This is a genomic window from Cellulomonas fimi, from assembly GCF_028583725.1.
Lineage (GTDB): Bacteria > Actinomycetota > Actinomycetes > Actinomycetales > Cellulomonadaceae > Cellulomonas > Cellulomonas fimi_B.
Genome location: NZ_CP110680.1, coordinates 2643452 through 2700014 on the forward strand (window position 1 = coordinate 2643452; position 56563 = coordinate 2700014).

Here is a 56563-nt window from a genome sequence, read left to right on the forward strand (position 1 = left end):
CCCGGCGGCCCGGGCCGCGGCGAGCTCGGGGTTCGACTCCCGCACCGCGGAGGAGACGACGACCGTGTCGACGTCCGTCACGAGCGACGCGTCGTGCCCGACGTGCACCGTCACGCCCGCCGCGCGCAGCCCGGGCAGCGCCGGACCGTCGGCCGCGTCCGAGCCGCTCACCGCCAGGCCGCGCGCGGCGAGCAGCGCAGCGATCGCGGACATGCCGGCACCGCCCACGCCGACCAGGTGCACGCGTCCCAGCTCGGCCACGGTCGTCGTCACGCGGCCCCTCCCGGCAGGTGGCGCTCGACGAGCGCGGCGACCCGGTCCGCGGCGTCGCGCACGCCGACGGACGCCGCGGCGGCGGCCATGCGCTCGCGCGTCGCGGCGGCGTCGCCGCCGACGAGCAGCCGTGGGACGTGCGTGCTGACCCACGCGGACGTGAGCGCGGCGTCGTCGACCAGGAGCCCGCCCCCTGCCGCGACGACGGGGGCCGCGTTGAGCCGCTGCTCGCCGTTGCCGACAGGCAGCGGGACGTACACGGCGGGGATGCCCAGCGCGGCCAGCTCGCACACGGTGCCCGCGCCCGAGCGACCGACGGCCAGGTCCGCCACCGCCAGGGCGAGGTGCATGTCGGCCAGGTACTCGCGCACCTGGTACCGCTCGGCGCCGGGCACGTCCTCGATCGCGGTCCGCACGGCCTCGGCCTTGCCGCGGCCGGTGAGGTGCAGCACCTGCGCCCCGTCGGCCAGCAGGTCGGCCGCCGCGCCCGCGACGGCGGTGTTGACCGACACCGCGCCCAGCGAGCCGCCGGACACGAGCAGCGTCGGCAGGTCCGGGTCGAGCCCGAGCACGTCGGCCGCCGCGCGCCGCGTGCCGACCGGGTCGGCGGTGCGGTCGGCGAGGAGCCGCGCCACGGCGGCGCGCAGCGGCAGCCCCGTGACCTGCGCGTGCGGGAGCGCGGTGCCCGGGAACGTGACGGCGACGTCCGCCGCCCAGCGCGCGCCCAGCCGGTTCGCGAGGCCGGGCCGCGCGTTCTGCTCGTGCACGACGACGGGGACACCGCGGCGGCGTGCCGCGAGGTAGGCGGGCGTCGCGACGTAGCCGCCGAAGCCGACGACCACGTCGGCGCCCACGGCGTCGATCGCCGCGCCCGCCGCGTCGACGGCGGCGCGCAGCCGCGTGGGCAGGCGCAGGTAGTCCGGCGTGGGCCGGCGCGGCAGCGGGACGCGCGGGACCACGTCGAGCGTCAGCCCGTGCTGCGGGACGAGCGTCGACTCGAGGCCCTCTGCCGTGCCGAGCACGCGCAGCACGACGCCGGGCCGTCGGGCGGCGAGCGCGTCCGCGACCGCGAGCAGCGGGTTGACGTGCCCGGCGGTGCCCCCGCCCGCCAGCAGCACGGCACCGGGGTTCACGTCAGGCACGTGACCTCCCGATGACCGCGAGCGAGCGCCGCACGACGGAGGGCCGCGCGGCCAGTGCCTCGGCCGCGCCGGGCTCGGACCGCGCGAACGAGATGACGACGCCGAGCGCGGCCATCGTCATGATGAGCGCGGAGCCGCCCGCCGACACGAGCGGCAGCGGCAGGCCGATGACGGGCGCGAGGCCGATGACGACCGCGACGTTGACGAACGCCTGACCGATGATCCAGCAGAGCACCGCGCCCGTCGTGATCTGGACGAACGGGTCGGGGTGGCGGCGGATGATGCGCACCATCGCCAGCGCCATGAGGCCGAACAGGCCGAGGACGAGCAGCGTGCCGATCAGTCCCAGCTCCTCACCGATGATCGCGAAGATGAAGTCGTTGTGCGCCGCGGGCAGGTAGGACCACTTCTCGCGGCTCTCCCCCAGCCCGAGACCTCCCCAGCCGCCGCTCGCGAGGCCCCAGCCGCCGTGCAGCGTCTGGTAGCACGCGCTCGACGCGTCGCACCCCTCGGTGGACAGCCACGAGGTGATGCGGTCGGTCCGGTTCTGGCTCGTGACGGTCAGCAGGAAGGCGACGCCGGCGCCCGCGACGGCGGCCAGCCCGAACATGCGCAGCGGCACCCCGGCGACGAAGAGCGCGCCGGCGACGAGCATGAGCAGGACGAGCGCCGTCCCGAGGTCGTGGCCCGCGAGGACCACGAGGACCGCCAGGCCGGCGATCGGCACCACGGGGATGAGCGCGTGCTTCCACTCGTGCAGGAGCGGCAGCTTGCGGGCGAGCACCGCGCCGAGCCACACCGCGAGGGCCAGCTTGATCGCCTCGGACGGCTGCGCGGACATCCCGCCGACGCACACCCAGTTGCGGTTGCCGCCCTCGCCGCAGCCCAGCCCGGGGACGAACACGAGCAGCTGGAACACGATCGCGCCGCCCAGCACGGGCCACGCGAAGGCCTTCATGACGCGCGCGGGCACGCGCGACAGCACGACGAGCGCGGGCAGGCCGATCAGCGCGTACTTGGCCTGGTCGAGGAACACCGCGTACGGCGAGTTGCCCTCGTCGAGCGACTCGACGCTCGAGCTCGACAGGACCATGACGAGGCCGACGACGAGCAGGAGGGTCGTCGTGCCGAGCAGCACGTAGTAGCTCGTGACGGCGGAGTTCCACTGCCCGAGCGCCGAGCCGCGCGGCTCGGCCGTCGCGGTGGCGGTGTCGGCCATCGGGTCACCCCTCCTCGCGCAGCGCGCGCACGGCGTCGGCGAACCGGTCGCCGCGCTCGGCGTACGACGCGAACTGGTCCATCGACGCGCACGCGGGCGCGAGCAGCACCGTGACCGCGTCGGCGGGGGCGCCCGACGCGAGCCGTCGGGCCTCGTGCACGGCGAGGGTCATCACCGCCCCAGTGTCACCGGGGTCGACCTCGACGACCGGGACGTCCGGTGCGTGTCGGGCGAGCGCGTCGCGCAGCGGGGCCCGGTCGGCACCGACGAGCACGACGCCGCGCAGGCGGTCGCGGCGGCTCGCGACGAGCTCGTCGAACGTCGCACCCTTCGCGAGCCCGCCCGCGACCCACACGACGCTGCCGGGGGCGAACGACGCGAGCGAGGCGGCCGCCGCGTGCGCGTTCGTCGCCTTGGAGTCGTCGACGTAGGCCACGCCGTCCACGACGCCGACGGGCGCGATCCGGTGCGCGCCGGGCGCGTAGGCGCGCAGCCCGTCGCGCACCGCCTGGGGGTCGACGCCGTGCGCGAGCGCGAGGGCGCCCGCCGCGAGGGCGTCCGCGACGACGTGCGGCGGGACGGCGCCGTCCGGGCCCGCGAGCCGGTGCAGGTCGGCGAGCGTGCCGAGCTCGGCGGCGTGCGTGTGGCGCAGCCGGGCGAACCCGCGGTCGACGAGGACGTCCTCGACGAGTCCGACCTGTCCGACGCTCGGCGTCCCGGTCGTGAAGCCGACGGCGACGCAGCCGTCGACGACGTCGGCCTCGCGCACCAGGTGCTCCGTCACGGGGTCGGCCGCGTTGTAGACGCACGCGACCTGCGCGCGCTCGTAGATCCGCCCCTTCGCGGCGGCGTACGCGTCGAGCGACCCGTGCCAGTCGAGGTGGTCGGGCGCGACGTTGAGCACCGCGGCGGCCTGCGCGGACATCGCGTACGTGTGGTGGAGCTGGAAGCTCGAGAGCTCGACCGCGAGCACGTCGAGCGACGGGTCGGTCGCGGCGAGCACGACCGGTGTGCCGACGTTCCCGACCGCGGCCGTCGCACGGCCCGCCGCCAGCAGGACCGACTCGAGCATCCCGACGGTCGTCGTCTTGCCGTTGGTCCCGGTGACCGCGAGCCACGGCGCCGGTGCGCCGGAGGCCGTCGCGACCCGCACCTGCCACGCGAGCTCGACCTCGCTCCACACGGGCACCGACCGCTCGGTCGCCGCGCGCAGCAGCGGGTGGTGCGGGGCGAGCCCGGGAGACGCGACGACGAGATCGGTCCGGTCGAGCACGTCGCCCGCGAGCAGCTCGTCGGTCGACAGGACGTCGCCGGCCGCGTCGTCCACCGGGACGACACGCGCACCGCACGACGCGAGCACCTCGGCCGCGGCGCGGCCCGACACCCCCATGCCGGCGACGACGACGCGGGCGCCCTCCAGGTCCGGGCCCGCCACCTAGCCGGCCACCCACTCGGCATAGAAGATGCCGACGCCGAGTGCGACGAACAGCCCCGCGATGAGCCAGAACCGGATGACGATGGTGACCTCGCCCCACCCGGACAGCTCGAAGTGGTGGTGCAGCGGCGCCATCTTGAAGACGCGTTTCCCGGTGAGCCGGAAGAAGCCGATCTGGATGACGTCGGAGAGCACGATCAGCACGAACAGGCCGCCGATGATCGCGGCGAGGATCTCGGTGCGGGACAGGATCGAGAGCCCGGCGAGCGCCCCGCCGAGGGCCAGCGACCCGGTGTCGCCCATGAAGATCCTCGCGGGGCTGGCGTTCCACCAGAGGAACCCGAAGCACGCGCCCGTGATCGCGGCGGCGACGACCGCGAGCGACATCGGGTCGCGTGTCTCGTAGCAGCTCGGCCCGGCGGTCAGGAGGTTCTGGCAGCTCTGGTTGTTCTGCCACACCCCCACGACCACGTACGCACCGAAGACGATGAGCGAGACGCCGGTCGCGAGCCCGTCGAGGCCGTCGGTGAGGTTGACCGCGTTCGACCAGGCGGTGATGAGGAAGTTCGCCCAGACGACGAAGAGGATGAGCCCGACGGTCGCGCCCGCGAACGCCAGGTCGATGTTCGTGTCCCGGATGAACGAGATGTGCGTCGACGCGGGCGTGCGGAACTTCTCGTTCGGGAACTGCAGCGCGGCGACCGAGAAGGTGATCCCGACGAGGCCCTGCCCCACGATCTTCCAGCGCGCCTTGAGCCCGAGGCTGCGCTGCCGGGAGATCTTGATGTAGTCGTCGAGGAACCCGACGACGCCGAGGCCCGTCATGAGGAAGAGCACGAGCACGGCGGACGCCGACGGCAGCGTGCCGGTCACCGTCTGCGCGCCGGCGAACCCCAGCAGCGTCGCGCCGATGATGACGACGCCACCCATGGTGGGCGTCCCGCGCTTCGTGAAGTGCGCGGTCGGACCGTCCTGCCGGATGAACTGGCCGTACTGGCGCGCGACGAGGAACCGGATGAACAGCGGCGTGCCGAGCAGCGCGATGAGCATGGACAGCCCACCGGCGATGAGGACCGCGATCACCGGGCGACCTCGCCCACGAGCTGGTCGCCGAGCTGCCACAGCCCGGCGCCGTACGACGACTTGACCAGCACGACGTCACCGGGGCGCAGCTCGCCCTCGAGGAAGCGCGCGGCGGCCTCGACGTCGTCGGCGAGCAGCACCTCGTCGCCCCACGACCCCTCGTGGTTCGCGCCGTCGCGGATCGCCCGCGCACCCTCGCCGACGACGACCGTCAGGCCGACGTTGAGCCGGACGACGAGCCGCCCGATCGCGTCGTGCGCCTCCCGGTGCTCGTCCCCGAGCTCGAGCATCTCGCCGAGCACCGCGACCGAGCGGCGGTCCCGGCCCGCGAGCACGGCGAGCGCCTTGAGCGCCGCACGCATCGAGTCGGGGTTCGCGTTGTACGAGTCGTCGACGACCGTCACGCCGTCGGGACGCTCCACGACGTGCATCCGGTGCGGGCTGAGGGCGTCCGCGGCGCTGAGGCCGGCCGCGACCTCGTCGAGGGTCAGGCCGACCGCGAGGGCCGCCGTGGCCGCGGCGAGCGCGTTGTGCACGTGGTGCTCGCCGACGAGCCGCAGCTCGACCGGGACCGACCGGGTGCCGCCGTCGCCGTCGGGCGCCTCGAGCGTGAACCGGGCGCGCCCGGTGCGGTCGACGACCACGTCGCGGGCCCGCACGTCCGCCCCGGTCGACGCGCCGAACGTCACGACGTCGCCGGGGGCGAGGTCGGCCATCGCCGCGACGCGCAGGTCGTCGGCGTTGAGCACCGCGACGCCGTCGGGCACCAGGCCCTGGACGATCTCGCTCTTGGCGCGGGCGACCGCCTCGATGCCGCCGAACCCGCCGAGGTGCGCCTGCCCGACGACCAGCACGACCGCGACGTCCGGCGGTGCGATGTCGGTGAGGTAGGTGAGGTGGCCGATGCCGCTGGCACCCATCTCGAGGACCAGGAACCGCGTGTGCTCGTCGGCCTTGAGGACCGTGAGGGGCAGCCCGATCTCGTTGTTGAAGGAGCGCACGGGCGCGACCGTCGGGCCGGCGCTCCCGCACAGCTGCGCGAGCAGGTCCTTCGTCGTCGTCTTGCCGACCGACCCGGTGACGCCGACGACGCGCAGCCCGGGCGACCCGGGCTCGAGCGACGCCGCGCGCAGCCGCACGAGCACCTCGCGCGCGAGGTCGCCGAGCGCGCGCTCGACGTCGGGCACGACGACCGTCGGGAGCGGCTGCCCGTCGGGGCCCGCGACCTCGCGCGCGGCCAGCACGAGCGCCGCACCCGCGGCCACCGCCGTGGCCGCGTAGTCGTGCCCGTCGGCGTGCTCGCCAGGGAGGGCGACGAACAGCCCGCCCGGCTCGACCTCGCGCGAGTCGACGACGACGGGACCCGCGACGACGAGCGCCGGGTCGACGCCGGGGCGCAGCACGCCACCCGTCGCGGCCGCGATCTCGGCCGCCGTGAGGGCGATCACGCGTGCTGCTCCGCCCGTGCGGACGAGTGCTCGGCCTTGGCCGCGAGGTAGACGTCACGGTCGTTGTACCGGTGGAACACGCCGGCGATCTCCTGTGTGGGTTCGTGGCCCTTGCCCGTGACGATCACGGTGTCCTGGTCGGTCGCCAGGGCGAGGGCGTCGCGGATGGCCTGGGCGCGGCTCGTCGCCTCGTGCACGTCGGCACCGGACGGACGCTCGGCGCGCACGCCGTCGAGGATCGCGGCCCGGATCGTCGCCGGGTCCTCCGAGCGGGGGTTCTCGTCGGTCACGACGAGCACGTCGGCGAGCCGGGCGGCGATCTGGCCCATGATCGGGCGCTTGCCCTGGTCACGGTCGCCGTCCGAGCCGAAGACCAGGATCAGCCGGCCGGGGGTGATGGGACGCACCGCCTCGAGCGCGAGCACGAGCGCGTCGGGCGTGTGCGCGTAGTCGACGAGGCACAGCGGCCAGCCGTCGCCGCGCTCGACCACGCGCTCCATGCGCCCGGGGATCTCGTGCGCGTGCGCGACGGCCTCGATCGCGACGTCCAGGTCGACGCCCGCCGCCCTCGCCAGCACGATCGCGAGCGCCGCGTTCGAGACGTTCACGAGACCCGGCAGCGGGCTCGCCGCCGCGTGGTGCGTGCCGTCCGGGCCACGCAGGACGAAGGACGACCCGACCCCGTCGAGACCGATGTCGGCGGAGACGACCGCCCAGTCGGCGTCCGCGCCCTGCGGGTCGTCGACGTGCGTGGCGACCGTCTCGACGGGGATCGGCGACGTCTGCGCGAGGCGACGCCCCCACTCGTCGTCGACCACCACGACGCCCCGACGCGCCTGCTCCGGGTCGAACAGCCGCGCCTTGTCGCGGAAGTACCCGTCCATGTCGCCGTGGAAGTCGAGGTGGTCGCGCTGCAGGTTGGTGAAGCCGACCACGTCGAACGTCAGGCCGCGCACGCGCCCCAGCGCGAGGGCGTGCGACGACACCTCCATCGCGACGGCACCCGCACCGCGCTCACGCGCGAGGGCCAGGATCGCCTGCAGCGCCGGCGCCTCGACCGTCGTGCGCGGGCTCTCGACCGCCTCGTCGCCGACCCGCAGCTCGACGGTGCCGAGCACCGCCGTGACGGCGTGCGCGGCGCGCAGCGCGGCGTCGACGAAGTACGTCGTGGTGGTCTTGCCGTTGGTGCCGGTGACGCCGACCGTCACGAGGTCCTCCCCCGGCCGCCCGTGCACGTGCGCGGCCAGCGGGCCGGACAGCGACCGCGGGTCGGCGGTGCGCAGCACGGGGACGGCGAGACCGGCGTCGGCGACGAGCGCGGCGCCGGCGTCGTCGGTGACGACCGCGACCGCGCCCGCGGCGACCGCCTGCGGGGCGAACGTCGCGCCGTGCACCTTGAGGCCGGGGACGGCCACGAACAGGTCGCCGGGGGCGACGTCGGCGCTGGAGACCGTCACACCGGTGGTGACGAGCGAGGGGTCCAGCGCGTCCGCGACCAGCGCGAACGTGTCGACGAGGTCGGTCACCCGGTGAGTCGCGGGATGCTGGGGGCGCATCCGGGCCGGGGACGTCATGGGGAGAATCTACCCCGGCCGGACCCCCACCACGCCGCGTCAGGGGCCGCCGTGAGAACGCTCACCACGTCGTCGGGAAGAGCTGCGCCTGGCTGCCCGACGGCGCCACGCCGAGCTCGCCGAGGGCGAAGCCCGCGACGTCACGGAAGACGGGGGCCGCGACCGTGCCGCCGTAGATGGACGTGCGCGGGTTGTGCAGGATCACGCTCACCGCGATGCGGGGCGAGTCCACCGGTGCGACGCCGATGAACGACGCCGTGATCCCCTGGTGGCCGCTCACCCAGTTCTGCGCCGTGCCCGTCTTGCCGGCCACGCGGTAACCGGGGATCGCGGCGCTGCCACCCGTGCCGTCGTCGACGACGCTCTCCATCATCGTGAGCACCGTCGCGGCGGTCTGCGGCGAGACGACCTGCGTGGTCGGCGCCGCGGGCTCGGGCGTGTAGGTGCCGTCGGCCGCCGTCCAGCCCTTGATGATGTGCGGCTGCACGCGGACACCGCCGTTGGCGATCGTCGCGAACACCTGCGTCGCCTGCAGCGCGGTCACCGACACCGCCTGCCCGAACAGGACGGCGAGCTTGGACCGGCGGTCCCAGCTGTCCCACGTCTCCCACGAGCGCAGGATGCCGGGCGACTCCCCGGGCAGTTCGATGCCCGTGCGCGACCCGAACCCGAACTTGGCGAGGTAGTCGTGCCGCGTCTGCTGCGGGAGGTTCTGCCCGATCATCACGGTGCCGGTGTTGGACGACTCGGCGAGCACGCCGGTCGTGGTCAGGCGCAGCAGGCCGTGCTCGTGCGAGTCCTTGAACGTCTCGCCGTTCTCCGTGGTGTACGTGTACGGCACCTCGAACTGCGTGAGCGGCGTGACGAGGCCCGCGTCGAGCGCGGCGGCCATGGTGATGACCTTGCCCGTCGACCCCGGCTCGAAGACGTCCGACACCGAGCTCGCGAGCGACCCACCCGTGCTGTCGCCCGGGTTGTTCGGGTCCACCGACCCCGAGTCGGCCAGCGCGAGCACCTCGCCGGTGCGCGTGTCGAGCACGACGACCGTCCCGCCGTCGGCCCCCGTCGAGGCGACCGCGGCCGACAGCGCCTCCTGCGCCTTGAACTGCAGGTCCGACAGGATCGTCAGCTGCACGGAGTCGCCCTGCTGCGCCGGGGAGCCCGCCGAGTACCCGCCCGGGATCGGCTGGCCCTTGCGCCCGCGCTCGTACGTCTCCTCGCCCGGGGATCCCGCGAGCCGCTCGTCGAGCGACCGCTCGAGCCCTTCGAGTCCGACCCCGCTGGAGTTGACGAAGCCGATGACGTTCCCCGCGAGGTCGCCGTTCGGGTACACGCGCTCCGCGACCTTGTCGATCTGGATGCCCGGGAGCTTGAGCGCGCGGATCTCCCGCGCGACCGACGGCTCCACGTTCTTCGCGATGTAGCGGAACTGGCGGTCGCCGACGAGCATGCCGCCGACCTCCGCGGGGCTCTTGCCGAGCAGCGGGGCGAGCCGCTCGGCGACGCCCGCGGCACCGTCCGGGACCTCGGGCGTGCCGGTGCTGGTGAACTCGCCGACCTGACGCTGGTTGACGGAGATGTCGTAGCGCTCCACGGACATCGCGAGCGGTCGGCCCTCGGCGTCGGTGATCTCACCGCGGGCGCCGAGCACCTCGAACGAGGTCATGCGCTTCTCGCGCGCCTCCGCCGCGATCGCGTCGCCCCGGATGCCCTGCACCCACACGAGCCGGCCGGTGAAGACCGCGAGCACGAGCAGCACGACGACCGTGAGGAAGGCCATCCTGGCCCGCGCGCCCGTCCGGACGCCGCGCGGGGGCCGTCCGCCGCCGCCACCGCGCACCGGGCTCCCGCCGCCCCGCCGGGGCGCCGCCGTCCCGGGGCGCGGCCGCGGGACGACGTCGATCGTGCGGGGCCGGGCCGTCGGCTGCGCGGTGGCCTGCCGCGCCGAGCCGGCCCGCGCGGACGCGGTCGAGCTGCGGTGCGGTGGCATGCCCCCAGTCTGCGGGTGGCGCGGCCGGACCCGCGGCGACCCGCCGACGCGGGTCGTCATCCGCCCGCGGCTGCCGGGACCGGCGACCCCTGCACGGTGCCGTCGGCCACGCGGACCCAGCCGGTGCCGTCCGCCGGGACCATGCCGAGCGCGCGCGCCGCCGCGGCGAGCTGCGCCGGCGACGCCTTCTGGTCGAGCTGCGCCTGCAGGTCCTTCGCGTCCTGGTTCAGCCGGCCGAGCTCGTTCGTCAGGCCGTACTTCTCGTAGGCGCCCTGCGCCATCTGCGTGTTGAGCAGCAGCGCCGACACCAGCGCGAGCGTCAGGACCGCCATGCACGCGAGCACGAACGGCACGCGGGTGCGGGCGGTCTGCGGCGCGCGGACCAGCCGCAGCCGCGGTGCCGGTGCCGGCTGCGGCCGCGCCGCGGGGTGTGCCCGGGCGGCGCTGACCCGCGCCGTCGCCTCTGCGCTCATGCTGCCCTCCTGCCAGGGGTGCCACCACGGAGGTGGTCGGGGGTCGGTCGGGTCCGCTCGGCGGCGCGCAGGCGCACGGACTGCGAGCGGGGGTTCGCGGCGAGCTCGGCCTCGTCGGCCTCCTCCGCGCCGCGCGTGACGAGCCGCAGGTACGGCGCGTGGGTCTCGGGCTCGACGGGCAGGTCCGGCGGCGCGCTCGACGTCGCGCCCGCAGCGAACGTGCGCTTCACCAGCCGGTCCTCGAGCGAGTGGTACGCCTCGACGACGATGCGCCCGCCGACGGCGAGCGCCTCGACCGACGCCGGCAGCGCGCGCTCGAGCACCTCCAGCTCGCCGTTGACCTCGATCCGCAGCGCCTGGAACGTGCGCTTGGCCGGGTGGCCGCCCGTCTTGCGCGTCGCGGCCGGGATGCTCGCGCGGACGATGTCCACGAGCTCGCCGGTGCGCGCCAGCGGCGCCTTCTCCCGCGCACGCACGACGTTGCGGGCGATCCGGGCCGCGAAGCGCTCCTCGCCGTACACGCGCAGCACGCGGGCCAGGTCGCGCTCCTCGTACGTGTTGACGACGTCCGCCGCGGTCAGGCCGCGCGTCGCGTCCATCCGCATGTCGAGCGGCGCGTCGTGCGCGTAGGAGAAGCCGCGCTCGCGCTCGTCGAGCTGCAGCGAGGAGACACCGAGGTCCATGAGCACGCCCTGGACGTGCGCGAGGCCGAGGCCGTCGAGCACGTCCCCGATCTCGTCGTAGACCGCGTGCACGGCCGTGAACCGCTCGCCGAACGGGGCGAGCCGGCGACCGGCGAGGTCGAGCGCCTGCGGGTCACGGTCGATGCCCACGACCCGCACGTGCGGGAACGCGCGCAGCACGCCCTCGGTGTGCCCGCCCATGCCGAGCGTCGAGTCGACCATCACCGCGCCGTCCGCCGCGAGGGCGGGCGCGAGCAGGTCGAGGCAGCGCTGGAGCATGACCGGCGTGTGCCGGGAGGCGGCGTCGTCGCGTCGCTCCTCCATCGCTGCCTCCTTCCGGTGCGCCGGCTGCGGGTACGGGTGTCCCCGTGGACGGGGTGTTGGGGGTGTGTGGTCGGACGGTCCCTCCGCCGTCCGGCCAGATCCCCCACCGACCCTCTGGCACCGGGGAAGTGCGCCAGAGCGGACGGGGGGAGGTCTCGACGGGCGGAGCGAGGTTCGTGCGACGGGGACGGGCGGGACGAGGGCCGTGGTGCTCAGAACGGCCCGTTGGGGAAGACCTCCTCCGCCGTGTCGGCGTAGCCGGCCTCCTGCTCGGCGAGGTACGTCTCCCACGCCTGCAGGTCCCAGATCTCGACGCGGGTGCCCGCGCCGATGACGGCGACGTCACGGTCCAGACCGGCGTACTTGCGCAGCACCGGCGGGATCGAGATGCGGCCCTGCTTGTCGGGCAGCTCGTCGCTCGCGCCCGACAGGAACACGCGCAGGTAGTCCCGCGCCTGCTTGCTCGTGACCGGCGCCTGCCGGAGCTGGTCGTGCATGCGGCGGAACTCGTCCATCGGCAGCAGGAAGAGGCAACGCTCCTGCCCGCGCGTCATGACGAGCCCCGGTGCGAGCTGGCCGCGGAACTTGGCCGGGAGGATGAGCCGGCCCTTGTCGTCCAGGCGCGGCGTGTACGTCCCGAGGAAGGGCGCGAAGGACCCGAAGAAGCCGGTCGACGAGTCATGCGTCACCACGCCTCCCTCCCGGTCCTCGTCGCGGGTTCTCCCCGCCTCACCACGTGCCTCCACGGTACTCCACTTCCCTCCACCCGCCACTGGAAAGGTGCGTGAATTCACCCGTCGGGAAGCGTGAAGGTGCAGGTCAGAGGCGGTGGAGGGAAGTGGAGCGGAAATGGGGGTTCACCCGTCCGGGGCGTGTCGCGACCGCGGCGAGAACAGGGCTCACCGGGCGGAAGTTCGCGATTCGCCGCAGGGGCCCGTCGCCCCGCGCCGCGGTTTCGCCCGCAGGTGGAGGGAAGTGGGGGGACGAGTCCAGGTCAGCGCGGGCCCGATTCCTTTAGGCTCGTCACAGTTCCGCCAAGGGAGGCGTCATGCTGCAGGCCGTGCCGTCGTCGAGCGAGCTCGACGACGTCGTCGACACCACCGGCCGGATGCGCGCCGGCATCGAGTCCGTCGTCACCGGACGTCCAGAGCTCGTCCGCACCACGCTCGCCGTGCTGCTGGCCGAGGGGCACCTCCTGCTGGAGGACGTCCCGGGCGTCGGCAAGACCACGCTCGCCAAGGCCGTGGCACGCACCATCGACTGCCCCGTCGGTCGCATCCAGTTCACGCCCGACCTGCTCCCCAGCGACCTCACCGGCGTCAACATCTTCCGGACGCAGACGCACGAGTTCGAGTTCCGGCCCGGTCCGGTGTTCGCGCACGTCGTCATCGGCGACGAGATCAACCGCGCCTCGCCCAAGACGCAGTCGGCCCTGCTCGAGTGCATGCAGGAGGCGCAGGCCACCGTCGACGGCCGCACCTACCCGCTCCCCCGGCCGTTCCTCGTCGTCGCGACGCAGAACCCCGTCGAGATGGAGGGGACGTACCCGCTCCCCGAGGCGCAGCGTGACCGCTTCATGGCGCGCCTCACCGTCGGCTACCCCAGCGTCGAGTCCGAGCTCGACATGCTCGACCTGCAGGAGACGTCCGACCCGCTCGACCAGCTGCGGCCCGTCACCGACGCCGCGACCGTGGCCCGGCTGATCGGGACCACGCGCCGCCTGTTCGCGGCCCCGGCCGTCAAGCGGTACGTCGTCGACCTCGTCACCGCGACCCGCCAGGACCACGGGCTGCGCCTCGGCGCGTCCCCGCGCGCCGCGATCCAGCTCCTGCGCGCCGCGAAGTCCGTCGCCGCCATGGACGGGCGCGACCACGTGCTGCCCGACGACGTCCAGCAGCTCGCCGAGCCCGTCCTCGCGCACCGCCTCCTGCCCAGCACCGAGTCCCGGCTCTCCGGGCGCAGCACGAGCGACATCGTCGCGGACATCATCGAGCGGACCCCGCTCCCCGTGTCCGCGGCGCTGACCGCGACCGCCTCGCGCGCCCGACGCGCCATCGGCTGATGGGCCTGCGGCCCACCCGTCGAGGCTGGGCGCTCGGGCTCGGCGGGGTCGCCCTCGGGCTCCTCGGCGTCGGGCTCGGGGCCGTCGACCTCGTGCGCATCGGCACGCTCGTCGTGCTGCTGGTCGTCGGCGCGTGCGTCGTCGTCGGCACGCTCGACCCCGGGCGCGGTCGGCACCGGCTCGCCGTCGCCCGGGACGTGCAGCCCAACCCCGTCCACACGGGCGAGCGCGCGCGGGTCGACGTGCGCATCAAGGCGTCCGACCCCGCCGCGCGCGTCCGGCTCGCCGGCCTGCGGTTCTCCGAGCAGGCGGCGACCGAGCTCTCGGGCGGCCGGCCGCTGCGCGCCCGCGTGCAGCGCACACCGCAGCAGGTCACCGTGTCCTACCAGGTGGACGCCGGCCGGCGCGGGCGCTGGCAGCTCGGCCCGCTCGTCGTCACGCGGGGCGACCCGTTCGGCGTCGCCCGGTCCAGCGCGACGCTCGGCGACCACGCCGAGGTCGTCGTGTGGCCGGCCGTCGTGCCGCTGCCCACCGCGTCGGACGTGCTCGTCGGCGAGCCCGACCGGGTCGCCCTCGGGGCGCGCACGCCCTCGACCGACGACGCGTCGCTGCGCGACTACCGCGAGGGCGACGACCTGCGCCGGGTGCACTGGCGCAGCAGCGCGCGCCGCGGCGCCCTCATGGTGCGCTCCGACGAGCGCGCGGGCATGCGCCCCGTGTCGGTCCTGCTGGACCTGCCCGCCAAGCTCACCGCGCTCGAGTGGACCATCTCGCTCGCCGCGTCGATGGCCCTCGCGATGCTCGAGGGCGGGCACCCCGTGCGGCTCGTCGGCGGGCGCGCAGGCGCCGCGACGGCCTTCCACCAGGCCCGCACCGGCCCGACCGCGCGCGCCGCGCTGCTCGACTCGACCGTCGACCTGGAGGCCCCGCGTTCCGCCGACGAGGCCGAGACCTACCTGCTCGGCGCCGCGCACCTGCTCGAGACCACCGACGCCGGCGGCGAGATCGTGCTCGCCGTCCTCGGGCCGCTCGGTGCGGGCGCCCGCGCCGCCCTCGCGCACGTCGCCGACAACGCGCAGGGCTGGGCCGTGGTCCGCGCCGACGGCGCCTCTCCCGCGCACGAGCGCGAGGCGCAGCACACCGTGCACGCGCTGCGACGGGCCGGCTGGCGTGCGTGCGCCGTCACCCCCGGTGAGGACATCGTCGCCTGCTGGCTCCGGCTGCTCGGGAGCGCACGGTGAACGCCGCCCCCGCCCGCATCCCCCGCGGCCCGCGCAGCCTCGTCGCCACCGCGCTGTGCGCCGTCGCGACCTGCGCCGCGGTGACCGCGCTGTCGAACCTCATCGAGCCCGGCCGCTGGCTCACGGTCACGTGGGTCGCCGTCCTCCTCGTCGCCGCCGTCGTCGCCGGGACGCGCGCCGTCACGCGGTCCTGGTGGGCGCCGACCCTCGCCGGCCTCGTGGTCCTCGCCGCCGGCACGCTCGTCCGGTACGGCGCTCCCCCGGGCCGCATCCAGGTCCTGCCCGACCTCGGCTCGCTCGACCGCACCCTCGCGACCGCGCGCGAGGGCATCGCCGTCGTCAACGCCTCCCTCGTCCCCATGACGGGCGTCCGGCCCGCCGAGCTGCTCGTCGTCGTGGGCGCCGTCGCCGTTCTGCTCGTCACCGACCTCGTCGCCGTCGGCCTCGGCGTCCCCGCCCTCGCCGGGATCCCGCTCGTCGCGCTCTGGACGCCGACCGTCGTGCTCGGCTTCCCCGCGAGCAGCTGGGCCGTCGCGTGGACCGGGCTCGCCTACCTGCTCCTGCTCGCCCTCAGCGCCGCGCCCCCGTCCGCGCGCAGCGACCGCGCCCGCCGCACCGGTGGAGCCCTCGCGGGCGCCGTCGCGGTCGTCGTGCTCGCGCTGGTCGCCGGGCCCGTCGTCGCCGCCCTGCCCGGGTGGGCGTCGCTCGCGCTGCCCACCTTCGGCAACGGACCCGTCGGGCCCCTGCAGCTCTCCGACAACCTCGACCTGCGCGAGAGCCTCGGCACGCGGTCCGGGCAGGTCGTGCTGCGCTACAGCATCGTCGAGCCCGAGGCGGCCGCCGAGGGTGGGGACGACGCTGACGACGAGGCCGACGGCGGGACCACCGACGGCCTCGGCCTGCCGGTCCCCACCCCGACCGACGACGGCGTCAACGTCACCGCACGCGTCGTCGGCCCCCTGCGCGCCTTCACGCTCACCACGTTCGACGGCCGCGAGTGGCAGCGCGACGACACGCTCGACCTCGCGACCTGGGAGCCCGGCCGGCTCCTCACGTCCGACCCCACCCTGCGCGGCGACACCCCCGACCCCGGGCGCGGCACCCTCGCGGCCGTCGACGTCGAGGTCGGTGCGCTGCGCGAGCGTCGGCTGCCCGTCAGCACGTTCCCCCGCACCGTCGCCGTCGAGGGCGCCTGGACCTACGACGAGCTGCGCGACGAGGTCGTCGGACGCCGCAGCACCTTCGACGGCATGCGCTACTCGATGCTCGTCGAGATCCCCGAGCTCACGCCGGACGACCTCGCCGACGCACCCGTCGGCACGCCCGACGACGGCGGTGCGTCTCTCGAGGTCCCGAGCACCGAGCACCGCGAGCAGATCGCCGACCTCGCACGCGAGATCACCGCCGACGCCGCGACCCCGTACGAGCAGGCGATGGCGCTGCAGTCCTACTTCCGCGCCGGCACCAACTTCACCTACGACACCCGCATCGCGCCCGCGCGGAGCGAGGACGCCGTGTGGGACTTCCTGCAGTCCCAGCGCGGGTACTGCGTGCAGTTCGCGACGTCGATGACCGTCATGTCGCGCATGCTCGGGATCCCGGCGCGCGTGGGCGTGGGCTTCCTGCCCGGCGACGCGAACGGGGACGGCCAGTACGTCGTCACCGGTCGCAAGTCGCACGCGTGGCCCGAGCTGTACTTCGCCGACCTCGGGTGGGTCCGGTTCGAGCCGACGCCCGCCGTCCAGTCCGGCCTCCCGCCCGTCTGGAGCGACCCGTTCAGCGGCGTGAACGCGCCCGCGAGCCAGCCCGACGAGGCGATCCCGACCGCGGCGGCGCCGACCGGTGCTGCGACGAGCGCACCCGCGCCGTCCGCCCCGACGGAGACCGAGGAGGCCGGCGAGGGCTGGACCCGGATCGGCGTCGTGGTGGGCGTCGTGCTGCTGCTCGTCGTCCTCGGGCTGTCACTCGTCCGCCGGCGGACCCGCACACGCGCCGACGAGACGCCCGAGCGCGCCTGGCTGCGGACACGGCGACGCCTGGCCGCGAAGGGCGTGTCCTGGTCGGACGCGACGACGCCGCGCGAGGCGGTCGCTGCGGTCCACGAGCAGGTGCGTGCGAGCGCCGGCGTCGAGCTCGACGACGCCACAGCCGGGGCCCTACGGGCGCTCGCGCGGACGGTGGAGCGCGAGCGCTACGCGCCGGTCCCGGACGAGGTCCACCCCGACCAGCTCGTGCGGTGGACCGACGAGATCGTCGACGGCGTGGGGTCCGTGCTCGCAGGCGCCTCCCGCTCGACCGACTGACCTCGGAATCGGCGCCGACCACTCGGCGTGGCACGTCCGCCCGCGATGCTCGCGGGTTCGCCTGTGCACGCGGGGAATCGCCTGCACGCGCGGGTTCGTCTGTGCACGGGCCGGTCCGCCTGTGCACGCGCGGGCTCGTCAGTGCACGCGCGGAATCATCTGTGCACCGGCGCGCCCGTCAGTGCACGCGCGGGTCGTTCGGTGCACGGGAGACGGCGCTGCTGCGCGACGCGTCCCAACCCGAGGCGAAGGCGTCGACGGTGGACGCGTGCGGTGGTCCGGCGGTGACCGCGTCGTCGCGGCCGGTCCGCCCGAGCCGGTCGGTCAGCGCCCCTGCTCGCCCCGGCGGCGGTCCCAGCGCTCCTCGAGCCGCGACATGAACCCGCTCTTGCGCGCCTGCGGAGCACGGCGGACGGCCCCGTCCGCCTGGACGACACCCTGCGGGCCGTGCCGCCGGGAGCCGCGGTGCGGGTCGGCGAACGCGAACGCCACGCCCGCGAACATCACGACGAAACCGACGACGCCGAGCAGCGGCACGCTGCCCGCGGCGCCGAGGACGAGCAGGAGCAGACCGACGGCTGCGCCGGCGCCGGCGATGAGATACCGACTGACGGGCCGGCGGCCACGCTGCGTGAGCGTGTTGGCCAAGCGCGGGTCGTCAGAGGTGAGCTGGCGCTCCATCTGCTCAAGTACGCGCTGCTCGTACTCGGAGAGAGGCATTCCGACCCCCGTTGGGCTGTGGATCCGTGACGGGTTCAGGATAGATCCGCGGGAACGAAGGTGGTAGTCGAGCGCGCCCCTGGCTCGGATGAATGGACGCCCGTCCTGATCGCGGCGGCCCCGAACCGTGCGCGGACCTCGTCCATCACCCGTTCGGCCTCCCGTCGGTCGGGCGCCGGCTCGGCGACGGCCTCCTCGAGCGTGGGCTGCCGGACGGTCGCCGCCGCGGGTTCGAGCCCTTCCGCACGGACGCCGACGAGCCGGACGGGCAGCCCGCCGAGGTCGGCTCCGGCGACGAGCTCGCGGGCGACGAGGTAGAGCTCACGGCCGACGTCGCTCGGTGTCGTGAGCGTCCGGGAGCGCGTGAGCGTGCGGAAGTCCGATGTTCGCAGCTTCACCGTGACCGTGCGCGCGACGAGCTCCTTGTGCCGCAGCCGTGCGGCACACCGGTCGGCGAGCTCCAGCACCTTGGCCTGCACGACGGCGAGGTCGGCGACGTCCGCGACGAACGTCTCCTCCGCGCCGACCGACTTCTCCTCCCGGTGGGGCTCCACCGGGCGCGGGTCCCGACCCCACGAGAGGTCGAAGAGGTGCGCGCCCGCGACCTTGCCCACGGCGCGCTGCACCGTGGCGACGTCGCTGTCGGCAAGCTCCGCCACCGTGCGGATCCCCCATCGCGCGAGGGCGGCCTCGGTCCGCTCACCGACGCCCCAGAGCGCCCCGACGGGCAGCACGCGCAGGAAGTCGAGCGTCGCCGCGCGCGGCACGAGCAGCACACCGTCGGGCTTGGCGTGCCCGGACGCGAGCTTCGCGACGAACTTGGTCGCGCCGATCCCGACGGAGCACGTGATGCCGAACTCCGCACGGACCCGGCGGCGGATGTCGGCGGCGATCGCCGTCGGCGGGCCGAGCCGGCGTCGTGCACCGGCGACGTCGAGGAACGCCTCGTCGACGCTCACCTGCTCGACCAGCGCCGTCACGTCGTGCAGCACGCGCATGACGCCCTGCGACACCTCGCGGTACGCGGTGTGGTCCGGCGGCACGACGACGGCCTGCGGGCACATGCGCAGGGCGGAGGCCATCGGCATCGCGGAGTGCACGCCGAACGCCCGCGCCTCGTAGGTCGCGGCGAGCACGACCCCGCGCTGCGCACCGCCCACGATCACGGGCAGACCGCGCAGCTGCGGCCGCCGGGCGAGCTCGACCGAGGCGAAGAACGCGTCCATGTCGACGTGGAGGATCGAGCAGCCGTCCTCCTCGCTGCCCCAGTCGCGCCGGGCCGCCGCCGCCCGTGGTCCCCGGCTCACGACGCCGTCACCGCGAGCATGCGTGGCGTGACCGGCGCGGCCGACTCCGCCTCGACGAGTGCGCGCACCGCGTCCACGAAGTCCTCGGCCGCGCACACGGCCTGCTCGGCGCGCGCGGGGGTCACCGCGTCGAAGCGACCCGCGTCGACGGCGGAGCGCAGCGGCGCGGCACCGGCGAAGTACCCGCTCCACGACGTCAGCTCCGGGGCCACGACGTCGAGGATCTCCCAGACCGTGCGCAGCGCGCGGCGACCCGCCGGACGACCGCGCGACGCGATGACGGCCGCCCCGGCACGCAGCGCGGCGAGGTGCGCGTGCGAGAACTGCTCCCACGCCTCGGGCGAGAACTGGGCGGCGAGCAGCTCCGCGTCGGCACGCGCGAGCAGCTCGGCGGCGCGCGGCGACGTGCGTGCGGAGTCCAGGCGCCGCACGACAGCGCCCTGCTCGTCCGTGCCGACCGTCCTGGCGTCCATCGCGCCTCCTTCCGCCTCCTCCAGTATCGAACACCTGTTCGATCGCGTCAACGCCGTAGCGTGGGGACCATGCCCGACCGCACCACCCGCCGACCCTCAGGGTCGCACCGAGGACCCACACGGCCGGGTCGGTCCCCGGCGCGTGCCCCGTGGCCCTCCGGGCCCGTCACGATCCCGACGGGGACGGTCGAGCTGGTGCGCGACCCGGACGACCCCGACGGCGTGACGGTGCTCGTCAACGACGTGCCGAGCTCCTACCTCGACACCGTCGACCCGACGCGGCTCGTGTTCGAGTACATGCAGCAGATGGCGGCCGTCATCGATCGCGTCGGGGTGCCGGGCGCCCCCCTGTCGGTCGTGCACCTGGGCGCTGCCGGGTGTGCGCTCGCGCGGGCCGTCGACGCCGAGCGTCCCGGGTCGCAGCAGGTAGCCGTCGAGCTCGACGCCGCACTGCCGGAGCTCGTGCGCGGCTGGTTCGACCTGCCGCGCGCACCGGCCCTGCGGATCCGCGCGGGCGACGCGCGCGAGCAGCTGGCCCGCCTGCCCGACCGGTCCGCGGACGTCGTCGTGCGGGACGTCTTCGCGGGCGACACCACGCCGCCCCACGTGCGCACGCGCGAGGTCGTCGCGGACGTCGCGCGCGTGCTGCGGCCCGGCGGCGTCTACCTGGTGAACTGCGCCGACCGTCCGCCGCTCGCGGACGCGCGGTCCGAGGCAGCGACCCTCGCGGACGTGTTCGACGACGTCGCGGTCGTCGCGGAGCCGGGCCTCCTGCGCGGTCGCGGGTACGGCAACGTCGTGCTCGCGGCGACGGACGACCCTGAGCTCCTCGGCTCTCCCGCCCTCGCGCGTGCGGTGCGGAGCCTGCCCGCGCCGGCCCGGCTCCTGCACGGCGACGAGGTGATCGCGTTCACGGGCGGCGCCGGCGTCCTGCGGGACCCGGACGACGCACAGGGCCGCACCCCGTGAGGTGCGGCCCTGTGGGAACCGTGCTGCGCGCCGCTGCGGCGCGCGGGCGGGATCAGAGCGGGCGGACGTGCTCCGCCTGCGGACCCTTGTCACCCTGCGTGATCTCGAACTCGACGCGCTGACCCTCGTCGAGCGAGCGGTAGCCCTGCGTGTCGATCGCCGAGTAGTGGACGAAGACGTCAGCGCCGCCGCCGTCCTGCGCGATGAAGCCGTAGCCCTTCTCGGCGTTGAACCACTTGACAGCACCCTGTGCCATGACCGTTTCCCTCTGTCCAACCGGTGACGGCCCAGACCCTCTGCCCGCGCCGTGCCGCAATGCCTCACGTCGTGCACCGGGTGGACCAGCCCTGCGGCTGGAAGGTGCCGAAGCCCAGGTGAGCGGGCCGGCGCCGGTCATACGAGTACGTCACTGCAACGTGTGCATCCTCGCACGGTGACCTACGCCACGCCACGCTTTCGGGCACGTGCACGACGCGACTCGACAACGATCCGGTAAACGTTCGGTCGCGGAACGGTCGCGGTCGCGGTCAGCGCGGGTCGTCGCCGCCCTGCTCCGCGAGGAACCGCTCGAACTCCGCCCCGAGCTCCTCGGCCGTCGGCAGGTCCGTCGTCCCCGCGAGCAGGCTCGTGCGGCCGATGCTCCGGGCGAACGCGTCGTACTGCTCCTCGAGCGCGCGCACGACCGTCGCGACCTCCTCCGAGCCCGCCACCTGACGCTCGATCTCGCGCTCGGCGTCCCGGGCGGCGTCCGCGAGGGCCGCGACCCGCAGGTCCAGCCCGGTCGCGCGCTCGATGCCCTGCAGCGCGGCGACGCTCGCCTGCGGGTACGACGACTGCGCCAGGTAGTGCGGCACGTGCACCGCGAAACCCATGGCGTCGTGACCCGACTGACCGAGCCGCAGCTCGAGCAGCGCGCTCGCGCTCGCCGGGACCTGGACGCGGCCGAACCACGACGCGTGGTCCGCGACCAGGTCGGGGCGCGTCGCGTGCGCGGTCACCGAGATCGGGCGCGTGTGCGGGATGCCCATCGGCACGCCGTGCACGCCGATCGTCAGCGGCACGTCGAAGTGCTCGACGATCTGCCGGACCGCCGCCACGTACCGCTCCCACTGGACGTCGGGCTCCGCGCCGTGCAGCAGGAGGAACGGCACACCGGCCGCGTCCTCGAGCACGTCGACGACGAGCTCGGGCTCGGCGTAGTCGCTCCACGTCGTGGAGTCGAACGTCATCACCGGCCGACGCGAGCGGTAGTCGAGGAGCTGGTCGACGTCGAAGGTCACGAGGCGGGTCGAGCCGAGCTCCTCGGTGAGGTGCTCCGCGACGAGCTGCCCCGCGCTGCCCGCGTCGACGAACCCGCGCACCGCGTGCACCAGGACCGGGCCGGAGCCCTCCCGTGCGCGCTCGGCGAGCGCCGCAGCCGCCTGCGGGTCGACGTCGTAGATCTCGCTGGGGTCCAACATGCTGGGCGTTCGCCTTCCTCCGGCCGCCCACCCGCTCCGGATGGGCCTGCCCGCCACAACGTCGCGGCGGCCCGAAGTCTTCCCGGCGCTCAGCGACCGGGCAGGCGCACCACCTCGACGAAGAACTCGTCGATCTGCCGCACGACGTCGATGAACCGGTCGAAGTCGACCGGCTTCGTGACGTAGGCGTTCGCGTGCAGCGAGTAGCTGCGCACGACGTCCTCCTCGGCCTCCGACGTCGTGAGCACCACGACGGGGATCGAGCGCAGCGACTCGTCGGCCTTGAGCGCCTGCAGGACCTCGCGGCCGTCCATCCGCGGCAGGTTGAGGTCGAGCAGGATCAGGTCGGGCGTGGGCGCCTCGGCGTGCTCGCCCTCCTTGCGGAGGAACTCCATCGCGCTCACGCCGTCGGCCACGACCCACAGGCGGTTGCGCACCTTGTTGTGCTCGAACGCCTCCCGCGTCATGAGGACGTCGCCCGGGTCGTCCTCGACGAGCAGGACGTCGATGACCTTGGAGCTGGTGGGCACGGGATCTCCGATCAGGCGGTGGGTGCGTCCGTCGCCGGTGCGGGCAACGTCCAGAGGATACGGGTGCCGACGTCGTCCGACGGCTCGATCCAGATCCGGCCACCGTGGAACTCGACGATCTTCTTGCACAGCGCGAGCCCGATGCCGGTGCCCTCGTAGACGTCCTTGGCGTGCAGCCGCTGGAAGATGACGAACACGCGCTCGGCGTACTGCGGGTCGATCCCGATGCCGTTGTCGCGGCACTCGATCTCCCACTCGTCGCCGACCTGGCGGGCCGCGACGTGCACGTGGGGCGGCCGGTCGGGCGCGCGGAACTTCACCGCGTTGCCGACGACGTTCTGGAAGAGCTGCACGAGCAGCGCCTCCTCGCCGCGCACGGTCGGCAGCGGGTCGTGCGTCACGACCGCGCCCGTCTCGTCGATGCGTTCCGCGAGGTTGTCGACGGCCTCCGCGAGCGCGGCCTCGAGGTCGACGTCGCTCACCTCGCCGCCGTGCCGGCCGACGCGCGAGAAGCCCAGCAGGTCGTTGATCAGCCGCTGCATGCGCTTGGCGCCGTCGACCGCGAAGTCGATGTACTGGTCGGCGCGCTCGTCGAGCTGACCGCCGTAGCGCTTCTGCAGCAGCTGCGTGAAGCTCGCGACCTTGCGCAGCGGCTCCTGCAGGTCGTGCGACGCGACGTACGCGAACTGCTCCAGGTCACGGTTCGACCGGCGCAGCTCCTCGGCCTGGGCGGTGAGCTGGTCGTGCGCCTCGGCGATCTCCGCCCGCGACTGCTCGACCGCCCGGACCTCCGTGACGAGCGCGACGCGCATGCGCTCGACGTCGTCCGCGAGGTCCGCGATCTCGCCCGGCCCCGTGGTGTCGACGGGGTGCGCGAGTTCGCCGGTCGCGACCGCACGCGCGTCGGCGGCGAGATCGCCGAGCGGTTCCAGGACCCACCGCCGCAGCGCCACCCACAGCGCGACCCCGACACCGATCGCCGCGACCACGAGCAGGACGACGGACAGCGCGCCGACGAGCATCCACCGGGAGAGCTCGTCGACGGCCTCGGCGCGTCGGTCGCGCAGCAGGGAGATGTACGCCTCGGCCTCGACGCGGGCCTCGTCGAACAGCTGCCGGCCGGCCTCGATCTCCTCGGTGGTCACCGCCCCGGTGCCCTCCGCGGCGACGCGAGCCATCGTCGGCTGCGCGAACTCCTCGTTCCACCGAGCACCGGCGTCGGCCGCCGCCTGCGCGGCGGCGGCGAGGTCGGGCTCGGCGCCCCGCTCGCGCTCGCGCTCGGCGAGGACGCGGAACGAGAGGTCGTCGGCCTGCGCGCGCTCGTAGGGCTCGAGCGTGACCTCGTCGCCGGTGAGCGCGTACCCGCGGACCGACGTCTCGGCGTCGATGAGCTGGATGTACGCGCCGTCGGCCTGGGTGATGGCCTCGAAGTACGTCTGGGTCACCGCCTCCTGCCGCTCGACGACGCGTGCGAGGACGACGACGGCACCCACGACGACGACGCCGAGGACGGTCGCAGCGGTGACGAGCAGCGTGAGCAGGCGGCGCCGGAGCGTCACCCGCCCCCGCACGGGGGTGGGGGCCGGTGCGTTCATGCACCCCACCCGAGCAGGACGACCGCGGCGTCGTCGACGAGGTCGCCGCCGTGCAGCGCGCGCACCTCGTGCAGCACGCGCTCGACGAGGTCCACGTCGTCGCCGTCACCGTCGCCGTCCCGGGGGGCGGAGGACGGCCGGCGCTCGGCCGCGAGCACCCGGTCCACGGCCGCGAGCAGCCCCGCCTTGCCCACGCGCTCGGGGCCGCCGTGCACGGTCGCCTCGAGCAGCCCGTCGGTGTACATGAGGATGCGCCACGTGCCGTCGAGCTCGAGACGTTCGGGCTCCCAGCCGCCGGCGACCGGGATGCCGAGCGCGCGGCCCCGGCGCTGCGTCGGCAGGAGGGCCGACGGCGGACCGAGCAGGAACGGCACGGGGTGGCCCGCCTGGTAGAGGTCGGCGCTGGTCCGGTCCGCGGCCACGACCAGCATGGTCGCGGTCGTGAACACCTCCGGACGGGCCCGCTCGAACGCGAGCACGCGCTCCAGCAGCCCGAGGATCTCCCCCGCCGGCGTCCCCGCGAGCACGAGGGTGCGCCACGCGGTGCGCAGCGTCGCCCCGAGCGCGGCCTCGTCGGGGCCGTGACCGCACACGTCCCCGACCAGCGCGAGCACGCGACCGTCGGGCAGCTCCACCACGTCGTAGAAGTCGCCCCCGAGGAGACCGTCGCGTCCCGCGCGGTAACCCACGCGGACCTCGAGACCGCCGTCCCGCACGGCCGGCGTCGGCAGCAGCGCGCGCTCGAGCCGGGTCGTCTCCTCCGCGCGGACCAGGCTGCGGTACAGCGCGCGGTCGGTCTCCTCCAGGCGGCGACGCTGGACGGCGTACCGCACGGAGCGGGACAGCAGCTCGCCGTCGACCTCGCCCTTGACGAGGTAGTCCTGCGCCCCGGCGGCGACCGCCTGGACGCCGGCGTCGGCGCCCGCGAGTCCTGTCAGGACCACGACCGCGGGCGCACCCGCGCGCAGCAGCCGTTCGAGCGCGCCGATCCCCATCGCGTCGGGCAGGCCGAGGTCGAGGAGCACGCAGTCGACGTCGAGGCGTTCGAGCGCCTCGTCGAGGGAGCGCACCCAGACGAGGTCGACCGGCAGGCCGGCGTCGCTCAGGTGCTCCCGGACGAGGAGCGCGTCGCCGTCGTCGTCCTCGACGAGGAGGATCCGGACGAGGCCGTCCCGGGAGCCCCCGGGACCGGGCGTGGCGGTGCCGCGGGCGTCGTCGCCCGCGGTCGTCGCGTAGGTCACGGGTCTCCTCTCGTCCGGCTGGGGGAAGCGTAGGCCCCGCGCGCCGTTCGCGCGTCCCGGTCACCGTGCAGGTCGCGGGCCTGCGTGCGCCGGTCGGTGCGAGAGGCCGTCGTCGTGGTGGACAATGGACGGCCGCTTTCGGCGCCCGTCGACCCGACCGGGCGCACGGGCGGCAGGTTCGAGCGGAGCACCGGCCCGCGGACGGAGGATCGCGCACGTGGCAGGAATCGAGGCAGAGCTCGCCGCCGAGCAGCAGACGGTCGACGGGCTCTACGCGCGGCTCGACGACCTGCGCGCGCAGACGCGCGACCGCCTCGCCCGGGTCCGCCGGTCGGGCCCGTCGGGCTCGCCGCAGAACCGCAGCGAGCGCGACGCGTTCGCGACGCTGTACGAGGACCGCGTCGCGCAGCTCGAGGCCGTCGAGGAGCGGCTCGTGTTCGGCCGGCTCGACCTCGAGGACGGCGTCCGCCGGTACGTGGGCCGCATCGGGCTGACCGACGAGGAGCAGTCGCCGCTGCTCACCGACTGGCGCGCGCCCGCCGCGCAGCCGTTCTACCGGGCCACCGCCGCGCACCCCGACGGCGTCGTCCGTCGTCGCCATGTCGTCACGCGCGGCCGGACGGTCACCGGCGTCGAGGACGAGGTGCTCGACCTCGACCTGCTCGCAGAGGGTGACGACGCCCGCCTGACGGGCCTGTCCGGCGAGGGCGCGCTGCTCGCGGGGCTCGCCGCCGGGCGCACCGGCCGCATGGGTGACATCGTCGCGACCATCCAGGCCGAGCAGGACCGCATCATCCGTGACGAGCTGCAGGGGGCCCTCGTCGTGCAGGGCGGGCCCGGCACGGGCAAGACCGCGGTCGCGCTGCACCGCGCGGCGTACCTGCTGTACGCGCACCGGCGCGTCCTCGAGCGCTCGGGCGTGCTCCTCGTCGGTCCCAGCCGCACGTTCCTGCGCTACATCGACCAGGTGCTGCCGTCGCTCGGCGAGACCGGCGTGGTGACGACGACCGTCGCCGAGCTCGTGCCCGGGCTCGTCGCCACCGGCGCGGAGCCCGAGGAGGTCGCGGAGCTCAAGGGGCGGGCCGTCATGGCGTCGGTCGTCGCGCGCGCGGTGCGGGACCGGCAGCGCGTGCCCGCCGAGGCGACGACCGTGCGCGTCGACGGACGGACGGTCGTCGTGCGCCCGCAGGACGTCGCGTCCGCGATCGCCCGCGCCCGCCGCAACCACCGCCCGCACAACCTGGCGCGCGTCGGCTTCGTCCGGGACATGCTCGCGCGGCTCGCCGAGCAGTACGTGCAGCAGCTCGGTGGCGAGATCCCGCCCGACGAGCGCGGCGAGATCGTCGAGGAGCTGCGCACGACGCGGGAGATCCGCATCGCGCTCAACCTCGCGTGGATGCCGCTCACGCCCGAGAAGCTCGTCGCCGACCTGTGGGCCAAGCCGTGGCGGCTGGAGTCCGCCGCGCCGCAGCTCTCCCCCGCGCAGCGCCGGCTGCTCGCGCGCGACGCCGACGCCCCGTGGACGCCGGCCGACGTACCGCTGCTCGACGAGGCCGCCGAGCTGCTCGGCGAGGACGACCAGGCCGCCCGCGCGCAGGCCCGCGCCGCCGCGGAGCGCCGGCAGTCCGAGCTCGCGTACGCCCGGCAGGTGCTCGAGTCGACCGGCAGCGGCGCGCTCGTCTCGGCGGAGATGCTCGCCGACCGGTTCGCGTCGTCGGGCCCCGCGCTCACGACCGCCGAGCGCGCCGCGGCCGACCGCAGCTGGACCTACGGGCACGTCGTCGTCGACGAGGCGCAGGAGCTGTCGGCGATGGCCTGGCGTGCGCTGCTGCGCCGGGTGCCGACGCGGTCGCTCACCATCGTCGGTGACGTCGCGCAGACCACGGCGGCCGCGGGGGCACGCGACTGGGCCCGCATGCTCGACCCCGTGCTCCGCTCGTCGTGGCGGCTCGCGGAGCTCACCGTCAACTACCGGACCCCGGCCGTCGTCGCGGACACCGCGCGGCGCGTCGCGGTCGCCGCCGGGCTGCCCGTGAGCCCGCTGACGTCGGCGCGCGACGTGCCGGACGCGCTCGTCGTCGAGCCCGTCGGTGCGGACGCGGTCGCCGCGACGGCGGCGCGGTACGCCGAGAAGGCCGTGACCGAGGTGTCCGACGCGGCGGGCGCGGGGCGCGTCGCGGTCATCGGTCGGCCCGAGCACCTCGCGCGCGTCCACGAGGCGCTGCGGGACGCCGGGACGCCCGCGGTGCTCGGCGCCGGTGCGTCGAGCGCCGACCTCGACGCATCGCTCGTGCTGCTCACCCCCCAGGAGGCCAAGGGCCTCGAGTTCGACGTGGTCGTCCTCGTCGAGCCCGCCGCCGTGCTCGCCGCCTCCGCGGGCGACCTCTACGTCGCGATGACCCGCCCGACCCGCGCGCTCCGCGTGCTGCACAGCGCACCGCTGCCGGCCGGCTGGTCGGTCGGCTGACGCGTCGCGCGCGCGGGCGGCGCGTGTCCGAGGACCGGACCGTCTTGGGTCGCGGGCCGGACGGGGCGCACCATAGGGACGTGCCCAAGGCCCTGCTGCTCGAGAACCTCCACCCGCAGGCGCGCTCGATCCTCGAGTCCGCCGGCTACGACGTGACGACCCGCACGGGTGCGCTCGACGAGCACGAGCTCGTCGAGGCCCTGGAAGGGGTCCAGCTCCTCGGCATCCGCTCCAAGACGCACGTCACGTCGGCGGTGCTCGAGCAGGCGACCGACCTCGTCGCGATCGGCGCCTACTGCATTGGCACCAACCAGATCGACCTCGCCGCCGCGGCGTCGCGCGGTGTCGCGACGTTCAACGCGCCGTTCTCGAACACCCGCTCGGTCGTCGAGATCGCGATCTCCGAGATCATCGCGCTGACCCGCCGCCTCACCGAGTTCGACCGGGCCATGCACGACGGTGTGTGGAACAAGTCGGCGACCGGCGCCCACGAGGTGCGCGGCCGGACGCTCGGCATCATCGGCTACGGCAACATCGGCACCCAGCTCTCGGTGCTCGCCGAGAACCTCGGCATGTCCGTCGTCTTCTACGACACGGCCGAGAAGCTCGCGCTCGGCAACGCGCGCCGCATGGACACGCTCGACGAGCTCCTCGAGACCGCCGATGTCGTGACGCTGCACGTCGACGGCCGCAGCGGCAACGCGGGCCTGTTCGGCGCGAAGCAGTTCGCGCGCATGCGCCCGGGCGCCGTCTTCCTCAACCTGTCGCGCGGCTTCGTGGTCGACTACGCCGCCCTGCGCGACGCTGTCGTCTCGGGCCACGTGAGCGGCGCGGCCGTCGACGTCTTCCCCGTCGAGCCCAAGCGCAAGGGCGACCCGTTCGACTCCGAGCTGCGGGGCCTGCCGAACGTCATCCTCACGCCCCACACGGGCGGCTCGACCGAGGAGGCGCAGGAGGCCATCGGCCAGTTCGTCTCGAACAAGGTGCGCGACTACCTGTCGACCGGCTCGACGACGCTCAGCGTCAACGTGCCCAACCTCGCGCTCGACCAGCCCCCGGGCGTGCACCGCCTCGCGTACCTGCACCACAACGTGCCGGGGGTCCTCGCCGCGGTGAACGCCACGCTCGCGGAGCACGGCGTGAACATCGAGGGCCAGCTCCTGGCCACCCGCGGCGACATCGGCTACGTCGTCACCGACGCCGGCTCCGCGGTCGACCAGGCCGTCGTCGACGCGCTCGCGTCGCGCCCCGAGACCGTGCGTCTGCGTCTGCTCTCCTAACGTCGTCGGGCGCCGCCGTCGCGAGCCGCCCGAGGACGACGAAGGGCCCCGCCGGTCATCGGCGGGGCCCTTCGTCGTGCGGTCGGGTAAGGCTCAGGACGAGCCGGACTTGCGCTGGAACCGGCGCTGGACCGGGCCCGACGTCTCCGACCCGTGGACCTGACCGGTGTTCGCGGACCCCGCGGCCGTCCGGTGCTGCGCCGCCTTCTTGCGGTCGAGCGCCTCCCGGAACTTCGCCTTGGCGTCCTCGCTCACCGCCTCCGCTGCCGGCTTCGCGCTGTCGTTGCTCATCGGCGTCTCCTCGGTTGTGCTCGGTCCGTCGACGCACCCGTGGGGCGCGTCGGTCCAGCCTCGCGGACGGGGCGCGCCCGCGCCACCCGTTTGGGGCGCGAGGTGCCGCGCGGACCCGGCGGGGTACGGTCGGGCGGTGAGCGCCGCACCGCCGCCCCTGCCCCACCGGCGCGCCGGCGGCCTGTCGCTGCCGGTCGTCTCGCTCGGGCTCTGGCAGAACCACGGCGAGGGCCGTCCGTTCGCGGAGCAGCGTGAGGTCGTGCTGCACGCCGTCGACCGCGGCGTCGTCCACCTGGACCTCGCGAACAACTACGGCCCGCCGCCGTTCGCGGCGGAGGAGACCGTCGGGCGGCTGCTCGCCGGGGACCTGCGCGGCCACCGGCACGAGCTCGTCGTCACCACGAAAGCCGGCTACCGGGCCTGGCCGGGACCGTACGGCGAGCACGGGTCGGCGAAGTACCTGCGGGCCTCGCTCGACGAGTCGCTCCGGCGGCTCGGCGTCGATGCGGTCGACGTGTTCTACAGCCACCGCTACGACCCGGCGACACCGCTCGAGGAGACGATCGGAGCGCTCGGCGCCGCGGTCCGGTCGGGCAAGGCGGTGCACGTCGGCATCTCGTCCTACTCGGCGGACCGCACGCGCGAGGCCCTCGACGTCGCCGACGGGCTCGGGGTCCGGCTGGCGGTGCACCAGCCCGCCTACTCGATCCTCAACCGGTGGGTCGAGGCGCCCGGTGCCGACGGGCGTGCGCTGCTCGACGTGGCCGGCGACGCCGGGATGGCCGTCGTCGCGTTCTCCCCGCTGGCCCAGGGCATGCTCACGTCGCGCTACCTCGACGGGGTCCCCGCCGACTCGCGGGCGGCGCGCGGCGGGCCGCTGCGCCCCGAGTGGCTGACGCCCGCGGTGCTCCACCACGTGCGCGCGCTCGACGCCGTCGCACGCGCCGGCGGCCGGACGCTGCCGCAGCTCGCGCTCGCCTGGGTGCTGCGCGACCCGCGGGTCACGTCCGTGCTCGTCGGCGCTCGCACGGTCGCTCAGCTCGACGACAACCTCGCTGCCGCGACCGCGGCCCCCCTCGGCGACGACGAGCTCGCCGCCGTCGACGCCCACGCCGTCGACGCGGGTATCAACCTCTGGGGGCCGCGGTCCAGCAACCGCTGACGCCTCAGCCGACCGGCAGGTGGCGCGTCCACCACGCCAGCACGTGCTCGAAGCGCTGCTGCCGGTGGCGCGGCCGCCCCGAGCGGGTCAGCTCGTGGCCCTCGCCGGGGAAGAGCAGCAGCTCGGCCTCGACGCCGCGGCGCCGCAGCTCCACGAACCACCGCTGCCCCTGCTCGACGGGGCACCGCCAGTCCTGCTCCGAGTGGATGACCAGCGTCGGCGTGCGCACCGCGCCGACGTGCGCCATCGGGGACTGGGCCGCGACCGCTCGCGCCCCGGCGTCGTCGGCCGAGTCGCCCAGGTACTCGAGCCCGAAGAACCAGCCGATGTCGCTCGACCCGACGAAGCTCACGGGGTCGAGGAAGCCGCGCTCGACGACGGCCGCCGTGAACCGGTCGGTCCGCGTCGTCAGCCACGCCGTCAGGTAGCCGCCGTACGAGCCGCCCATCACCCCGACCCGTCCGCCGTCGACCTCCGGCAGCGCCGTCGCCGCGTCGAGCAGCGCGAGCACGTCGTCGGTGTCGACCGTCCCGAACGCCCGGTGGATCGCCCGCCCGTGCGCCCGCCCGTAGCCCGAGGATCCGCGCGGGTTGCCCAGCACCACGGCCCACCCGGCCGCGGCGAGCACCTGGACCTCGTCGAAGACGGCGTGCGTGTACTGGGCGTAGGGGCCGCCGTGGATCATGAGGATCGTCGGGTGCGGGCCGGGGCCGAACCGCTCGGGGTCGGGGGTCACGACCCAGCCGTGCACCGGGTAGCCGTCGGGAGCGGTGGCGTCGAGCTCCCGCGGCTCCCGCACACCCGCCGCCCGCAGCGCTGCCGACAGGTCGGTGCGCGCCGTCGGTCCGGCGTCGTCGCCGTCGAGGGCGACCGTCAGCACGTCACCCGCCGACGTCGGCGACGCCGCCGTCACGACCGCGACCGGCTCGGGACCCGCGGTCACCGCCGCGGCCGTCACGACGTGCCGCCCGCCGACGAGCGTCACGAGCCCGCCGTCCGACGTCACGCGCGCGAGGTGCACCGCACCCCGGTGCTGGACCCCGACGAGAGGACCCGCGGGCGACTCGACGAGCACTCCGGCGTCGAGGTCGACCGTGTCGGCGTCCGTCAGGCGCACCGGCGCCTCCGGCCGGGCTCCGGGCGCCGGGAGCGCGACCCGGAAGAGCCCGAGCTGCGCCGCGACGAAGTCATGGCCCGACGCGCCCATGTCCTGCGCGAGGAGCCACACCGTCTCGCCGTCGGCCGACGGCAGCACCGCCTCCACGCTCAGCGTGCTGCCGGCGTCCGCGTCGGTCACGGGCACGAGGTCGAGCACGTCCACCGCCGACGAGCCCGCCGGCACCAGCACCGCGTCGCGCCGCAGGTCCTCCTCGCGTGCGGCGTGCCGTGCCGCGACCGCGACGAGTGCGTCGCCCGACGGCAGCCAGCGCGCACCGCGCACCTCGGCGTCCCCGCAAGTCAGGGCCGTCGACGCGGGCACCTCGGTCGGCACGTCGTCCCCCGACGGCACGTCCACGACGAACACGTGCTGACGCTTGTCGCGCTCGAACCCGACGCCGTCGCCGCGGTAGCGGAACGACGTGATGTGCCGCGGCGGCTCGGCGGCAGCGTCACCGCCCGCGACGTAGCGCCCCTCCTCGGGGACCCGGGCGAGGTAGGCGATCCGGCGCCCGTCGGGCGAGAACCGCGGCGCGGACACCCCGAGCGGCGCGTCGGTGAGCCGCACGGGCTCCCCGCCCGACGACTCGACGACGTACAGCTGCGGCTTGCCCTGCGGCTCGGCCCGGCAGAACGCGACCCAGCGCCCGTCGGGCGAGACGTCCGGCGACGTGTCGCGGTGGCCCCGCGTCAGGCGCCGGGGCGCCGGCTCGCCGGTGAGCGGCACGTGCCAGAGCTGTCCGACGTACTCGTCGGTCGCGAGGTCGGGGTGCGTCACCGCGACGACGGCGGCCGAGCCGTCGGGAAGGAGCGCGGGAGCGGACGGGACGGACAGGAGCGGGAGGTCGTCTGGTGTCACCGGACGAACCTACGTGAGGTTCCTCCGTGCCCCGGCGAGGCCGTGCCGACACCGGCGACCCGCAGCGAGGACGCGACGCAGCCCGTCGACGTCGCGTCCGTCCAGACCCGCGCGACCGCCGGCGTGCGCGGCGGCACGGTGCTCGGAGGGGTCGGTCGGCGTCAGTCGCCGGAGGCGGTCCCGACGGCGCCGGTGGTCACGTCGTCCGTGGCCGCCGCCGCACCGCGCTCCTCACGGTCGGCGCGCAGGACCGTGATCGCGGCCTCGAAGTCCTCGAGCGAGTCGAATGCCTGGTACACGCTCGCGAAACGCAGGTAGGCGACCTCGTCGAGCTCGCGCAGCGGGCCGAGGATCGCGAGGCCGATCTCGTACGCGTCGATCTCGGCGGAGCCCGACGCGCGGAGCGTCTCCTCGACGCGCTGGGCGAGCAGCGCGAGATCGTCCTCGCTCACGGGTCGGCCCTGGCACGCCTTGCGGACGCCGTTGGCGATCTTCTCCCGGCTGAAGGGCTCGGTGACACCCGAGCGCTTCACGACGGAGAGGCTGGCGGTCTCGACGGTCGTGAACCGGCGGTTGCACTGCGGGCACTGGCGACGACGCCGGATGGACGAGCCGTCGTCCGACGTGCGCGAGTCGACGACCCGCGAGTCCGGGTGTCGGCAGAACGGGCAGTGCACCGCGGTGTCTCCTCGCTGTCACGGACAGCGAGGCCCCTGACCCCCGCTCGTCCTCGTCCGGGCGACGCTAGGACACCGTCCCACGGCGTCGCAAGGCGCGCCCACCTCACCACTCGTTCGACCGCGTGCGACGACGCACCGGGTCGCAGGCGCGACCCACGCACGGGGCGGCCGCCGATCGGCGACCGCCCCGTGGGGACGCCTCCGTCCCAGGTCACGGACCGACTCGCCTCGGTCCGGCGTGGTGCAGTGACGCGCGGCGATGCTGGCACCAGCCGTGGTCACACCTCGACGAGCCCCCCAGCCCGTTCGATGAGGTAAGCCTAACCTATCCGTGCACCCGGGTGTCGTCAACGTCCTGCGCGGCCGCCATCCCCGACCGGCCGCGCATGCTCAGCCGCGCGGAAGCAGGATCTCCTGGCCGGCCATCAGCCCCGCGCTCGGCAGGTCGTTGAGGCGGACGAGCTCGAGCACGACGTCCCGCACGTCCTCGCCCGGTGCCGCGACCTGCTCGGCGAGACCCCACATGGTCTCCCCCTCGAGGACGACGTGACGCGTCACCTCGACCGCGGAGCTGACGGGCCCGTCCGCGACCGCCCGGGCCGCGATCGCCGACACCCCGATCGACAGCAGGAGCCCGAGGGCGACCACGACGAACCGACCACGCGCCGTGAGCCGCAGCGGTGCGGGACGCGCGGACGTCGCGTGCGCGCCGGGCACGGAGCGCCCCGTACGGACATCGACGGGGGTCGGGCCGGCGACCGGCGTCGTCACGCCGTCCCGCGACACGGGCACGGGCAACGACCGCACGACCCGCAGGTTCGGACGCGCCGTTCCCGTCATGACCGGCGACAGCACCGCAGCGCTCATGTCGACCCTCCGCTCGCTCGTGTTCGAACGCCTGTTCGTCGAACGTCTGTACGATGTCTACCACCCGGCCCCGACACGCGTCCAGAGAAGATCGAACAGATGTTTGATCTCGCTGCTCGCACTGCCTAGGCTGGCGGCGCAGGACAAGCGCACCACCGACCACTGACATCGCCCCTGGCCAGGCCGGGAGCACCGGGCGGAGGCGGTGGCGCGCGACGGCTGCACCGAGCAGGCGGCGACCGGCCGACGACGTCAGGAGGGCTGCAGTGAGCACGAGCGGGGACACCACGACCGGCGCACAGGACCGGGTGGCGACCGTCCACGCGCTCCCCGAGGGCCCCGACGGCGCGGACGGGCTCACCGCCCGCCAGCGCCTGGTGCTCGACACCATCCGGGCGTCGGTCGAGTCGCGCGGCTACCCGCCCAGCATGCGCGAGATCGGCGAGGCGGTCGGCCTCACGAGCCCGTCCAGCGTCAAGCACCAGCTCAGCGCGCTCGAGCGCAAGGGCTACCTCCGCCGGGACCCCAACCGACCGCGCGCGATCGAGGTCGTGCACCCCGACGACTCCCGCGGCGTCGCGACGTGGACCGCGCCCGACGGCACCCGCGCACCCTTCGTCGCACCGGGCGGCGCGGGCGACGACGAGCGCGTCCCCAGCCCGTCGTACGTCCCCGTCGTCGGCCGCATCGCCGCCGGCGGACCCATCCTCGCCGAGCAGGTCGTGGAGGACGTCTTCCCGCTGCCGCGCCAGCTCGTCGGCGACGGCGAGCTCTTCCTCCTGCGTGTCGCCGGCGACTCGATGGTCGACGCCGCGATCTGCGACGGCGACTGGGTCGTCGTGCGCCGCCAGCCGGTCGCCGAGAACGGCGAGATCGTCGCGGCGATGATCGACGGTGAGGCCACCGTCAAGACCCTGCGTCGCGCCGACGGGCACGTCTGGCTCATGCCGCACAACGCCGCGTACGCGCCCATCGTGGGCGACGAGGCGACGATCCTCGGCCGGGTCGTCTCGGTCCTGCGGAGTCTGTGATCGGCCTGCTCCCCCGCACCCACCGGCGCGTCGCTCGTCGTGCCCGCCGGGGAACGTCCGTGCGCTGCGCGACGCCTCCCGCTGGGCGTGCGTCCGACGCCGGTCGGGGCGACGCTGGTGGCGGGTGAGGACGCCGCCCCGACGTCGACCGAGGAGTCATGATGCCCGGACGCATGCGGGACCCCGGCCCCAGCGTGAAGGACGAGAAGCTCTACGAGCGGCTGCGCGACGAGGGGAACAGCAAGGAGAAGTCGGCGCGCATCGCCAACGCCGCCGCGAACACCTCACGCTCGGCCGTGGGGCGCAAGGGCGGCCGCTCGGGCGACTACGACGACTGGACGGTCGACGACCTCCGCAAGAAGGCGGCCGACGTCGGCATCGAGGGCCGGTCGCGCATGCGCAAGTCGCAGCTGATCGACGCCCTGCGCTCGCACTGAGCCGCGCGCTCGCCGCAGCACCGCGCGCGGCGCGCACGCGCACCGACGACGCGGCTCCCGTCACGCGCAGACGGCGCGCCACGGGAGCCGCGCGTCCCGAGCACCCGACTGAGGCCCTGAGGCCCTGAGGCCCTGAGGCCCTGAGGCCCTGAGGAACGGTCTAGAACCCGAACTGGCGTGCGACGTCCTTGACGGCCTCGGCCGAGCGGCGCATACCGGCGAGCTCGTCGGCGGACATCGGCACCGCGAGCCGGTCCTCGACACCCTTCGCCCCGACGACGGCGGGGACCGACAGGCAGACGTCGGAGATGCCGTAGTAGTCGTCGAGCAGCGACGAGACCGGCAGGATGCGCGACTCGTCGTTGAGGACGGCCTCGATGATCCGGGAGCCGGCGAGCGCGACCGCGTAGTTCGTGGCGCCCTTGCCCTCGATGATCTGGTACGCCGAGTCGACGACCTCGCGCGCGATCCGCTCGCGCACCTCGGAGGTCAGGGCACCGCCCCGCCCGCCGAGGCCGTTCCACTCGAGCAGGGGCACGGCGCCGATGCTCGCGGAGCTCCACAGCGGCAGCTCGCTGTCGCCGTGCTCGCCGGCGACGTACGCGTGCACGTTCTGCACGGCGACACCCGTCTCGCGCGCGATGAGGTAGCGGAGCCGCGACGAGTCGAGCACGGTGCCGGAGCCGAACAGCCGCGACGGCGGGAGCCCCGAGATGCGCAGCGCCGCGTACGTGACGACGTCGACGGGGTTCGTCACCATGACGTAGGTGGCGTCGGGTGCGACCTCCACGACGGCCGGCAGCACCTTGCGGACGAGGGAGATCGTCGCCTCGGCGAGGTCCAGACGGGTCTGCCCCGGCTTCTGCTTGGCGCCGGCGGTGAACATGACGATGTCGGCGTCCGCGCACACCGCGATGTCGTCGGAGCCGACCACCTCGGCCATCGGCATGAACTGGATGCCGTGCCCCAGGTCGAGCGCCTCCGCCTGCACCTTCGCCTTGTTGATGTCGTAGAGCGCGACGGACCGGGCAGCGCCGCGCATGAGGGCGGCGTACGCCATCGTCGACCCGACGGCGCCCGCCCCGACGATCGCGAGCTTGGACGTGCGGCGGCGCGGGACGAGCGGCGTCACGGCGTCGTCGAGGTCAGGGGTGTCGGTCATCGGCTTCTCCGGCGTCGTCGTGCGACCGCCCGGGCCCGGGTCGGTCAGGGTGCGCGTCGGCGCCGGTCACCAGCACCGGCACCGCACGTCGGCGCAGCTCCGAGGCTAGCCGTCCCCGGTGAGTCGGCGCAGGGCGGACACGGCGACGTCGCGCTCGGTCGTCCGCCAGAAGCCGGGCAGGGACCGCGCCAGGAACTCGCCGTAGCGGGCGGTGACGAGCCGCGGGTCGAGCACCGCGACGACGCCCCGGTCCTCGGTCGTCCGGACGAGGCGTCCGGCGCCCTGCGCGAGGAGGAGGGCGGCGTGCGTCGCCGAGACCGACATGAAGCCGTTGCCGCCGGCGGCCGCGACGGCCTCGGTCCGGGCGGAGCGCACCGGGTCGTCGGGGCGCGGGAACGGGATCCGGTCGATGAGCACCAGACGGCACGCGGGACCGGGCACGTCGACGCCCTGCCAGAGCGACAGCGTCCCGAACAGGCAGGTCGGCTCGTCGGCGGCGAACTGCGCGACGAGCGTCGGGAGCTGGTCGTCGCCCTGCAGCAGGACGGGCACGTCGAGCCGTTCGCGCATCGCGAGCGCCGCGGCGGTGGCGGCGCGTCGGGAGGAGAACAGCCCGAGCGTGCGGCCACCCGCTGCGCGGACGAGCGCCTCGATCTCGTCGAGCTGCGCGTCGGTGGCCGGCTCGCGACCCGGCGGCGGCAGGCGGCGTGCGACGTAGAGGATGCCCTGCCGGGCGTAGTCGAACGGGCTGCCGACGTCGAGCCCGTGCCAGGTCACCGGGCCGGTCTCGGCCGCGACGTCCGCACCGGCCGCGTCATCGGGGGCGTCGTCGTCGCCGACCGCGCCGGGCAGGCGCGACGGTCCGACGGGCTCGGCGTCGGGACGGACCTCGAGGCCGACCGAGCGCGCGATCGGGTCGAACGAGCCGCCGAGCGAGAGCGTCGCCGAGGTGAGGACACCCGTGCGCCCCGCGAGCAGGTTCGTGCGGATGAGCCCGTTCACGGCGAGCGGCGCCGCGTGCAGGCGGGTCAGCACGCCACCTCGGCGGTCCTCGCCGCGCGCGCACCACAGGACGGTGTGCCGGTTGTCCTCGGGGTCGGCGGCCATGCGGTCGGCGACCTCGAACAGCGCGAGCATCGCCGACGCGGCCATCTTGAGCCCGCCGTCGGGGGCCGCGGGTCGCCCGGCCGTCGAGTCGGGCTTGAGGGCGCTGAGCAGGGTGCGCGACGCGTCCCGGACGGCGGCGACGGCGTCGCGCGCGGCGTCGGGCAGGCCCGCGGGGAACCGCCCCTCGGGGAGCTCGACCAGCACCGCGGCGAGCGCCTGCGCGGCGGCGTCGAGGTCGGTGGTGGGCACACCCCCGTGCCGACGGGCCAGACGCGCGGCGTGGTCGACGGTCGCGAACGAGAGGTCGGACGTCGCCTGGGCGGTGACGCGGTCGGTGAGCTCGTGGGCCTCGTCGACGACGATCACGTCGTGCTCGGGCAGGACGCCGGGCGAGCCCGAGGCGGCGATCCCGAGCATCGCGTGGTTGGTCACCACGACGTCCGCCTCCCGGGCGGACGCGCGCGCCCGCTCGGGGAAGCACTCCTCGATCATCGGGCACCGCGTCCCGAGGCACTCGAGCGACGTGACGGACACCTGCCGCCACGCGCGGTCGGTGACGCCCGGGACGAGGTCGTCGCGATCACCGGTGTCGGTCTCCTCGGCCCACTCGCGCAGCCGCAGGATCTGCTCGCCCAGCGACTCGCCGCCGTCGCGACGTCCCGCCCCCGCGGGCGCGGGGTGGTCGGCCGCGCCGGCGTGGTCACCGAGGTCGAACAGCGTGCCGGGCTCGTCCTCGGGGTAGCCACCGGCGACCTTGTGCACGCAGAGGTAGTTGTGCCAGCCCTTGAGGAGCGCGATGTGCGGCCGGCGGGGCAGGCGTGGCGCGAGCGCGTCCGCGACGAGCGGCAGGTCGCGCGTGACGACCTGGCGCTGCAGCGCGAGCGTGGCGGTGGACACGACGACGTGCTCGTCCGCGAGGACCGCGTGCCGGACCGCCGGGACCAGGTAGCCGAGCGACTTCCCGGTGCCCGTCCCGGCCTGGACGAGCAGGTGCTCGCCGGTCTCGAGCGACCGCGCGACGGCCTGCGCCATCGCGTGCTGACCGTCGCGACGGGCGCCCCCCAGGGCGCCGACGGCGAGGTCCAGGAGGTCGTCGACCGTCGGTTCCGCATCGGGCACCGCGACAGCGTAGTCGCGGTCACCCGCGGCGTCCGTCAGGCCGTCCGGACCGCCGCCGCGTTCAGCTCGGACGCGAGCTGCGAGTCGACCCGTGCCCGCAGCGCGGTGCCCTGCGCGGTGTGCTCCTCGTGGTCGATGTCACCGTGCTCGTGCACCCGGCTCACGAGGTCGCCGCGGTCGTACGGGACCACGACGTCGACGGCCACACCGGGCCGCGGGAGCTGGTCGGCGATCAGCGCCTGCAGCTCCGCGACACCCTCGCCCGTGTGCGCGGACACCACGACGGAGTGCAGCTCGCGCGAGCGCAGCCGTGCGATCGCCTCCTCGGACGCCCGGTCCGCCTTGTTGAGCACGACGATCTCGGGCACGTCCATCGCCCCGGGGATGTCGGCGAACACGTGCCGCACGGCTGCGATCTGCCCCTCGGGGTCCGGGTGGGACGCGTCGACGACGTGCAGGATCAGGTCCGCGTCGGCGACCTCCTCGAGCGTCGACCGGAATGCCTCGACGAGCTGGTGCGGCAGCGCCCGGACGAAGCCCACGGTGTCGGCGAGCGTGTAGACGCGCCCGTCCGTCGTCTCGGCACGGCGGACCGTCGGGTCCAGGGTCGCGAACAGCGCGTTCTCGACGAGGACGCCCGCGTTGGTCAGGCGGTTGAGCAGCGACGACTTGCCGGCGTTCGTGTAGCCCGCGATCGCGACCGACGGGATCGCGTTCTTGCGGCGCGACGCGCGCTTGGTCACGCGCGCCGGCTCCATCGCGGCGATCTCGCGGCGCAGCTTGGCCATGCGGTTGCGGATGCGGCGGCGGTCGAGCTCGATCTTCGTCTCACCGGGACCGCGCGAGCCCATGCCCGCCCCGGCGCCGCCGACCTGGCCGCCGGCCTGCCGGGACATCGACTCGCCCCAGCCACGCAGGCGCGGGAGCAGGTACTCGAGCTGCGCGAGCTCGACCTGTGCCTTGCCCTCCCGGGACTTCGCGTGCTGCGCGAAGATGTCGAGGATCAGCGCGGTCCGGTCGACGACCTTGACGCGCACGATGTCCTCGAGCGCACGGCGCTGCGAGGGAGCGAGCTCGCCGTCCACGACGACCGTGTCGGCCCCGACCGACGCGACGAGCATCGCGAGCTCCGCGGCCTTGCCGGAGCCGAGGTAGGTGCCCGGGTCGGGCGTGCGGCGACGCTGGATGACGCCGTCGAGGACCTGCGAGCCGGCGGTCTCGGCGAGCGCGGCGAGCTCGCGCAGCGAGATCTCGGCGTCCTCGGCGGTGCCGGTCCCCCAGACGCCGACGAGCACGACCTTCTCCAGGCGGAGCTGGCGGTACTCGACCTCGGTGACGTCCTCGAGCTCGGTGGACAGACCCGCGACCCGGCGCAGCGACGTGCGCTCCTCGAGGTCGAGCTGGTCGCCGTCGTACGTGGAGTGGACGGTGCCGCCGTCCTGCAACGCGGTGCCGGCCCGGGCGAGCACACGCGCGACGACGTCGTCGGCGACGTCCTGCACGGAGCGAGGCTCGTACGCCTCGGTCTCGTGGGTGGTGTGCTGCGGGTCGTTCACGCGGTTCCTCTCGGATCGGCTTCGTCGGCTCGTTCCAGGGTCGCACGCGCTCCCCCGCGGTGCGATCCATTTCGCTGCGGGCCGAGCGCTGCCGGGTAGGGTCGGCGCGTGAGCGGGCAGGAGCACTACTTCACCGCGCAGCCCGCGTCCCCGGTGGAGCTGCGCACGTTGACGGTCGAGCTGGCCGGGCGCCGCGTCCCGGTGCAGACCGCCGGTGGCGTCTTCTCCCCCGACCACGTCGACCTCGGCACGCAGGTCCTGCTGCGGACCGCTCCTCCGGCCCCGGCGACGGGCGACCTCCTCGACCTCGGCTGCGGCTGGGGTCCCGTCGCGCTCGCGCTCGCGCTGGAGTCTCCCGGGGCCCGGGTCTGGGCGGTCGACGTGAACGAGCGCGCGCTCGACCTCGTCCGTCGGAACGCCGCCGCCCTCGGGCTGGGGAACGTCGTGGCGGCGCTGCCCGACGACGTCCCCGACGACGTGCGGTTCGCCACGATCCGCTCCAACCCGCCGATCCGGGTCGGCAAGCAGGCCCTGCACGCGCTGCTGCTGCGCTGGCTGCCCCGGCGGGCGGCGGGCGGCGACGCGCACCTCGTCGTCGGGAAGAACCTCGGCGCCGACTCCCTGCAGCGCTGGCTGGCCGAGACCCTGGGGCCGGGCGTCGTGGTCGAGCGGTCCGCGAGCGCGAAGGGCTTCCGGGTCCTCGTCGTGCGGGACGCCTGAGCGCCTGCCCGCGGGGGCGGCGGCGTCAGGACCGGGCGTGCGCCTGGACCGTGCCCGCCGCGTCGGCGACGGCGGCCCGGAGCTGCGCGAGCGTGGGGACGCCGGCGGCGCGACGGCGGACGTGGCCGGCGGCGTCGAGGACGAGCACGGTCGGTGTCGACGTGATCGCGAGCCGCTCGCCGAGGTCGAGGTGGTGGGCGACGTCGAGGTCGACGTGCGCGACCCCGTCCACGGCCCGGAGCGCGTGCTCGACGACCTGACGGGTCCGGCGGCACGGCACGCAGAAGGTGCTGGAGAACTGGACGACCGTGGCGCGCGCGCCGAGCGGAGCGCCGAGCTCGTCGGCGGTGAGCAGGACGTCGGAGGTCGGCACGGCCGCCGTCATCGGCCGGAGGCCCCCGCGACGGCCGCGAGGTCGACGGTCGCGGTGGCGACGAGGACGGCCGGCCCGGCGAGCTCGACGTGACCGTCCGCCAGGGCAGTGACACGGACGGTGCCGCCCGGGACGTCGACGAGCCACACGTCGGGCGAGCCCACCCCGGCCCACGTCCGGACCGCCATCGCGGCGGCGCACGCACCGGTGCCGCACGAGCGCGTCTCGCCGACCCCGCGCTCGTGCACGCGCATCGCGACGTGGCCGACGAGCGTGCCGTCGGCGGCGCGGTCCTCGGCGAGCGGCACCACGAGCTCGACGTTGGTGCCGTGCGGCGGGACCGGCCGGACCTCGGGCGCGCGCGTGAGGTCGGCGGCGGCGAGCTCGTCGGGGCCCGCGAGCGCGAGGACCGTGTGCGGGTTGCCGACGTCGAGCGACAGCGCGGGGCGGACGTCGTCGAGCCCGGCGACGTGCACCTGCGCGTCGAACCCGGCCCGGACGGCGTCGTCGCCCCCGGGGACGGACCAGCGGCCCATGTCGACCGCGTACCAGACGTCGTCGTCGAGCCCCGCGGGCACCGGCACGCGGCGCACGCGGCGCACGCCCGCCCGGGTGCCGAGCACGAGCTCCTCGTCGGCGTCCCACAGGCCGAGGCGCTGCGCGAACGCGGCGAAGACGCGCACGCCGTTGCCGCACATCTCGGCGACCGATCCGTCGGCGTTGCGGTAGTCCATGAACCAGGTCGCGGCCGGGTCCTCGGCGAGCACGGCGGCCCCCTCGGGCAGCAGACGGCTCGCGACGAGACGGATGACACCGTCGCCACCGAGCCCCGCGCGGCGGTCCGCGAGCTCGCGCACGAGGGGCGCGGTGAGGTCGAGCACGCCGTCACGGTCGTCGACGAGCACGAAGTCGTTCTGCGTGCCGTGGCCCTTGGTCACCGAGAGCCCGACCGCGAGCGGCAGGTCGGCGGGCGCGTCGGCGGACACGGGGACGGTCGTCATGACCCCAGACTACGGCGGGGTGCGGGGTCGTCGGTGGCGGGTCCGAGCGTCCCGGCGTCGGCCCGGGCGACGAGGTCGAGCGCACGGTCGACGAGGCCGGGGTCCCGCGCGTCGAGCCAGTGCACGCGGGGGTCGCGGCCGAACCAGCCCATCTGCTTGCGGGCCAGCCGTCGCGTCCCGGCGGTCGTCGCGTCGCGGGCCTCCTGCTCGGTGAGCTCGCCGCGCAGCATCGCGGCGACCTCGGCGTAGCCGACCGCACGCGACGCGGTCCGGCCGAGGCCGCGCGCGAGCAGCCCGTCGACCTCGTCGACGAGACCCGCGGCCCACATCCGGTCGACGCGCCCGGCGACGCGCGCGTCGAGCGTCGGGCGGTCGCAGTCGAGCCCGATCTGCACGGCGGGGACCTCGTAGACGTGCTGCGGCAGCGACGCCGAATAGGGGCGGCCCGTGAGCGCGATCACCTCGAGCGCCCGCACGACGCGGCGCGCGTTGCGCGGGCCGATGCCCTCGGCCGCCACCGGGTCGGCCGCCGCGAGCTCGGCGTGCAGCGCACGCGACCCCTCACGCTCGACGCGCTCCTCGAGCCGCGCCCGCAGGTCCGGGTCGGTCCCCGGGAACTCCATGTGGTCGAGCAGCGCGCGCACGTACAGGCCGGAGCCGCCCACGGCGACCGCGCGCACACCCCGCGCGTCGAGGTCCGCGAGCGTCGCGCGGGCACGCTGCTGGTAGTCCGCGACGGTCGCGTCCTGCGACGGCTCGAGCACGTCGAGCAGGTGGTGCGGCACGCCGCGCCGCTCGTCCACGGGGACCTTCGCCGTGCCGATGTCCATGCCGCGGTAGAGCTGCATCGCGTCGGTGTTGACGACCTCGCCGCCGAGGGCCAGCGCGAGCGCGATGCCGAGGTCCGACTTGCCGGTGGCCGTCGGTCCGACGACGGCGACGACGAGCGTCACGAGTCGGCCGCCGGTCGGTCGGGGCGCGTCGGGTCGACGGCGGCGGGTCCCACCGGATCGTGAGCCGGCGCACCGCGGTCCACACGCCACAGCGCCACCACGTGGTGCGCGCCCGACGAGGTGTCCGCGGCGAGGAGGGTGGCCTCGACGGCGCGCGTCCCGACGCCACCGAGCAGCACCTGCCACGGCGCCCAGCCCGTCACGGCCAGCGCGGAGGCGAGCCCGGCGTCGAGGGCAGCGAGCCGTGCGCGGGCCGCGACGTCCGCCGTGCCCAGGTCGGCGGCGAGGGATGCGTCGAGCACGGGTGCGCGCGCGTCGTCGGCGAGCGGCGCGTCCGGACCGTGCCGCCCGCTGCCCGAGCCGACCACGACGAGCGCCACCGGGTCCTCGGTGCCGCGCACGAGCCCCGCGCCCCGCTCGGCGAGCGACGCGGCCGCCCCGGCGCCGACCGCGTCGCGCCCGACCTCGACGACCCGCACGGGACCGTCCCACCCGGCATGCGCGAGCAGGTGCAGCGCGACGGACGACGCGACCGCGGGCACCACGGCGTCCCCCGGCACGCCGGTCCCGCCGTCACCCGGCGTGCCGACCACGACCTCGGGCACCGGCCAGCCGAGCAGGACGTCGGGCACACCGACCGCGCCGAGCGACCCGCGCAGCCTCCCGGTCGGCTCGCCCGCACGCGCCGCGGGCGCGACGACGACGACCTCACGCGCGCCGCCGACCGCCGCCGCGACCGCCGCGACCGCCGCCTCGCGCAGCTCCGTCAGGACGTCGTGGCCGCCGGAGACCCCCGGGACCAGGAGGGCGGTGTCGGGCACCAGGGCCGCGGCGACGAGCATGCCCCCGACCGTATCGGGTGGCGGACGGATGACCGCGTCCGGTGACCGCGCGGCGTCGGCGGGCGCGGGTAGGGTCGTCCGCATGGCACCGTTCGCCGACCGTGCCCGCCGCTGGCTCGCGCGCCGCCAGCGGCCGGCGCGTCACGTCCCGCGCGACGTCGCCGCGCCGGAGCCGACGGACGACGAGCTGCACGAGCGGGTCGCCGCGCTGCTCGCCCGCGAGCTCGGCGTCGCCGAGCCTGCCGAGGACCTGCCGTCGGCCGTGACGCCCGCCCGGATCGCCGCGTGGATGACGCAGAACCAGTTCAGCTACTTCGTCGACAACGACGGCGACCTGGGCGGTCTGTGGCGCGGCCGGCTGTTCTACTTCTTCCTCTTCGGCGAGAAGGCCGAGATCCTCCAGGTCCGGGGGCAGTGGCACCGGGAGATCGCGATCGAGCGCCTCGAGGAGGTGCTCGACCTGTGCAACGAGTGGAACGCCGACCGGATCTGGCCCAAGGCGTACGTGCGGGTGCGGGACAACGGGCGCGTGCACGTGGTGTCGGAGGTCGCGACCGACCTGGAGCACGGGGCGACCGACGCGCAGCTGAGCCAGATGCTGTTCTGCGGGCTGTCGACCGGCAGCATGTTCTTCGACGCGCTCGACGAGCGCTATCCCGACCCCGCGGGGGTCGCACCGTGAGGCGGGAGGCACGATGAGCGGACCCGGCTGGCTGCTGCGGGTCCTCGGCGGGCTCCCCAAGCCCACGAAGCGACCGTCGGCCGACGACGAGCCGCCGCGCCCGCTCACCCGGGACCGGATCGGCGACTACCTGCTCGGCCGCGGGTACCGGTTCGTCGTGGACGAGGACGGTGACCTCACCGGCACGTGGGACGGCAGCCGGTTCTGGTTCCTCATGCTCGGCGAGCACCAGGAGATCCTGCAGGTGCGGGGCCGCTGGCACCGGACGTTCGCGCTCGAGCAGCGCGCGGCCGTCGGCCTCGCGGTCAACGACTGGAACCGCGAGCGCATCTGGCCCAAGGCGTACCTGCGCGAGGAGGACGGGGTCATCGCGCTCTACAGCGAGGTGTCCGCCGACTTCGAGCCCGGCGTGACCGACCTCCAGCTCGCGCAGCTCGTCGCGTGCGGGCTCGGGACGGGTGTGCAGATGTTCGCCGCGCTGGAGGGTCTGCTGCCGCGCGACGACGCACCGCCGACGGACCTCCCCGACAACTGACGCGCGCGGTCCGTCCGCGGGCGCGCGACGACGTCAGGGAGCGACCGGCGTCGTGGTCAGGCGCGCACGCCGATCGTCGGCAGGCCGAGGACGACCGGACCGGTCGGCGCCGGGGCGCCCGTGCCGCAGGCCGATCCCCCGTGGTCGTGGGCGTCGTCACCCGCCTGCCGCGCGGCCCACGCGTCGCCGGCGCGCGTGCGCCGCACCGCGAACGTGCCGCCCGTCGCGCCGGAGTCGGCCACGAGGTGATGGGGTGCGCCGTGCGTGACGGTCACCGTCACGACGTCGCCGGGGCGAGGCGCGTCCTGCGGTGCCAGGTCCGCAGGCAGCGCGAGGTGCACGAGGCGGTTGTCCTCGGCACGGCCGGACCGACGCTCGGTCGCACCGTCCTTGCGGCCCTCGCCCTCGGACACGAGCACCTCGAGCGTCCGGCCGACCTGCGCCCGGTTCTCCTCGAGGGAGATGCGCTCCTGGAGCGCGACGAGCCGCTCGTAGCGCTCCTGCACGACGGCCTTCGGCAGCTGGTCGGGGAGGTCGGCGGCGGGCGTGCCGGGCCGCGGCGAGTACTGGAACGTGAACGCGGACGCGAAGCGCGACGCCTCGACGACGCGCAGGGTCTCCGCGAAGTCCTCCTCGGTCTCACCCGGGAAGCCCACGATGATGTCGGTCGTGATCGCGGCGTGCGGCATCGCGGCGCGCACGCGGTCGAGGATGCCGAGGAACTTCTCCGAGCGGTACGAGCGGCGCATCGCGCGCAGGATCCGGTCCGACCCCGACTGAAGCGGCATGTGCAGCTGCGGCATCACGGTGGGCGTCGCGGCCATCGCCTCGATGACGTCGTCGGTGAACGCGGCCGGGTGCGGCGACGTGAACCGCAGCCGCTCGAGGCCCTCGATCGCACCGGCCGCGCGCAGCAGCTTCGCGAACGCGCCGCGGTCGCCGAACTCCACGCCGTACGAGTTCACGTTCTGCCCGAGCAGCGTGACCTCGATCGCGCCCTGCTGCACGAGCGCCTCGACCTCGGCGAGGATCTCCCCCGGCCGACGGTCGCGCTCCTTGCCGCGCAGGTGCGGCACGATGCAGAACGTGCACGTGTTGTTGCACCCGACGCTGATCGACACCCAGCCGGCGTAGGCGGACTCGCGCCGGGTCGGCAGCGTGGAGGGGAAGACCTGCAGCGACTCCGCGATCTCGACCTCGGCGCGCTCGTTGTGCCGCGCGCGCTCCAGCAGGACGGGCAGCACGTCGAGGTTGTGGGTGCCGAACACGACGTCGACCCACGGCGCACGCTCGACGATGCCCGCGCGGTCCTTCTGCGCGAGGCAGCCGCCCACGGCGATCTGCATCCCGGGACGCGCGCGCTTGGTTCCCGCGAGGCGCCCGAGGTTGCCGTACAGCTTGTCGGCCGCGTTCTCGCGCACCGCGCACGTGTTGATGACGATGACGTCGGCGTCCTCGGCCGCGGCGTCCGCGGGGCTCGCCGGGACGTAGCCGGCCTGCTCGAGCATGCCCGCCATGTGCTCGGAGTCGTGCACGTTCATCTGGCAGCCGAGCGTCTTGACGAGATAGGTGCGCGGGGACGCGCCGGTCGTCTCAGGGGCGAGCGGCGTCGGGGCGGGCAGGGTCGTGGACATCACCGACAAGGGTACGACCCGCCGGGAACGCGCCCGGCACCGCGCCCCGGCGGGACGCCCGTGGCCGGCTCCGACCCGTCGCGGACCGCCGTCCAGCACCGCTCGGCCAGCGCACTTGACTGCGGTGTTGCACAACCGTGACCCGCACGGGTGGCCGAAACGGACACATGCCCTCTAGCGTCGTCGAATGGCTGACCTCGCGACGGACCCGTCCCCCACCGCCGCCGACCGACCCGTCGGGGACCCGCTCGTCGTCCTCTCCGGCGTCGACAAGCACTTCGGCCCCCTGCACGTGCTCAAGTCCGTCGACCTCACCGTGCGCCGCGGCGAGGTCGTCGTCGTCATCGGACCCTCCGGCAGCGGCAAGTCGACGCTCTGCCGCACCATCAACCGGCTCGAGACGATCGACGCGGGCACCATCACCATCGACGGCAAGGAGCTGCCCGCCGAGGGGCGTGACCTCGCGCGGCTGCGCGCCGACGTCGGCATGGTGTTCCAGTCGTTCAACCTCTTCGCCCACAAGACGGTGCTCGAGAACGTCACGCTCGGGCCGACCCGCGCGAAGGGGGTCAAGAAGTCCGTCGCGACCGCGCGCGCGATGGAGCTGCTCCAGCGCGTCGGCGTCGCCGACCAGGCCCAGAAGCTGCCCGCCCAGCTCTCCGGCGGCCAGCAGCAGCGTGTCGCGATCGCCCGCGCGCTCGCGATGGACCCCAAGGTCATGCTGTTCGACGAGCCGACGTCCGCGCTCGACCCCGAGATGATCAACGAGGTCCTCGACGTCATGGTCGGGCTCGCACGCGAGGGCATGACGATGCTCGTCGTCACGCACGAGATGGGGTTCGCCCGCCGGGCCGCGCACCGCGTCGTCTTCATGGACGGCGGCCAGATCGTCGAGCAGGCCGAGCCCGAGACGTTCTTCACGGCACCGACCAGCGCCCGCGCCCGCGACTTCCTGTCGAAGATCCTCACCCACTGACCCACCCGCCCGACGCCAACGCCACCGCCACCGACCCCACCCGGACACGATCCGACCCTCTGACCGACACACCGCACGTCCACGCAGAAGAAGGGGACCACCATGCGCGTACGAGGACTGGTCGCACTCGCGGCCGCCGCCACGCTCACGCTCGCCGCCTGTTCCAGCGGCGGTGGTGACGACGACACGGACGCCGGCGCCACCGGCGACTCCACCGAGACCTCCGGCGGCGCCGAGGGGAGCATCCGGATCGGCATCAAGTTCGACCAGCCGGGGCTCGGGTTCCAGGACGGGTCCGACTACACCGGGTTCGACACCGACGTCGCCCGCTACGTCGCCGAGGCGCTCGGCTACTCCGAGGACCAGATCGAGTGGGTCTCGGCGCCGTCCGCGCAGCGCGAGAACCTGCTGCAGACCGGCCAGGTCGACATGATCTTCGCGACGTACTCGATCACCGACAAGCGCAAGGAGGTCGTCTCCTTCGCCGGTCCGTACTTCGTCGCCGGGCAGGACCTGCTCGTCGCGGCCGACGACGACTCGATCACCGGGCCCGAGGATCTCGAGGGCAAGAACCTGTGCTCCGTCACCGGGTCCACGAGCGCCCAGCGCATCAAGGACGAGTACGCCGCCGGGACGAACCTCCTCGAGCAGCCCGGGTACGCCGAGTGCGTCACCGCGCTCACCGCCGGACAGGTCGACGCCGTCACGACCGACGACATCATCCTCGCCGGCCTCGCGTCGGTGCCCGCCAACGAGGGCAAGGTCAAGGTCGTCGGCAACCCGTTCTCCGAGGAGAACTACGGCGTCGGCCTGCCGAAGGACTCCGACCAGTGCGAGGCGATCAACGAGGCCATCGGGGCCATGATCGAGGACGGCACGTGGGAGCAGCTCATCGAGAAGAACGTCGGTGCGTCCGGCTTCCAGTACAACGCCGACCTGAACCCGCCGGACCAGGACGCCTGCGCCTGACCGGGCACCGGTGGTCCGCACGCCGACGCGCGTGCGGACCACCGGTCGCGTCGCCCCTGTGACCACCACGAGAAGGAGAGCCGGTGGACGACGGCACCTGGGAGCAGTTCGTGTCCCTGTTCGACGAGTACGACGTGCTCGGCGCGTTCTGGGTGAACATCCAGCTCACCCTCTACGCCGGCGTGCTCGCGCTCGTGCTCGGCACGGTGCTCGCGGTCATGCGCATCTCCCCCGTGCCCAGCCTGCGCTGGGCGGGCGCCACCTACGTGACGCTGCTGCGGAACACCCCGCTGACGATCATCATCGTGTTCTGCGTGCTCGGGCTGTGGGGCCAGCTCGGCATCCAGCTCTCCCAGGACTTCCAGACGAACTTCTTCCGGCTCGCGGTGCTCGGCCTGGCCGTCTACCACGCGGCCTTCGTCTGCGAGGCGCTGCGCTCGGGCGTCAACACGGTGCCCGTGGGCCAGGCCGAGGCGGCACGCGCGATCGGGCTCGGGTTCTGGCCGTCGGCGCGGCTCGTGATCCTGCCGCAGGCCTTCCGCGGCGCGATCGCCCCGCTCGGCAACGTCCTCATCGCCCTCACCAAGAACTCCACCGTCGCGTCGGCGGGCTCCGTGATCGAGGCGTCCGCCCTCATGAAGACGATGATCGAGTTCCGGCCCGACGTCATCCTGCTGATCTTCTTCACGTTCGCGCTCGGCTTCGTCGTCATCGTGGTGCCCCTGGGCCTCGCGACGACGTCGCTCTCGCGCAGATGGGCGGTGGCACGGTGAGCGACACCGTCCTCTTCGACGCCGCCGGGCCGCGCGCCCGGCGCCGCATGGTCTGGGTCAACGTCGTCGCGACGCTCGTCGTCATCGGCATCGGTGTGTGGGCGCTCGCGCGCCTCGGCGCCAACGGCCAGCTCGAACCCGACCTGTGGACGATCTTCCTCACGCCCGAGCCGTGGCAGAACTTCCTGCTGCCCGGCCTGCGCGACACGCTGCGCGCCGCGGGCATCGCGATCGTCACGTCCGCCGTGTTCGGGCTCGTGTTCGGCCTCGGCCGCCTGTCCGCGTTCGCGTGGGTGCGCGCCGCGTCCGGCGCCGTCGTCGAGTTCTTCCGCGCGGTCCCCGTGCTGCTCATGATGATCTTCTTCTGGCTCGGGCTCTCGCGCCTCCAGCTCGTGGAGCCGCGCGACCTGCCGCTCATCGCGGTCGTGCTCGGCCTGACGTTCTACAACGGGTCCGTGTTCGCCGAGCTCGTGCGGTCCGGGGTGCACAACCTGCCCCGCGGTCAACGCGAGGCGGCGCTCGCGATCGGGCTGCGCCGGGCGCAGTCGCTGCGGCTCGTCGAGGTGCCGCAGGCCCTGCTGGCCATGCTCCCGGCGATCGCGAGCCAGCTGGTCGTGATCCTCAAGGACACCGCGCTCGGCTACATCATCACGTACCCGGAGCTGCTCGACGCGGCCCGCCGGCTGGGATCCGGGCAGGGCAACATCCTGCAGTCGCTCGTCGTCGCGGCGCTGATCTTCATCGTCATCAACTACGCGCTCACCCGGCTCGCCGGGCTGCTCGCGGGACGCGTCGGGCGGCGCACCGCGGGGCGGGCCCGCGCAGAGGCGCCGACCCTCGTGGTGTCGACGGGGCGCTGATCCGCCCCCTCCCGGCGTCGGGTCGGCGACCCGCTCAGCCCGCCGTCGCGCTGGCGCGGGTCTCCCGGACGACGGTCACCTTGATCTCACCCGGGTAGGCGAGGTCGCGCTCGATGTGCCGCGCGATGCGGACGGCGAGCTGCGGCAGGTCGGCGTCCACGACGGCCGACGGCTCCACGACCACCCGCACCTCGTGCCCGGCCGACATGACCAGGGCCCGCCGGACGCCGTCGTGCTCCGAGACGAGCTGCTCGAGCTTGTCCATGCGCTCGACGTACTGGTCGAGCTCCTCACGACGGGCGCCCGGCCGCGCCGCCGAGATCGCGTCGGCGACCTGGACGAGGACCGCCTCGACGGTCGCGGGCGGCACCTCGTCGTGGTGCGCCGCGATCGCGTTCACGACCTCGTCCGACTCACCGAGCCGCCGCGCCAGGTCCGCACCCACGGCCGCGTGCGTGCCCGGCACCTCGGACGTCAGCGCCTTGCCCACGTCGTGGAGGAACGCGCCCCGGCGCGCGACCGCGACGTCCATATCCGTCTCCGCGGCGAGCTGCGCCGCGAGCAGCGCACTCTCGACGAGGTGCTCCAGGACGTTCTGGCCGTAGGACGTGCGGAGCCGCAGCCGCCCCAGCGTCCGGACCAGCTCCGGGTGCAGGTCCGCGACCCCGGCCCGTTCGGCCGCGTCGTGCCCGGCGGCGTCGGTGCGCTCCTCAGCCGACGCCAGCGCCTCCGCGTACGCCGCCTCGATGCGCTGCGGGTGGATGCGACCGTCCGCCATGAGCGCCTCGAGCGCGACCTGCGCGACCTCGCGCCGCTCGGCGTCGAAGCAGGACAGCACGACGGCGCCCGGCTGCTCGTCGACCAGCACGTTGACACCGGTGAGCGCCTCGAAGGCGCGGATGTTCCGCCCCTCCTTGCCGATGATCCGGCCCTTCATGTCGTCCGACGGCAGCGGCAGCGACGTCGTGGACGCCTGCGCGCTCGTCGCGACGGCCGTCCGCTGCACCGCGGTCGTGACGATCCGGCGGGCGCGGGCCTCGGCGGTCCTACGGGCCTGCGCCTCCGCGCGCCGGACGTGCGCGGCGGCGTCGTTCGCCGCACGGTCGACGAGCCGGCGTCGGAGCTCCTCCAGCGCGTCCTCGCGCGTCAGGCCGCTCGTCGACTCGAGCTCCGCCAGTGCGTCGCGCTCCGCGTCCAGGACCCGCCGGCCTGCGATCGCGTCGGCCTCCGCCAGACGGGACTGCGCGTCCCGCTCCGCGGCGGCGAGCCGCCGGTCCGCCTCACGCTGCGCCTCGTCGAGGAGCCGGGTCGCCTCCTGCCGGGCGTCGGCCGCCTCCTGCGCCCGCGTGCGCGCCTTGCGGTCCAGCTCCTCGACCTCGGCGCGGTCCGACGCCAACGCACGCTCGCGATCCGCGAGGCGCCGCTCGCGGCGGTCCGCGTCCGCCAGCAGCGCCCTCGCCTCGTCCTTGATGCTCGCGACGTCCTGCTCCGCGCGCGCACGCTGCGCGGCAGCCTCCCGGCGGGCCACGAGCACGAGGATCAGCGCGACGAGGCACGCACCGAGCAGCCCGGTCACCGTGGCGATGGGACCTGCCTCCACGTGTCCTCCCGTCGTACGGGGCCCGCGGCGCGCGCTCCCGGCTCTGGCGACATTCTCACCTACGGCCGGGCCCGGACGGTGTATCCGCGACGGGCCACGCCCGACCCGACCGAAATGCACCGACGCCACGCCGCTGCGTCTCGGCGTTCTCCGTGCGCGAACAGGGCCACTCGTCGACTTGGCACTCGCGGGCCGAGAGTGCTAACACAGGAGGTGTAGCCGAACCCGGCACCAGGACGCCGGGGAGCACCAGGGGCGCGGGAGGTCCGACGCCCCGACGACGAGGAGGTGAGGGGCGTGGCTACCCGTTTCGACCCGTTCCAGGAGATGGACCGGATGCTCGGCCAGATGTTCGCCGCCGACCGCGCGTCGGCGACCATGCCGATGGACCTGTACCGCTCGGGCGACCACTACGTGCTGCACGTCGACCTCCCGGGTGTCGACCCGGGGACGATCGACGTGAACGTCGAGGACCGCACGCTGACCATCCGCGCGCAGCGCTCGGCGCGCACCGAGCAGGACGTGCAGTGGCTCGCCAAGGAGCGGCCCGTCGGCACCTACGCCCGCCAGCTGACCGTGGGACGCGGGCTCGCGCTCGACTCGATCAGCGCGACGTACACCGACGGCGTCCTCACGCTGACCATCCCGGTGGCGGAGGAGGCGAAGCCGCGCCGCATCGAGGTGCAGCACGGCGCGTCGACCGCCCAGATCGGCACGACGGCCGAGTCGTCGACGTCCGCCTGACACCGACAGCCCCTTCGCCGGACACCGGAAGGTGACCGCCGGACGGCGACGGCCCCCGCGACGACGCACGTCGCGGGGGCCGTCCCACCTCAAGCTCCGGAGGGGTGGGCGACGAGCAAGGCCCGACGCCGCCGGGTCCGACGACGCCGACCACGGACGACCGGGATCACACCGCACCGCGCCGCACCGCACCGCACCGCACCGTCTGCGTGCAACGCCACTGTGTCCACACACCGCACCGGCGCGTCCACGCGCAGCGCCGCTGCCTCACGCGCAGCGCTGCTCAGTCGAGGTCCACGCCCGGCTCCGACAGCCCCGCCGGATCGACCCCCTCGGCGGCGAGCTCCTCTCGGACGAGGCGCGACACCAGACCCGGCGGGTACCCCTTGCGCCCGAGCGCCGCGAAGGTCCGACGGGTGCGCGTCTGCGGATCGAGCCCGACGGTCGACGCGAGCCGGCGACGCACGAGCCGCCGCGCCGCTTCCTCCTCGTCATCGTCGTCGACCTGCTCGAGCGCGCGCTGCGCGTCCTCGTCGGCGACGCCCTTGCGGCGCAGCTCGACCGCGAGCGCGCGACGTGACAGACCCCGTTCCGCGTGCCGCGTCCGGACCAGACTCTCGGCGTAGGCGACGTCGTCGACCAGACCGACGTCGGTGAACCGGTCGAGGACGCGCTCGGCGACCTCCGCCGGGACGTCGCGTCGCGCCATCCCCTCGGCGAGCTGCGCTCGGCTGCGCGGCGCTCCGGTGAGCATCCGCAGCGCGATCGCGCGCGCGACCGACTCCGGATCCGGCTCGGCGTCCTGGGCGGCGGACCCCGTCGGGGGCGGCTCGGTGGCGCGCCCCCGACGGTGACCTGTGCTCGTGCGGGACAAGCCGCGCCTCAGAAGTCGACGGGTGCCGGGGCGTCCGCCGGCGCGTCGACACGGGCTCCGACGCCGAGCTTCTCCTTGATCTTCTTGTCGATCTCGTCCGCGAGGTCAGGGTTGTCCTTGAGGAACTTGCGGGCGTTCTCCTTGCCCTGGCCGAGCTGATCGCCCTCGTACGTGTACCAGGCACCCGACTTGCGGACGAAGCCGTGCTCGACGCCGAGGTCGATGAGGCTGCCCTCGCGGGAGATGCCGACGCCGTAGAGGATGTCGAACTCGGCCTGCTTGAACGGCGGCGCCATCTTGTTCTTGACGATCTTCACGCGCGTGCGGTTGCCGACCGCGTCGGTACCCTCCTTGAGGGTCTCGATGCGGCGGATGTCCATGCGCACGGACGCGTAGAACTTGAGCGCCTTGCCACCGGTCGTCGTCTCGGGCGAGCCGAAGAACACGCCGATCTTCTCGCGCAGCTGGTTGATGAAGATCGCGGTCGTGCCGGACGCGTTGAGCGCGCCCGTGATCTTGCGCAGCGCCTGCGACATGAGGCGCGCCTGGAGGCCGACGTGGCTGTCGCCCATCTCGCCCTCGATCTCGGCCTTGGGCACGAGCGCCGCGACCGAGTCGATGACGATGATGTCGATCGCTCCCGAGCGGATCAGCATGTCCATGATCTCGAGCGCCTGCTCGCCGGTGTCCGGCTGCGAGACCAGCAGCGCGTCGGTGTCGACGCCGAGCTTCTTGGCGTACTCCGGGTCGAGCGCGTGCTCCGCGTCGATGAACGCCGCGATACCGCCCGCCTTCTGCGCGTTCGCGACCGCGTGCAGCGCGACCGTCGTCTTGCCGGAGGACTCGGGGCCGTAGACCTCGATGATGCGGCCGCGCGGCAGGCCGCCGATGCCGAGCGCCACGTCGAGCGCGATGGAGCCGGTCGGGATGACCTCGACCGGCGGGCGTCCCTCGTCGCCGAGGCGCATGATCGAGCCCTTGCCGAACTGGCGGTCGATCTGGCTGAGAGCGGCCTCGAGGGCCTTCTCGCGGTCCTGGGGTGCGGGCATGTTCCACCTCGTCGTTCGAGCAGCGTCCGGCTGCGCCTGCGGGGGCTGGTCTTCGTCGTGGGTGACGCTATGCCCGACCACCGACACACCGGCCGCTCCCCCGTCAGCCTCGTGGACCGGCACCGCCGGACGGGGGCTGTGGACGGCTCGGCCGTGTCACCCGCGGACGACGATACCCGAACACGTGTTCGACGCGACGCGACACGCCGCGCGCGTCCGGAGTCCTGGCGCACGTCCGTGCACGCCGCGCTCCGGCGGCCGGACCGGTCGCGCCGGCGGCCTCACCCCGCGGCGGCGCCCGCGACGTCCACCACGTCCCCCGGCGCCAGCACGTGCACCCGGCACCGCGGCGCGAACCGCTCCGCCGCGTGCGCGAACGCCGGTCCCGCGCGGTCCATCCAGCCCGGCGGGAGCCGGCGCGAGGCCGGTGCGTGCAGCGTCCCCCAGTGCACCGGGACCGCCGACCGCGCACCGACGAGCGCGCACGCCCGCGCGGCCTGCACCGCGTCCATGTGCCCGCCCGACAGGCGTGGCCCCCACCCGCCGACGGGCACGAGCGCCAGGTCCACGGGGCCGCCGAGCAGCGCGGGCACGTCCGCCATCGCGGCGAACGGCGCGGTGTCGCCCGCGAACCACACGCGTCCCGACGGCGCGTCCACGAGGAACCCGTGCGCGGTGTTGGGCCGGTGCGGCATGGGCCTGTCGGCGTGCACCGCGGGCGCGAGCCGCACCCGGACGTCGGAGCCGGGCACCGACCACCACACGTGGTCGGGCAGGCCCAGGGCGCCGTCGATGCCGTGCGCGCGCAGCCAGCGCGCGTTCGCGGGCGCCGACAGGACCGGCGCCCCGGGCAGCAGGCGCAGCGAGCCGAGCTCGGCGTGGTCGTGGTGCATGTGGGACAGGAGCACCGCGTCGGCGTCCTCCCAGTGCGCCGGGTCGGGCGCCTCGCCCCGGCGCCGCAGCAGCCCGGCGTTGCCGCGCAGCAGCGGGTCGGTGAGGAGCCGCACGCCGTCCACGTCGAGCGCGACCGTGGCGTGGCCGAGCCAGCGGACCCGCAGCGCGCCGCGTGCCGTCACGGGCGCAGCCCCGCGGCCGTCGCCCACCGGACGAGCTGGGCGTGCACCTGCTCCGCGCCGACGAGCATCCGGCGCGGCCCGACGTCCTCGCGCAGGTCGTCGTCGAGCGCCCAGTCGGTCGGGTGCAGCAGGAGCGCGCGGTTCTGGTCCCCGCCGATGCCGCCGTGCGAGCCGACCTGCC

53 protein-coding genes (2 of these 53 cut by a window edge) are annotated in these 56563 nt (G+C 74.7%); 17 read left to right on the forward strand and 36 right to left on the reverse strand.

From position 1 onward, the window contains the following. From murC to mraZ, 11 genes are all read right to left on the reverse strand, one after another. A protein-coding gene (murC, locus tag OOT42_RS11965) for a UDP-N-acetylmuramate--L-alanine ligase (RefSeq protein ID WP_273654831.1) crosses the window boundary here: on the reverse strand, positions 1–213 show its 5' portion. The gene continues 1158 nt to the left of window position 1, outside the view; the window shows 213 of its 1371 coding nt (coding positions 1–213); it begins with the start codon at positions 211–213; its stop codon lies off the left edge, out of view. A gap of 56 nt (positions 214–269) precedes the next feature. After that, complete coding sequence (gene murG, locus OOT42_RS11970) at positions 270–1415, reverse strand: undecaprenyldiphospho-muramoylpentapeptide beta-N-acetylglucosaminyltransferase (RefSeq protein WP_273651434.1); 1146 nt, start codon at positions 1413–1415, stop codon at positions 270–272. Next, positions 1408–2634: a putative lipid II flippase FtsW gene (ftsW, locus tag OOT42_RS11975; RefSeq protein WP_273651435.1), complete on the reverse strand. Its 1227-nt coding sequence runs from the start codon at positions 2632–2634 to the stop codon at positions 1408–1410. The genes murG and ftsW overlap by 8 nt, the downstream gene beginning before the upstream one ends. Positions 2635–2638: 4 nt before the next feature. Then, entirely contained in the window at positions 2639–4024 is a 1386-nt protein-coding gene (murD, locus tag OOT42_RS11980) for a UDP-N-acetylmuramoyl-L-alanine--D-glutamate ligase (protein ID WP_423776012.1), read from the reverse strand. A 45-nt stretch (positions 4025–4069) separates the two neighbouring features. Continuing rightward, positions 4070–5152 (reverse strand): phospho-N-acetylmuramoyl-pentapeptide-transferase, encoded by a 1083-nt coding sequence (gene mraY, locus OOT42_RS11985; protein ID WP_273651437.1) that lies wholly within the window; start codon positions 5150–5152, stop codon positions 4070–4072. After that, entirely contained in the window at positions 5149–6600 is a 1452-nt protein-coding gene (locus OOT42_RS11990) for a UDP-N-acetylmuramoyl-tripeptide--D-alanyl-D-alanine ligase (protein ID WP_273651438.1), read from the reverse strand. The genes mraY and OOT42_RS11990 overlap by 4 nt, the downstream gene beginning before the upstream one ends. After that, positions 6597–8174, reverse strand: coding sequence for a UDP-N-acetylmuramoyl-L-alanyl-D-glutamate--2,6-diaminopimelate ligase (locus OOT42_RS11995; RefSeq protein ID WP_273651439.1), 1578 nt, complete (start codon positions 8172–8174; stop codon positions 6597–6599). The genes OOT42_RS11990 and OOT42_RS11995 overlap by 4 nt, the downstream gene beginning before the upstream one ends. Before the next feature lie 61 nt (positions 8175–8235). After that, a complete protein-coding gene (locus OOT42_RS12000) occupies positions 8236–10164 on the reverse strand; it encodes a peptidoglycan D,D-transpeptidase FtsI family protein (RefSeq protein ID WP_273651440.1) in 1929 nt (642 codons plus the stop codon). A gap of 56 nt (positions 10165–10220) precedes the next feature. Beyond that, positions 10221–10637 carry a hypothetical protein gene (locus OOT42_RS12005; protein ID WP_273651441.1) on the reverse strand — a complete coding sequence of 139 codons (417 nt, stop codon included), beginning with the start codon at positions 10635–10637 and terminating at the stop codon, positions 10221–10223. Next, positions 10634–11644 (reverse strand): 16S rRNA (cytosine(1402)-N(4))-methyltransferase RsmH, encoded by a 1011-nt coding sequence (gene rsmH, locus OOT42_RS12010; protein ID WP_273651442.1) that lies wholly within the window; start codon positions 11642–11644, stop codon positions 10634–10636. The genes OOT42_RS12005 and rsmH overlap by 4 nt, the downstream gene beginning before the upstream one ends. A gap of 212 nt (positions 11645–11856) precedes the next feature. Next, positions 11857–12333 (reverse strand): division/cell wall cluster transcriptional repressor MraZ, encoded by a 477-nt coding sequence (gene mraZ, locus OOT42_RS12015; RefSeq protein ID WP_273651443.1) that lies wholly within the window; start codon positions 12331–12333, stop codon positions 11857–11859. Between the two features lie 359 nt (positions 12334–12692). On the opposite strand from mraZ, the gene OOT42_RS12020 reads away from it, so the two are divergent. Genes OOT42_RS12020 through OOT42_RS12030 form a run of 3 tightly spaced genes read left to right on the forward strand, consistent with a single transcriptional unit; the run spans position 12693 to position 17250 of the window. Next, positions 12693–13706, forward strand: a complete 1014-nt coding sequence (locus tag OOT42_RS12020; RefSeq protein WP_273651444.1) for an AAA family ATPase — start codon at positions 12693–12695, stop codon at positions 13704–13706. Further along, positions 13706–14947: a DUF58 domain-containing protein gene (locus OOT42_RS12025; protein ID WP_273651445.1), complete on the forward strand. Its 1242-nt coding sequence runs from the start codon at positions 13706–13708 to the stop codon at positions 14945–14947. The genes OOT42_RS12020 and OOT42_RS12025 overlap by 1 nt, the downstream gene beginning before the upstream one ends. After that, complete coding sequence (locus OOT42_RS12030) at positions 14944–17250, forward strand: transglutaminase TgpA family protein (RefSeq protein WP_273651446.1); 2307 nt, start codon at positions 14944–14946, stop codon at positions 17248–17250. Before OOT42_RS12025 ends, OOT42_RS12030 begins: the two co-directional genes overlap by 4 nt. Before the next feature lie 324 nt (positions 17251–17574). On the opposite strand, the gene OOT42_RS12035 is transcribed toward OOT42_RS12030, so the two are convergent. The 3 genes from OOT42_RS12035 to OOT42_RS12045 are packed head-to-tail and all read right to left on the reverse strand — an operon-like array spanning position 17575 to position 19750. After that, positions 17575–17970, reverse strand: coding sequence for a DUF3040 domain-containing protein (locus OOT42_RS12035; RefSeq protein ID WP_273651447.1), 396 nt, complete (start codon positions 17968–17970; stop codon positions 17575–17577). A 35-nt stretch (positions 17971–18005) separates the two neighbouring features. Then, the gene (locus tag OOT42_RS12040; protein ID WP_273651448.1) at positions 18006–19277 is read right to left on the reverse strand and encodes a DNA polymerase IV; all 1272 of its coding nucleotides are present in this window, start codon (positions 19275–19277) and stop codon (positions 18006–18008) included. Then, positions 19274–19750 (reverse strand): SAV_6107 family HEPN domain-containing protein, encoded by a 477-nt coding sequence (locus tag OOT42_RS12045; RefSeq protein ID WP_273651449.1) that lies wholly within the window; start codon positions 19748–19750, stop codon positions 19274–19276. The genes OOT42_RS12040 and OOT42_RS12045 overlap by 4 nt, the downstream gene beginning before the upstream one ends. Before the next feature lie 69 nt (positions 19751–19819). Between OOT42_RS12045 and OOT42_RS12050 the strand changes: the two genes are divergently transcribed. Next, a complete protein-coding gene (locus OOT42_RS12050; RefSeq protein ID WP_273651450.1) occupies positions 19820–20719 on the forward strand; it encodes a spermidine synthase in 900 nt (299 codons plus the stop codon). Positions 20720–20771: 52 nt separating this feature from the next. Here OOT42_RS12050 and OOT42_RS12055 read toward each other — a convergent pair whose 3' ends face one another. The 5 genes from OOT42_RS12055 to OOT42_RS12075 form a co-directional block, all read right to left on the reverse strand. Next, positions 20772–20975 (reverse strand): cold-shock protein, encoded by a 204-nt coding sequence (locus OOT42_RS12055; RefSeq protein ID WP_013770758.1) that lies wholly within the window; start codon positions 20973–20975, stop codon positions 20772–20774. Positions 20976–21246: 271 nt separating this feature from the next. Next, complete coding sequence (locus tag OOT42_RS12060; protein WP_273651451.1) at positions 21247–22179, reverse strand: proteasome assembly chaperone family protein; 933 nt, start codon at positions 22177–22179, stop codon at positions 21247–21249. A gap of 89 nt (positions 22180–22268) precedes the next feature. Continuing rightward, positions 22269–22646: a response regulator gene (locus tag OOT42_RS12065; RefSeq protein WP_423776013.1), complete on the reverse strand. Its 378-nt coding sequence runs from the start codon at positions 22644–22646 to the stop codon at positions 22269–22271. 74 nt (positions 22647–22720) lie between these two features. Continuing rightward, positions 22721–24304, reverse strand: coding sequence for a sensor histidine kinase (locus OOT42_RS12070; protein WP_273651453.1), 1584 nt, complete (start codon positions 24302–24304; stop codon positions 22721–22723). Then, complete coding sequence (locus OOT42_RS12075; protein WP_423775893.1) at positions 24301–25545, reverse strand: PP2C family protein-serine/threonine phosphatase; 1245 nt, start codon at positions 25543–25545, stop codon at positions 24301–24303. Before OOT42_RS12075 ends, OOT42_RS12070 begins: the two co-directional genes overlap by 4 nt. Positions 25546–25762: 217 nt before the next feature. Here OOT42_RS12075 and OOT42_RS12080 point away from each other — a divergent pair, with 217 nt between their 5' ends. Continuing rightward, a complete protein-coding gene (locus tag OOT42_RS12080) occupies positions 25763–28012 on the forward strand; it encodes a HelD family protein (protein WP_273651454.1) in 2250 nt (749 codons plus the stop codon). An 80-nt stretch (positions 28013–28092) separates the two neighbouring features. Continuing rightward, on the forward strand, positions 28093–29292 hold the full coding sequence (serA, locus tag OOT42_RS12085; protein ID WP_273651455.1) for a phosphoglycerate dehydrogenase: 1200 nt from the start codon (positions 28093–28095) through the stop codon (positions 29290–29292). A 93-nt stretch (positions 29293–29385) separates the two neighbouring features. Here serA and OOT42_RS12090 read toward each other — a convergent pair whose 3' ends face one another. Further along, positions 29386–29583, reverse strand: coding sequence for a DUF5302 domain-containing protein (locus OOT42_RS12090; RefSeq protein ID WP_273651456.1), 198 nt, complete (start codon positions 29581–29583; stop codon positions 29386–29388). Between the two features lie 136 nt (positions 29584–29719). On the opposite strand from OOT42_RS12090, the gene OOT42_RS12095 reads away from it, so the two are divergent. Next, positions 29720–30745, forward strand: a complete 1026-nt coding sequence (locus OOT42_RS12095) for an aldo/keto reductase (RefSeq protein WP_273651457.1) — start codon at positions 29720–29722, stop codon at positions 30743–30745. 4 nt (positions 30746–30749) lie between these two features. Here OOT42_RS12095 and OOT42_RS12100 read toward each other — a convergent pair whose 3' ends face one another. The 3 genes from OOT42_RS12100 to OOT42_RS12110 form a co-directional block, all read right to left on the reverse strand. Continuing rightward, positions 30750–32762 (reverse strand): S9 family peptidase, encoded by a 2013-nt coding sequence (locus OOT42_RS12100; RefSeq protein WP_273651458.1) that lies wholly within the window; start codon positions 32760–32762, stop codon positions 30750–30752. 161 nt (positions 32763–32923) lie between these two features. Continuing rightward, the gene (nrdR, locus tag OOT42_RS12105; RefSeq protein ID WP_273651459.1) at positions 32924–33439 is read right to left on the reverse strand and encodes a transcriptional regulator NrdR; all 516 of its coding nucleotides are present in this window, start codon (positions 33437–33439) and stop codon (positions 32924–32926) included. Positions 33440–33832: 393 nt separating this feature from the next. Beyond that, positions 33833–34309, reverse strand: a complete 477-nt coding sequence (locus tag OOT42_RS12110; RefSeq protein WP_273651460.1) for a hypothetical protein — start codon at positions 34307–34309, stop codon at positions 33833–33835. A 266-nt stretch (positions 34310–34575) separates the two neighbouring features. Between OOT42_RS12110 and lexA the strand changes: the two genes are divergently transcribed. Beyond that, positions 34576–35340 (forward strand): transcriptional repressor LexA, encoded by a 765-nt coding sequence (gene lexA / locus OOT42_RS12115; protein ID WP_423775894.1) that lies wholly within the window; start codon positions 34576–34578, stop codon positions 35338–35340. A 161-nt stretch (positions 35341–35501) separates the two neighbouring features. Beyond that, entirely contained in the window at positions 35502–35777 is a 276-nt protein-coding gene (locus OOT42_RS12120; RefSeq protein ID WP_273651461.1) for a DUF7218 family protein, read from the forward strand. Between the two features lie 160 nt (positions 35778–35937). On the opposite strand, the gene OOT42_RS12125 is transcribed toward OOT42_RS12120, so the two are convergent. From OOT42_RS12125 to hflX, 3 genes are all read right to left on the reverse strand, one after another. Beyond that, entirely contained in the window at positions 35938–36939 is a 1002-nt protein-coding gene (locus tag OOT42_RS12125; RefSeq protein ID WP_273651462.1) for an L-lactate dehydrogenase, read from the reverse strand. Positions 36940–37044: 105 nt separating this feature from the next. After that, positions 37045–39165 (reverse strand): ATP-dependent DNA helicase, encoded by a 2121-nt coding sequence (locus OOT42_RS12130; RefSeq protein ID WP_273651463.1) that lies wholly within the window; start codon positions 39163–39165, stop codon positions 37045–37047. Between the two features lie 35 nt (positions 39166–39200). Further along, positions 39201–40721, reverse strand: coding sequence for a GTPase HflX (gene hflX / locus OOT42_RS12135; protein ID WP_273651464.1), 1521 nt, complete (start codon positions 40719–40721; stop codon positions 39201–39203). 108 nt (positions 40722–40829) lie between these two features. On the opposite strand from hflX, the gene OOT42_RS12140 reads away from it, so the two are divergent. Continuing rightward, positions 40830–41441 (forward strand): class I SAM-dependent methyltransferase, encoded by a 612-nt coding sequence (locus OOT42_RS12140; RefSeq protein WP_273651465.1) that lies wholly within the window; start codon positions 40830–40832, stop codon positions 41439–41441. Between the two features lie 25 nt (positions 41442–41466). Here OOT42_RS12140 and OOT42_RS12145 read toward each other — a convergent pair whose 3' ends face one another. From OOT42_RS12145 to OOT42_RS12160, 4 genes are read right to left on the reverse strand one after another with little or no spacing between them, the layout of a single operon-like run. Next, positions 41467–41814, reverse strand: a complete 348-nt coding sequence (locus tag OOT42_RS12145; RefSeq protein WP_273651466.1) for a TlpA family protein disulfide reductase — start codon at positions 41812–41814, stop codon at positions 41467–41469. A gap of 8 nt (positions 41815–41822) precedes the next feature. Then, on the reverse strand, positions 41823–42815 hold the full coding sequence (gene dapF, locus OOT42_RS12150; protein WP_273651467.1) for a diaminopimelate epimerase: 993 nt from the start codon (positions 42813–42815) through the stop codon (positions 41823–41825). Next, positions 42812–43768: a tRNA (adenosine(37)-N6)-dimethylallyltransferase MiaA gene (gene miaA / locus OOT42_RS12155; RefSeq protein ID WP_273651468.1), complete on the reverse strand. Its 957-nt coding sequence runs from the start codon at positions 43766–43768 to the stop codon at positions 42812–42814. The genes dapF and miaA overlap by 4 nt, the downstream gene beginning before the upstream one ends. After that, entirely contained in the window at positions 43765–44610 is an 846-nt protein-coding gene (locus tag OOT42_RS12160) for a hypothetical protein (RefSeq protein WP_273651469.1), read from the reverse strand. The genes miaA and OOT42_RS12160 overlap by 4 nt, the downstream gene beginning before the upstream one ends. An 82-nt stretch (positions 44611–44692) precedes the next feature. Between OOT42_RS12160 and OOT42_RS12165 the strand changes: the two genes are divergently transcribed. Both OOT42_RS12165 and OOT42_RS12170 read left to right on the forward strand, forming a co-directional pair. Further along, positions 44693–45292: a YbjN domain-containing protein gene (locus OOT42_RS12165; protein ID WP_273651470.1), complete on the forward strand. Its 600-nt coding sequence runs from the start codon at positions 44693–44695 to the stop codon at positions 45290–45292. Between the two features lie 13 nt (positions 45293–45305). Beyond that, positions 45306–45827 (forward strand): YbjN domain-containing protein, encoded by a 522-nt coding sequence (locus OOT42_RS12170; protein ID WP_273651471.1) that lies wholly within the window; start codon positions 45306–45308, stop codon positions 45825–45827. Between the two features lie 56 nt (positions 45828–45883). Here the strand turns inward: OOT42_RS12170 and miaB are convergent, their stop codons facing one another. Further along, positions 45884–47461 carry a tRNA (N6-isopentenyl adenosine(37)-C2)-methylthiotransferase MiaB gene (gene miaB / locus OOT42_RS12175; RefSeq protein ID WP_273651472.1) on the reverse strand — a complete coding sequence of 526 codons (1578 nt, stop codon included), beginning with the start codon at positions 47459–47461 and terminating at the stop codon, positions 45884–45886. 187 nt (positions 47462–47648) lie between these two features. On the opposite strand from miaB, the gene OOT42_RS12180 reads away from it, so the two are divergent. The 4 genes from OOT42_RS12180 to OOT42_RS12195 all read left to right on the forward strand — a co-directional run bounded on the left by OOT42_RS12180 (position 47649) and on the right by OOT42_RS12195 (position 51039). Next, positions 47649–48437, forward strand: coding sequence for an amino acid ABC transporter ATP-binding protein (locus OOT42_RS12180; RefSeq protein WP_273651473.1), 789 nt, complete (start codon positions 47649–47651; stop codon positions 48435–48437). Positions 48438–48539: 102 nt separating this feature from the next. Next, a complete protein-coding gene (locus OOT42_RS12185) occupies positions 48540–49406 on the forward strand; it encodes a glutamate ABC transporter substrate-binding protein (RefSeq protein WP_273651474.1) in 867 nt (288 codons plus the stop codon). A gap of 83 nt (positions 49407–49489) precedes the next feature. Beyond that, on the forward strand, positions 49490–50179 hold the full coding sequence (locus OOT42_RS12190) for an amino acid ABC transporter permease (protein WP_273651475.1): 690 nt from the start codon (positions 49490–49492) through the stop codon (positions 50177–50179). Further along, entirely contained in the window at positions 50176–51039 is an 864-nt protein-coding gene (locus tag OOT42_RS12195) for an amino acid ABC transporter permease (RefSeq protein ID WP_273651476.1), read from the forward strand. The genes OOT42_RS12190 and OOT42_RS12195 overlap by 4 nt, the downstream gene beginning before the upstream one ends. A 34-nt stretch (positions 51040–51073) precedes the next feature. On the opposite strand, the gene rny is transcribed toward OOT42_RS12195, so the two are convergent. Beyond that, positions 51074–52639 carry a ribonuclease Y gene (gene rny, locus OOT42_RS12200; protein WP_273651477.1) on the reverse strand — a complete coding sequence of 522 codons (1566 nt, stop codon included), beginning with the start codon at positions 52637–52639 and terminating at the stop codon, positions 51074–51076. 297 nt (positions 52640–52936) lie between these two features. Here rny and OOT42_RS12205 point away from each other — a divergent pair, with 297 nt between their 5' ends. Next, positions 52937–53383, forward strand: coding sequence for an Hsp20/alpha crystallin family protein (locus tag OOT42_RS12205; RefSeq protein ID WP_273651478.1), 447 nt, complete (start codon positions 52937–52939; stop codon positions 53381–53383). Between the two features lie 283 nt (positions 53384–53666). Here OOT42_RS12205 and OOT42_RS12210 read toward each other — a convergent pair whose 3' ends face one another. From OOT42_RS12210 to OOT42_RS12225, 4 genes are all read right to left on the reverse strand, one after another. Then, positions 53667–54257, reverse strand: coding sequence for a regulatory protein RecX (locus tag OOT42_RS12210; RefSeq protein ID WP_273651479.1), 591 nt, complete (start codon positions 54255–54257; stop codon positions 53667–53669). 8 nt (positions 54258–54265) lie between these two features. Continuing rightward, positions 54266–55306: a recombinase RecA gene (gene recA, locus OOT42_RS12215; RefSeq protein ID WP_124342842.1), complete on the reverse strand. Its 1041-nt coding sequence runs from the start codon at positions 55304–55306 to the stop codon at positions 54266–54268. Positions 55307–55587: 281 nt separating this feature from the next. Then, the gene (locus tag OOT42_RS12220) at positions 55588–56382 is read right to left on the reverse strand and encodes an MBL fold metallo-hydrolase (RefSeq protein ID WP_273651480.1); all 795 of its coding nucleotides are present in this window, start codon (positions 56380–56382) and stop codon (positions 55588–55590) included. Next, positions 56379–56563, reverse strand: the end of a protein-coding gene (locus OOT42_RS12225; RefSeq protein WP_273651481.1) for an alkaline phosphatase family protein. The gene runs 1840 nt beyond the window's last position; the window shows 185 of its 2025 coding nt (coding positions 1841–2025); its start codon lies beyond the right edge, outside the window — the gene reads right to left on this strand; its stop codon occupies positions 56379–56381. Before OOT42_RS12225 ends, OOT42_RS12220 begins: the two co-directional genes overlap by 4 nt.

Excerpts from the sequence above, each read along its gene's own strand:
- ftsW (WP_273651435.1), bottom strand. The coding sequence starts at position 2,634 with ATGGCCGACACCGCCACCGCGACGGCCGAGCCGCGCGGCTCGGCGCTC.
- murD (WP_423776012.1), bottom strand. The coding sequence starts at position 4,024 with ATGGGGGTGTCGGGCCGCGCCGCGGCCGAGGTGCTCGCGTCGTGCGGT.
- OOT42_RS11995 (WP_273651439.1), bottom strand. The coding sequence starts at position 8,174 with ATGACGTCCCCGGCCCGGATGCGCCCCCAGCATCCCGCGACTCACCGG.
- OOT42_RS12000 (WP_273651440.1), bottom strand. The coding sequence starts at position 10,164 with ATGCCACCGCACCGCAGCTCGACCGCGTCCGCGCGGGCCGGCTCGGCG.
- OOT42_RS12005 (WP_273651441.1), bottom strand. The coding sequence starts at position 10,637 with ATGAGCGCAGAGGCGACGGCGCGGGTCAGCGCCGCCCGGGCACACCCC.
- rsmH (WP_273651442.1), bottom strand. The coding sequence starts at position 11,644 with ATGGAGGAGCGACGCGACGACGCCGCCTCCCGGCACACGCCGGTCATG.
- OOT42_RS12020 (WP_273651444.1), top strand. The coding sequence starts at position 12,693 with ATGCTGCAGGCCGTGCCGTCGTCGAGCGAGCTCGACGACGTCGTCGAC.
- OOT42_RS12025 (WP_273651445.1), top strand. The coding sequence starts at position 13,706 with ATGGGCCTGCGGCCCACCCGTCGAGGCTGGGCGCTCGGGCTCGGCGGG.
- OOT42_RS12035 (WP_273651447.1), bottom strand. The coding sequence starts at position 17,970 with ATGCCTCTCTCCGAGTACGAGCAGCGCGTACTTGAGCAGATGGAGCGC.
- OOT42_RS12045 (WP_273651449.1), bottom strand. The coding sequence starts at position 19,750 with ATGGACGCCAGGACGGTCGGCACGGACGAGCAGGGCGCTGTCGTGCGG.
- OOT42_RS12050 (WP_273651450.1), top strand. The coding sequence starts at position 19,820 with ATGCCCGACCGCACCACCCGCCGACCCTCAGGGTCGCACCGAGGACCC.
- OOT42_RS12055 (WP_013770758.1), bottom strand. The coding sequence starts at position 20,975 with ATGGCACAGGGTGCTGTCAAGTGGTTCAACGCCGAGAAGGGCTACGGC.
- OOT42_RS12060 (WP_273651451.1), bottom strand. The coding sequence starts at position 22,179 with ATGTTGGACCCCAGCGAGATCTACGACGTCGACCCGCAGGCGGCTGCG.
- OOT42_RS12065 (WP_423776013.1), bottom strand. The coding sequence starts at position 22,646 with ATGACGCGGGAGGCGTTCGAGCACAACAAGGTGCGCAACCGCCTGTGG.
- OOT42_RS12070 (WP_273651453.1), bottom strand. The coding sequence starts at position 24,304 with ATGAACGCACCGGCCCCCACCCCCGTGCGGGGGCGGGTGACGCTCCGG.
- OOT42_RS12090 (WP_273651456.1), bottom strand. The coding sequence starts at position 29,583 with ATGAGCAACGACAGCGCGAAGCCGGCAGCGGAGGCGGTGAGCGAGGAC.
- OOT42_RS12110 (WP_273651460.1), bottom strand. The coding sequence starts at position 34,309 with ATGAGCGCTGCGGTGCTGTCGCCGGTCATGACGGGAACGGCGCGTCCG.
- OOT42_RS12120 (WP_273651461.1), top strand. The coding sequence starts at position 35,502 with ATGCCCGGACGCATGCGGGACCCCGGCCCCAGCGTGAAGGACGAGAAG.
- OOT42_RS12125 (WP_273651462.1), bottom strand. The coding sequence starts at position 36,939 with ATGACCGACACCCCTGACCTCGACGACGCCGTGACGCCGCTCGTCCCG.
- dapF (WP_273651467.1), bottom strand. The coding sequence starts at position 42,815 with ATGACGACCGTCCCCGTGTCCGCCGACGCGCCCGCCGACCTGCCGCTC.
- OOT42_RS12160 (WP_273651469.1), bottom strand. The coding sequence starts at position 44,610 with ATGCTCGTCGCCGCGGCCCTGGTGCCCGACACCGCCCTCCTGGTCCCG.
- OOT42_RS12165 (WP_273651470.1), top strand. The coding sequence starts at position 44,693 with ATGGCACCGTTCGCCGACCGTGCCCGCCGCTGGCTCGCGCGCCGCCAG.
- OOT42_RS12170 (WP_273651471.1), top strand. The coding sequence starts at position 45,306 with ATGAGCGGACCCGGCTGGCTGCTGCGGGTCCTCGGCGGGCTCCCCAAG.
- miaB (WP_273651472.1), bottom strand. The coding sequence starts at position 47,461 with ATGTCCACGACCCTGCCCGCCCCGACGCCGCTCGCCCCTGAGACGACC.
- OOT42_RS12180 (WP_273651473.1), top strand. The coding sequence starts at position 47,649 with ATGGCTGACCTCGCGACGGACCCGTCCCCCACCGCCGCCGACCGACCC.
- OOT42_RS12185 (WP_273651474.1), top strand. The coding sequence starts at position 48,540 with ATGCGCGTACGAGGACTGGTCGCACTCGCGGCCGCCGCCACGCTCACG.
- recA (WP_124342842.1), bottom strand. The coding sequence starts at position 55,306 with ATGCCCGCACCCCAGGACCGCGAGAAGGCCCTCGAGGCCGCTCTCAGC.